Here is a 55490-nt window from a genome sequence, read left to right on the forward strand (position 1 = left end):
AAGGCGCCGACGACTATCTGGCCAAGCCGTTCCAGATCGAGGAACTGGAGGCGCGGATCCGCGCGCAACTGCGCCGCGCCAATGACCGCACCGCGCCTGTGGTTGCCTGCGGCGATCTCGTCTTCGACACCAACACGCGGCTGTTTTCGCTGGCCGGCGAAGCGCTGGCGTTGACACCGCGCGAACATGCGGTGCTGGAACAACTGATGGTCAAGGCCGGGCGCACCGTGAGCAAGGCGGCGCTGTCGGCGGCGATCTACGATTTCGAGACCGATGCCGACCCCAGCGCCATCGAGATCTATGTGCACCGTGTGCGCAAGAAGCTTGAAGGGTCGCGCGTCCAGATCGCCACCTTGCGTGGCCTCGGCTATCTCTTGCGCCATGAGGATTAGCAGCCTCCGTTTGCAGTTGCTGGCCTGGGTGGTGTTGCCGCTCGCCGGGCTCGCCACCATCAATCTGTGGACCAGCCATGGCAACGCGCTGGCCACCGCCGACCTGGTCACGGACCGGATGTTGTTGGGTTCGGCACGGACCATCGCGGAGCAGGTCGCCATGACAGACGGCGTGCTCGATACCTCGATACCGCCGGCGGCGATCGAGATGTTCGATACCGGCGATCGCGACAGTGTCTACTACCATGTCAAGACTGCCAGAGGGCGGCTGCTGACCGGCTATCCCGACCTGCCGGAAGCGCCGAAGCACCCAAGCATCGAGGCCACCTATCGCGACCACCGGCTGCGGCTGCTTACTTTCAGCCACACCGTGGTCGGCGCCGGAGACGACTCGCCGATATCGGTTACCGTTGGCGTCACGCTTGCCGGGCACGATGCGATGGTGCGGCATTTGTGGTTCAACGCTTTCGCCCAGCAACTGGCGCTGGTGGCTATTGCCGGCATCTTCGTGCTGTTGGGCCTGCGTCGCGGCCTCGCACCGCTAATCCGGCTGCGCGACGCCGTGCGGTCGCCAAGCCGCAGCGACCTCGACCCGGTCGAGGTTCCTGGCGCGCAAAGCGAGATCCGCCCGCTCATCGATGCGCTGAACGCCTATATGGAGCGGGTGCGGGCGCAGATGGCGGCGCAGCGGCGCTTCATCGCCAATGCGGCGCACCAGCTGCGCACGCCGTTGGCGTTGCTGTCAACGCAGGCGAGCTACGCGCTGCGCGAAAGTGCCGCCGAAGCGCGTCAGGAGGCCCTGGTGGCGCTCCAGGCTAGCTCCGGCAGACTGGCGCGGCTGGCCGAACAGCTCCTGACCCTGTCGCGCGCCGAGCCGGGCAGCCGGCGGCCGCGCGCCGACCGCGTCGACCTGACCGAAGCCGCCCGCCATGTGCTGGAAACGCAGGCGCCGACAGCAATCGGTCGCAACATCGATCTCGGCCTCGAGGAGGCAGGATCCGTGCCGGTCATCGGCGACGGCACTATGCTGCGCGAGATGATCGTTAACGTTGTCGACAACGCGCTGCGCTATTCGCCGGCCGGCGGCAGCATCACGGTCAAGCTGGCGGCCGTTGACGACGAAGCCGTGCTGACGGTCACCGACGACGGGCCCGGCATCCCAGTGGACGAGCGAGACCATGTTTTCGAGCGCTTCTACCGCGTTGCCGGATCGACCGAGGAAGGCAGCGGCCTTGGCCTCGCCATCGTGCGCGAGGTCGTCGAAAATACCGGCGGCCGCGTCACCCTCGGGGATGGCGCGACCGGCGGCCTGGTGGTTGAGGTCAGGCTGCCTTTGGCGAGCAGCTAGGCTTGCCGCTCACTGCGTCTCATGCAGTGGCTGGGGACGCCATTTCGCCAAGCGATCCTCGACCATGGTCATCAGATATTCGGCACCGAGCGCCACCACCATGACGATGACGATCGCGGCATACATGCCGGCGGCGTCGAAGGATCCCTTGGCGATGTTGATCAGCAGGCCGATGCCGTATCGCGAGCCGACGAACTCGCCAACGATCGCGCCGATGATGGCAAAGCCGAAGCTGACATGCAGGCTGGCGAAAATCCAGCTCATCGCCGAAGGGACGATCACCGAGCGGGTCAACTGCCAGTTGGATGCACCCAAGATGCGCGCATTGGCGATCATCGCCCTGTCGGCTTCCCGGACGCCCTGGAAGGCATTGTGGAACACGACGAAGAAAACCATCACGAAGGCAAGTGCCACTTTCGAAGCGAGGCCGAGGCCAAGAATCATGATGAAGATCGGCGCCAGAACCACGCGCGGAACGGAATTGATCACCTTGATGTAGATGGAGAAGATATCGGCGGCCATGCGGTTACGGCCAAGCGCGACGCCGATGATGATCCCAGCAACCGAGCCAGTCACAAAGCCGATGACCGATTCCTCCATTGTGACATAGAGGTGGTACCACAGAGGCCCCTCTGACGTTCCTTCTGTCGTCCATTCGTACAGCCGCTGCGCGATCGCGCTCGGCATTGCGTAGAAGAACGGATCGATCCAGGCTTGGCGCGCGGCGATTTCCCACAGGCCGAGAAAGGCGATCAGAATGGCGACCCGCCAGAATATCACGGTGCGGCGGCGGTGCCGTGCCGCCTTCGCGGCGGCTGCCTCGATTTCCGCATCCGAAGTGCCCGGACTGAAAGCTCCTGCGCTGATGTCAATGGCGGCATCGGTCATGGCGTTCCTCCTCAGGCTGCGGCGCGCGCATAGCTGGTTTCAACCTCTTCCTTGAGGTCGGCCCAGATCGTGCGCGAGTAATTGATGAAGCTCTGCTCGTAGCGGATATCGGCGACCACGCGCGGGCGCGGCAGATCGATGGTGTAGACCGATTTCACCGTGGCCGGTCCGGCGGTCAGGACATAGACCTTGTCGGCGAGCGCAATCGCCTCTTCGAGATCATGCGTGACGAAGACCACCGAAGCCTTTGCCTCAGACCACAGGCGCAGCAGTTCCTCGTGCATCAGCACGCGCGTCTGAACATCGAGCGCGGAAAACGGCTCATCCATGAGAAGAATCTCGGGTCCGTTTATGAAAGTCTGGGCCAACGCCACACGTTTGCGCATGCCGCCAGAAAGCTGATGCGGATAGTGCTGCTCGAAACGTGACAAGCCGACACGCGCCAGCCAGTCGCGCGCCGCGGCCGTAGCGTCCGACTTCGCTCTACCGCGAAAGAGTGGACCAGCCATCACGTTTTCGATCACCGTTCGCCAAGGAAACAAGGCGTCACTTTGGAAAACAAAACCAATGCGCGGGTCTATTCCCGTGACCGGGGCGCCCATGACGCGAACCTCGCCGGCACTTGGGCTTGCCAACCCCGTGACAAGGTTGAGGGTGGTGGATTTTCCGCAGCCGGTCGGGCCGACAACAGCGACAAATTCGCCGCGTTCAACGGTCATGGTGAAATCGCGTAATGCTGTCAGCGATTTGCCGGTGGGTGAAAGGAAACGCCGGCTGACGTTGATCAGCTCGATCGCCGGTGCATTTTTTTCAATGGCCATGGTGGAACTCCTGGGTACGAGCCGACGCCCGCCCGTCGGCCCTAGGCCGCCGGACGTGAGAAACTGACGGGCACCGGCGCGATGTCGTTCATCGCGCCGGCACTGTCTGCTACTTGGCGTTCTTGACGAATTCCGAGGTGTAGGTCTTGGAGAGGTCGATCTGCTTGCCCTGTAGTTCCTTCTTGAAGGCCGAAAGAACCGTCAGCACTGTCTCAGGACCCCCTTCGGGCATTATCCCGTCGGGAGTGAACATGGCCTTGCCTGCATCGAGGGCCTTCACGTAGCCCTCCTTGTCGCCGACATAATAGTCTTTCGGCATCTTGTCGGCGATTTCGGCGCCAGTGTGGGTGTTGATGAATTTCTGCGTCTTGACGAAGGCATTGGCCAGCTTCTGCACGACGTCCTTATGCGCTTCGACCCAATCGGTCTGCATATAGAGGGAGGCGGCCGGGTAGGTGCCGCCGAGAGCAGCCTTGGTGCCTTCCATTGTGCGCATGTCGATGAGAACGGACGCTTCGCCGGTCTTCAGCAGTCGCGTGATCGTCGGCTCTGTCGTCATGCCTGCCTGGATCTTGTCCTGCTGCATGGCAGCGATGAAGGTGGTGCCGGCGCCGACCGGAACAGAGGTGAAGTCACCGAGCTTCAAACCGTTCTTGACGGCGAGGTATTCCGTAAGAAAATTCGTCGATGAGCCCAGACCGGTCACGCCCAGGCTCATGCCCTTGAAGTCGGCTGGCGATTTGATCTCGGGGTGTTTCGCCGAAACAAGCTCGACCTCGCCCGGCGCCTGGCTGAACTGGACGATGGATTCGACGAATTTGCCCTTTGCCTGCAGGTCGATGCAGTGATCGTAGAAGCCGACAACCCCCTGCACGGCACCGGCGAGCATCTCGTTTTCGGCATCGACGCCGGCCGGTTCATTCAGCAACTCAACATCGAGACCCTCGTCCTTGAAGTAACCGAGCGCCTCGGTCAGCTTGGCGGGCAGATAGATCTGTTTCTCATAACCGCCGACCATGATGGAGACTTTTTCGTCGGCGCGCGCAGACGGCGCGGACAAGGCCATGACGGCGACAAGTGCGGTTGTGGCGGCTGAATCAAGCAGTATTCGCGCGAGCGACATGGCCTCTTCCCTTTGTTCGTTTCCCGCGCCCTCTCTCTCCCATCGCTTTCCGCGACAAATACGGGGCGCGCGCCCAACACTTATGGCACCAAGCTTTCATTCACCTTTCAAGGCCGTGCCGAAAATCACCGCAAACCTTACGGATCGGTAAGCCGATGCTAGCCCGATCATGATCTGGATAGAGCCAGTTGCCGAAAACGAGGATCAGCAGCAGTTCGTTTGGCTAATCACGAGATCCGGTCGCGGACCGTTCACCTCGCTCGATCGCTCAATCCCAGCACGTCGCGCATATCATATTCACCGGGCGAGCGCCTCGCGACCCAGAGTGCCGCGGCGATGGCGCCACGGGCGAACATGCTGCGGTCGCCGGCCGCATGCGACAAGGTCACCGTCTCGCCCTCGGCGCAGAAGCTGACGCTGTGCTCGCCAACGATGCTGCCGCCGCGCATCACCGCAAAGCCGATCTCACCGGGCGGCCGCACGCCTGTGACGCCATCGCGGACGCGCCTTGCGACCGTGTCCAGTTCGATGCCGCGCCCGCTGGCGGCGGCTTGTCCCAGCATCAGCGCCGTCCCGGACGGCGCATCGATCTTGTGGCGATGATGCGCCTCGACAATCTCGACATCCCAGTCCTCGGGATCGAGCGCTCGCGCCGCCTGCTCGACCAGTCCGACCAGCATATTCAGCCCGAGCGAAAAACTGCCGGAGCGGACGATGGCGATGGTCTTCGCGGCATCGGCGATGGCGGCCAGCTCAGCAGCATCGAAACCTGTCGATCCAACGACCAGCGCCGGCCCGCCTCGATCGGCGCAAAACCTTGCCAGATCGGCCGAGGCCGCCGGCGTGGTGAAATCGATCACCACATCGGCCTCGGCAAGTGCCTCGTCGCGGCTCCCCAGCCCTTCGCCGACAATGCCCGGTCGGTGGAAGCGACCGGCGAGCGCCAGCCGCGCATCGGCCTGGACGGCGTTCGCCATCTGGCGGCCCATGCGACCCAGTGCACCCGCGATGGCGATCCTGACCGGTGGTTGGGGCATGGCGCTTATCTCGCGGCTATTTCCACATGCCGCGCATGCGCGCGCCAATGTCGACGCGCACCTCCGGCCGGGGCGCCCTGCCCTGTGCCGCCTGCGCGCTCGGCCACGAGACCTGCTGGAAGGCTGCAAGGATCGAGGCCGGGATGAAACGGGTGCGCGAGGCATAGAGATGGCGGTCGCCGCGCGCCGCCTGGCCGTGCGGAAAGAAGCGCTGCGGCATGACCAGGCTGAGATTGTCCTTGGCCCTGGTCATCGCCACGTAGAGCAGCCGGCGCTCCTCCTCGATGTCCTCCTTGGTGCCGACGCCGAGATCGGCCGGGATGCAGCCGTCGACCGTGTTGAGCACGAAGACATTCTTCCATTCCTGGCCCTTGGCCGAATGGATTGTCGACAGGATCAGATAATCCTCGTCACGGTGCGGCGGTCCGGCCTGGTCGCTGGTCGCGTCCGGCGGATCGAGCGTCAGCTCGGTGAGGAAGCGTTCGCGTGAGGCATAGCCCGAGCCGATCTGTTCGAGCTGCAAAAGGTCGGCCCGGCGCGTGATCGCATCCTCGTGGATGCGCTCCAGATGCGGCTCGTACCAGAGCCTGACCTGTTCGAGATCGGCCGGCCATTTGGCGCCGGCCCGCAGGCCGGAATAGAGGGAGACGAAGCCCGGCCAGTCATCGGCCGCGCGCTGCGGCGGGCGCCAGCCGGCCAACCCCATCGCCTCGTCCAGCGCGGTGGTCATCGTCTCGACGATTTGCGCGGCGACCGAAGGGCCGATGCCCGGCATCAGCTGCAGCACGCGGAAGCCGGCGACGCGGTCGCGCGGGTTTTCGGCAAAGCGCAGCACCGCAAGCACATCCTTGACGTGAGCAGCATCGAGGAACTTCAGGCCGCCGAACTTGACGAAGGGAATGTTGCGCCGGGTCAGCTCGATCTCCAGCGGGCCGCTATGGTGGGAGGCGCGAAACAGCACCGCCTGCGATTTCAGCGCCGTGCCAGCTTCTCGCTCGGCCAGAATGGTATCGCAGACGAAATTGGCCTGCTCGACCTCATCGCGCACGCTCACCAGCCTTGGCTTGTCGGTGGATTTGCGCTCCGACCAAAGGTTCTTGGTGAAGCGCTCCGAGGCCTCGCCGATCACCGCATTGGCGGCGGCCAGGATGGTCTCGGTCGAGCGATAATTGCGCTCCAGCATCACCACGTCGGCGGCCTGCGCGAACTGCTGGGGAAAATCGAGGATGTTGCGCACCTCGGCGGCACGGAACGAATAGATCGACTGCGCGTCGTCGCCGACCACCGTCAGCCCGGCGCCGTCGGGTTTGAGCGCCATCAGGATCGAGGCCTGCAGCCGGTTGGTGTCCTGGTATTCGTCGACCAGCACATGGTCGAAACGCCCACCGAGATGCGCGGCTATTTCGGGCTCGGCCGCCATCTGCGCCCAGTAGAGCAGCAGGTCGTCGTAATCGAGCACGTTCTGCGCCTGCTTGGCCTCGACATATCCGGCGAACAATTGCTTCAGCTGCTCCGCCCAGCCGGCGCACCAGGGAAAGGCGGACCCCAGCACTTCGCCCAGCGGCGCCTGCGCGTTGACGGCACGCGAATAGATGGCAAGGCAGGTGCCCTTGGTCGGAAAGCGCGCTTCCGTCTTCGAGAACCCCAGCTCATGCCGGATCAGATTCATCAGGTCGGCGGAATCCTCGCGATCGTGGATGGTGAAGGCCGGATCGAGGCCAATCTCCAGCGCATAGTCGCGCAGCAGCCGGGCGCCGATGCCGTGAAAGGTGCCGGCCCAGGTCAGAGCGTCGGTGATCACCGCGGCGTCGCGGCCGAGCACCTCGCCGGCGATGCGCTCGACGCGCCTGGCCATTTCGGACGCGGCGCGGCGCGAAAAGGTCATCAGCAGGATGCGGCGCGGGTCGGCCCCCTTGACGATCAGATGGGCGACGCGATGCGCCAGCGTGTTGGTCTTGCCTGAACCGGCGCCGGCAATGACCAGCAGCGGTCCGGCAATCTGGCCGTCACCATGCTCGACCGCCAGACGCTGGGCGTCGTTCAGCCGTGTGAGATAGGCGGGCTGGACGGTCTGGTCCCGAAAGGTCGAATCAGAGGTGGCGAGGTTCATCGCCCATCAAGCATCGTTTCTGCTTTGTTCGCAACGCCGATGCGAGGATGAATTGGCGTATGAGAAAGGACTTTTGGGGAAGGAGGCCGGCGCCGCTTGGGAGGAAGAATGAAGCGCCGGCCAAGCGGATAAGAGGTCCGCCGCACATTGGAGCCTAGCTGAGTCTTTCCCTCGCGTCATCGGGCGATCGTTTTAGTTAAAAGCGTACCGATCCGCTGCACGTCGCCGGCCCGTCACAGTCGTGTCTTGACCATCATGCCGGCAATTTCCTTGAGCAGTTTTGCCGCCACGGTGGCGGTCAGGTTGGCGATGTCGCGAGGCGGGTTTAGTTCAACGATATCAGCCGCCACGATCGGCTGGTTGACCGATTGAATCAGGCTGATGACCTGACGGGTGGTCAGACCGCCGGGTTCGCGGTGCGAGACGCCTGGCGCAAAGGCCGGGTCGAGCCCGTCGAGGTCCATCGAGATGTAGACCGGCGTCTTGAGATCGAGCCGCAGATCGTCGCCGAACCGCGCCGCCTCGATCACCTCGACGCCGAACCGCTTGAACTGGTCGCGATGATGGTCGTTGACGGTTCGCAGGCCGACCTGGATGAGGCGGTCGGCAAGCCGCTGTTCCATGATGCGGGCAAAGGGCGAAGTGTGGGAGCGCGGATTGCCCTGATAGGCATCGTACATATCGGGATGCGCGTCGATGTGCAGAATGGTCAGGCTGGGATGTCGGCGGCGCACCGCGCGCAGTATCGGCCAGGAAATGGCATGGTCGCCGCCGAGGCAGATCAGCGGATCGCCCAACTCCAGCACGCGCCCAACCTCACCTTCGATCAAGTCCCATGGATCGGTGGCGGAGTCGAAGCCGATGTCGCCATGATCGACAAGCCTGTCGGTCAGATCAAAACCAGTTTCGCTCCACATGCTGTAGGCATCGGAGAACAATTCGGGACGGATATGGGCAGGCGCCTGCGCCGGGCCCTTGAAGAAAGACGAGTTGTCGTCGTGGGGAATTCCCAGCAGCGAAATCCTGGTCATCAGCGTCCGATCTCCGTCAGCAGGGAATTTCAATAAGCGCGGGAGTTGGCTGGCGATAGCGATGGTGTTTGGGCCAGCGGCGGGCGCGCCCCGGCAATCAAAACGCAATCAACTCCCGGCTTCGCCGCCCAGTCTTTGCCTGACCACGGCGACATGAAAATTCGTGCCGAACAGCAGCCCGTCATCGTTGAAGTCGTAGCTCGAATTGTGCAGCGGCGCGGACGTCTCGCCATTGCCGAGGAAGACGAAACAGCCCGGCACATGGTCAAGGAAGCGGGCGAAATCCTCCGAGGCTGTCATCGGCTCGCGGGCGACGGCGATTTTGCCGGGCGCGAAAACGCTTCTCGCGGCAGCAAACGCCGCTTCGACCAGTTCGGCATCGTTGCTTAGCGGCACGAACTCGCGGCTGTAACTGACCTTGGCGCTAACATTGTAGGCGACGGCGGTGCCCTCCGCGATGATGCACATCTGCCGCTCGATCTCCGCGCTGACCTCGGGGCGGAAGCTACGCGCATCGCCGAGAATGCGGGCAAGACCGGGCAGTGCGTTGCGGGTGCCGTCGGTGATCAGCTCGGTCACCGAAACCACCGAAATGTCGGCCGGACTCAGCCGGCGCGAGACGATGGTCTGCAGATTGGTGACCAGCGCGCAGGCGGCGACCAGCGTTTCGTTCCCCGAATGCGGCCGCGCCGCGTGACCGCCAAGCCCTTTCAACACGATCTCGAAGTTGTCCTCGGCCGACATGATCGGGCCGGCGCGGGTCTCGAAATGCCCGACCGGCAGCCCGGGCATGTTGTGCAGGCCAAAGATCTCGTCGAATGGGAAGCGCTGCATCAACCCATCGGCGAGCATCGCGAGGGCGCCCCTGCCCCATTCCTCGGCTGGCTGGAAGATGAAGCGTACGGTGCCATCGAAACCGCCCTCTTCGGCCAGCAGCTTTGCCGCGCCGAGCAGCATGGTGGTGTGGCCGTCATGGCCGCAGGCGTGCATGATGCCGGGATTGCCGGAACGGTAGGGCACGGCAGATTGCTCCGTGATGCGCAAGGCATCCATGTCGGCCCTGAGCGCAATCGCCCGGTTGCCGCTGCCGCGTTTCAGCGTGCCGACAACGCCGGTGCCGCCGACGCCCTCAGTGACATCATCGAGGCCGAATTCGCGCAGCTTGGCGGCGACGAAAGCCGCGGTGCGCCTTTCCTCGAAGCCGAACTCCGGATGCGCGTGCAAATCGCGCCGCCAGACAATCATCTCCTGCTTCAGCGCGTCACAATCGAATTCGGACATTTCGTCTGTCCCTCTGACCTACTTCGCAAGTTCTGTGACCACATCAAGCAGGATGTTGGCACCGGCAACAAGCTCGGCATCCTCCGTGTGCTCGCGCGGATTGTGGCTGATGCCGCCGGCGCTCGGCACGAAGATCATCGCTGCTGGCGCGATACGCGCCATCATCTGTGCATCGTGGCCGGCGCCGGACGTCATGCGTTTGACGCCGAGACCGCGGGTTTTCGCGGCAGCCTCGATCAGTTCGACAATGCGGATGTCGAAGATCACCGGCTCGAAGCGGGCCAGCACCTCGACCGAGATCGTCACGCCTTCGGCGGCGGCAAGCTGTTCGAGACAGGCAGCAAGTGCGGCCTCCTCAGCCTGCAGCCGCTGCTCATCGGGATCGCGCAGATCGACGGTGAAGACGGCCTGGGAGGGAATGACGTTGATGGCATTCGGCTCGAAGCGCATCGTGCCGACGGTGGCGACCGTCGGCGTGTTCGAGGCTTTGGCCCTATCGTGCAGGAAGGTGATGACCCGCGCGGCGGCGTGGCCGGCGTCGCTGCGCATCGACATCGGCGTGGTGCCGGCATGGTTGGCGACGCCGTCGATGGTGATGCGTTGCCAGGAGATGCCCTGCAGATTCTCCACCGCGCCAATCGGCACGCCTTCGCGCTCCAGCACCGGCCCCTGCTCGATATGCAGTTCCAGATAGGCGTGCGGCTTGAGGAAGCCGGGCTCCTTGTCACCGGCATAGCCGATGCGGGCAAGCTCCTGCCCGAGCACGCTGCCGTCTGTGCCGACAGCCGCCAGCACCGTCTCGAAGCCGATGCCGCCGGCATGGACCAGCGAGCCCATCATATCGGGGGTATAGCGCACGCCCTCCTCGTTGGTGAAAGCGGCGACCGCGACCGGGCGCGGCGGCGAAAAGCCCGATGCCTTGAGGGTCTCGATCACCTCCAGCCCGGCAAGCACACCGTAGCAGCCGTCATAGATGCCGGCATCGATAACCGTGTCGATATGCGAGCCGATGAGCAGTGGCGCCTGTCCGGCATTGTTAGGGCCTTGCCAGATGCCGAAGATGTTGCCGATCCGGTCGATGGCAACATCGAGACCGGCCTGCCGAAGCCAGCCGACGAGCAGGTCGCGGCCCAGCCTGTCGGTGTCGGAGGCCGCCAATCGGATCAGCCTGCCCTCGCTGTCACGGCCGATGGCGCCGAGTTCACGGATACGGCCAAGCAGGCGCTGCGCATCGACCGTGATCACAACGTCTTTCCTGCAAGCATCTTGCCGGCCAGCACATCGGCTGGGCTCATGCCAACCAGCTCGGCATAGCGATGCGGGTCGGTGGCGCCTTCGGTGTTGATCACCAGAACCCGCGATTTGCGGTCCAGGCCAAGGTCAGCCTTGTTTTCGGCCACCGCCCGCATCAATCCGGCCAGGCCTACGCCGCCGCTTTCGCCGGCGACGATCACCGGATCGCCGGCACTTGGGCGCGCCAACCGCCGCATCACCGCGACGGCCTCGTCCTCATCCACCGTCATGAAGGCATCGGCGGCGCGCGCCAGCACGCGCCAGGCGACTGGAGAGGCCTCGTAGCATTCCAGCATGGCCATCACCGTTGGCTGGCCATGCGCGACTTTCACCGCGCGCCCGGCCTGGGCGGCTGCAAAGACGCAAGCGGCGCGCGCGGGCTCGACTACGATGAAGGTCGGTCTGGCGTCACCGAGCACGATGGCGAGGTGGCCAGCCAGCGCGGCGGCAATGCCGCCGACACCGGCCTGGACGAAGACGTGGGTCGGCGGCTCGCCGAGCTGGCGCAACGCTTCGCGCACGATCGCCGTATAGCCCTGCATGACGAGGCCGGGAATACGCTCATAGCCCGGCCACGAGGTGTCGGAGACCACGGTCCAGCCCTTTTCGGCAGAAACCTGAGCGGCTTGCCTGACCGAGTCGTCATAATTGCCGTCGACGCGGATCATCTCGGCTCCATAGCGAGCGATGGCGGCGATACGCTCCTCGCTGACGCCGGCGTGGACGAAGATCGCCGCCCGCGCACCGACGAGTTGCGCCCCTTGCGCGACCGACCGGCCGTGATTGCCGTCGGTGGCGCAGGCAACCGTCATCGTCGCGGCAACCGCCCGTACATCTGGCTGGTCGAGATCGGCCACGTCGACGCTCCGGCCAAGCAACCGGCCGGCCTCTTCCAGCACCAGGCGGAAGACGGCATAGGCGCCGCCAAGCGCCTTGAAGCTGCCGAGGCCGAGGCGAAAGCCCTCGTCCTTGACATGCAACGCACGGAGGCCAAGTTCAGCCGCCAGCGCCGGCAGCGCATGCAGCGGCGTCATCCGGTGATTGTCGCGATGGGCAAGGAAACGCCCGACCGTATCGGCCCCGGCTACTCCAAGCATTTCGGCGTCGGCCGGGTCGAGCGGCTGGCGGTGCAAGGCATTGTGATTGAGCAGGAACACTGGCGGCCTCCTTGGCGTTCAGCGAGACCATATTGCAGGACCGGTGCAAAGAGCGCTGTAATATGGGCCTCGAAATGCAAGTTTGTTTCGTCAGGATTCTCTCCATTGCCTTTCTCGCCGCCCGCGCTCGACAGTTTCGATCTCGCCATCCTTGCCATCCTGCAGCGGGACAACACGACGCCGCAGCGGCTGATCGGCGAAGCCGTCAACCTGTCGGCGCCGGCGGTGCAGCGCCGCATCAAGCGCATGGAACAGACCGGCGTCATTGCCGGCAACGTCGCCGTGGTCGAGCCGGCGGCGGTCGGCCATCCCATCACCATCTTCGTCGAGGTGGAGCTCGAGAGCGAACGCGCGGAGATGATCGACGCGGCCAAGCGGCAATTCTCGGCCGCGCCGGAAGTCCAGCAATGCTACTACGTCACCGGCGAGGCCGATTTCATCCTGGTCATCACCGTGGCCGACATGGCCGCCTATGAGGCGCTGACGCGAAAACTGTTCTTCGACAGCAACAATGTGCGGAAGTTCCGCACCTTCGTCGCCATGGACCGCGTCAAGGTCGGGCTGACGGTGCCCTTGCCTGGCTGAGAATGGCTGGCAGGCTCCGGCTGCCATGCTTTTGACATTCCCGGACGCGAATTTGTTGACGGAGGCGCGCTTGGACGACATCACCTCAGTTGCAATCATCGGTGCCGGACCGGCAGGCCTGGCTGCTGCGGCTTGCCTGCGACAGGCCGGCGTCGACTTCATTCTTCTCGAAAAGGAGGCGCAGGCCGCACCCGCCTGGCGACGCCACTATGAGCGCGTCCACCTGCACACGACCAAACGCTATTCCTCGCTGCCCTTCGTACCCTTTCCCAAGGATTATCCGCGCTACGTGCCGCGCGATCTCTTCGCCGACTACCTCGACGCCTACGCGCAACGCTTCGACCTGCGGCCCCGATTTGGAGAAACGGTACGGGCGGTCACCCGGCAAGGTCGGAGCTGGCTTGTCGAGGCGACATCCGGCGCCCTGCATGCCTCCCACGTGGTGATCGCGTCGGGCTATAACGCCGAGCCGCTGATGCCTGGATTTGCCGGCGCCGATGCCTTCAGCGGTAAAAGGCTGCATAGCGCCGACTATCGCAACGCCTCGCCTTTCGCCGGCCAGTCGGTGCTGATCGTCGGCATGGGCAACACCGGCGCCGAGATTGCGCTCGATCTGGTGGAAGGCGGCGCGCGACCGACGATTTCGGTGCGCGGCGGCGTTCATATCGTGCCGCGCGAGCTGTTAGGCGTGCCCATCCAGATGATCGGCATGGCGGCGCGCCTGGGGCCGCAACGCATCAATGATGCGTTGTTCCCCATCATCCTCGATCTGGCACTGGGCAGGCTGGAGAAATACGGGCTCAAGCGGCCGAAGCAAGGACTGCTGCGGCAGATCGCTCTTGCATCGCGCATTCCGGTGATCGATGTCGGCACCATACGCAAGATCCGCGAAGGCGCGATCAAGGTCGCGCCCGACATCGCCGAGATATCAGAACGAGGCGCTCGTTTTGCCGACGGCAAGCGCGACGAGTTCGATGCGATCATCTTCGCCACCGGCTTCCGGCCGGGCTATGCTGGGTTGCTGCAGCCCGACGTCCAGCCGGGGCCTAGCGGCGTCAACGAGAGGGCGTCAGAGCTCGGCCTCTATCTCATCGGCTTTCACAATGCGGTCACTGGATTGCTGCGCGAAATCTCGATCGAGGCAGAGCAGATCGCCGACGACATCCGCCTCCGGCGAGATCGAAAAAAGGCGGCTGAAATCCTGCCGGTATGATTCGGCGCGCGACGAGCCGAGTTCGCTTCCGTTTCAGCTTGCCGCGCGCAGCCAGACCTTGTTGTCGTGGAAGGCAGCGCCGCCATAGGGTGCGGGTGCGTCGGCGCCGGTCAGCACGTTGATGCCCTCGCCGCGCTCATGCGCGCTGTTGGGCCAGATGCCCTCGGCGATGACGACGCCACGCTTGATGCCGTCGAACAGTCTCGCGTGCAGCACCACTTCGCCGCGCTGGTTGCCGACCTCGACGCGGTCGCCGTCGGCCAGCCCATGAGCCGCCGCATCGTCGGGATGCAGAAGCAGTTCCGGCCGAACCTCCTTGGCCTTCGACACCGGTGTTTCCGAGAAGGTCGAGTTGAGGAAATTGCGCGCCGGCGATGTCGTCAGCCGGAACGGATGCGCCTCATCGGCGACCTCGATCAGGTCGACATGGTCGGGGAATTCCGGCAGCCGCTCCACCGGCCCGAACAGGCCCATGCTCTTCGGCGGCCGGTTGGGCGCCGCCTGCCCGGTCCAGTCGGCGCGGAAGCGGAATTTTCCATCCGCATGGCCGAATCCCTTGATGAAATGCGCGGTGTCGAAATCCGGCTGCAGGTCGACCCACTTGTCTTCCTTCAAGCTATCGAAGCTGCCCAGCCCGCGCTTGCCCAGGATGATGTCGATATGCTGCTGTTCGGTCAGGCCGAAGCCTGGACGATCGGCGACGCCGAGGCGCTCAGCCAATTCCTCGATGACGAAATGGTTGGTGCGTGGCCCTTCCGGCGGGTCGATCAGCTTGGGGCCGAGCGTGATGTGCTGGTTGCCGCCGCCCTTGTAGACGTCGTCATGCTCGAGGAACATTGTCGCCGGCAACACGACATCGGCGAGCCTGGCCGTGTCGGTCATGAACTGCTCGTGCACGCAGGTGAACAGGTCGTCGCGCAGAAAACCCTGCTTCACCAGCCGCTGCTCGGGCGCGACATTAACAGGGTTGGTGTTCTGGATCAGCATCGCCGTCACCGGCGGGCCGCCATAGAGCGCGTCCTTTGCCCCGGTCAGCACCGGGCCGATGCGCGAATGGTCGAGATAGCGGACCGAGGGATCGCGCATCTTCGTACCTTCCAGCACCTCCTGGTTGAGCTTGAAGATGCCGGAATTGGAATGGAAGGCGCCACCGCCCTCATATTGCCAGCAGCCGGTGACGGCGGCGATGGAGGCGGCGGCGTGCATGTTGACCGAGCCGTTGCGCTGGCGCGAAAACCCGTAACCGAGACGGAAATAGGTCTTCTTGGTCGTGCCGACGAGGCGGGCGAAAGCCTCGATCTCGGCGACCGTCAGAGCGGTGATGCTGGCCGCCCATTCCGGCGTGCGCGTCCGCAGATGCTCTTCCAGCCCCTTTGGATCATCGGTGTATTTTTCGAGATAGGCGCGGTCGGCCATGCCTTCCCTGAACAGCACGTGCATGACCGCGCAGGCCAGCGCTCCGTCGGTGCCGGGCTTCAGCACCAGGCCGAGATCGGCCTGCCTCATCGTCGCGTTCTCATAGACGTCGATGACGACGATCCTGGCGCCGCGCTCCTTGCGCGCCTTGATGGCGTGGGTCATGACGTTGACCTGCGTGACCACGGCATTGGTGCCCCAGATCACCACGCAATCGGATTTCGCCATCTCGCGCGGATCGGGTCCGCGCAAGGCTCCGGCCCCCATCATCCAGCCGGTCCAGGCCAGATTGGTGCAGATCGAACCGAAAAAGCCGGAATACTTCTTGGCGTGGCGCAGCCGGTCGATGCCGTCGCGCTGCACCAGCCCCATCGTGCCGGCATAGTAATAGGGCCAGACCGTCTCCGAGCCGTATGTCTTCTCGGCCGCGATGAACTTTTCGGCGACGAGGTCGAGCGCGGCCTCCCAGCTGGCGTTTTTCCAGGCACCGTCGCCCTTGGCGCCGACACGCACCAGCGGCTTCATCAGACGGTCGGGATGATGGACGCGGTCGGCATAGCGCCCGACCTTGGCGCAGATGACGCCTGATGTATAGCTGTTGGCCTTGGCGCCATGGACGCGGCCGATGCGGTTGCCGTCAAGCAACTCTACCTCGAGCGCGCAGGTCGATGGGCAATCATGCGGACAGGCCGAATGGCCGATGCGAAGCTTGGCGTGCTGGTTCATGGGAGTTGTCTAGCGGCTATCGAATGCGGCGTGTAGGGCCAGATGAGGCCCTTACCTTCTCCCCCTACTCCGCCGTGCCTTCCTCGTATTCGGCCGACATGGTCAGCCATTTTTCCTCGTGGCCGGCCAGCGTTTGGGCCAGCTGCGAGCGCTCCTTGGCCAGCCGGGTCGCCGTCGAGGGATCCTTCTCGTAGACGGCTGGATTGGACAGTTCGTCCTCGATGCCGTCGATGCGCTTGCGGATGCGGTCCATCAGCGCTTCGGTGGCGCGGATTTCCTTGGCCAGCGGCTCGAAGGCGGCGCGACGCGCCGCCGCGTCGCGGCGGCGGTCGGCCTTTGACGCCTTGTCCGCCTCGCGCTTGCCGCGGCGGTCGCCGGAGACACCGGTGACCAGCGTCTTGTAGTCTTCGAGGTCGCCGTCATACGGGTTGACCGCGCCGTCCTTGACCAGCCACAGCCGGTCGGCGGTCGCCTCGAGCAGATGGCGGTCGTGCGAGATCAGGATCACGGCGCCCGGAAATTCGTTCAGCGCATGGATCAGCGATTCGCGGCTGTCGATGTCGAGATGGTTGGTCGGCTCGTCGAGGATGAACAGGTTCGGTCCCTCGAAGGCCGACAGACCCATCAGAAGCCGCGCCTTCTCACCACCCGACAGGTCCTTGGCGGCGGTGTTCATCTTCTCGGTGGTGAGGCCGAACTGGGCGACACGGCCGCGCACCTTGGATTCCGGCGCCTCCGGCATCAGCCGGCGGACATGCTCATAAGCGTTCTCCTCCGGGCGGAGATCGTCGAGCTGATGCTGGGCGAAGATCGCCACCTTCAGGCCGGGCGCCACCGTCATGGTGCCGGTCTCCTGCTTCAGCCGGCCGGACAGCAATTTGGCGAAGGTCGACTTGCCGTTGCCGTTGGCGCCGAGCAGCGCGATGCGGTCGTCGGCGTCGATGCGCAGCGTCATCTTCTTGAGGATCGGCTGCCCCTCGGTGTAGCCGACATTGACGTTGTTCAGCGCTACGATCGGCGAGGCTACCGTCTTCACCGGCTCGGGGAAGGAGAACGGCCGCACCGTATCGTTAACGATCGCGGCGATCGGCTTCATCCTTTCCAGCGCCTTGATGCGCGACTGCGCCTGTCTCGCCTTGGAAGCCTTGGCGCGGAAGCGTTCGACGAAGGATTCCATATGTTTGCGGGCGGCTTCCTGCTTGACCCGGCCCTTCTCCTGCAGTTCCTTCTGCTCGGTATACTGACGCTCGAACTGATCGTAGCCGCCACGCCAAAAGGTCAGCTTCTTCTGGTCGAGATGAACAATAGAATTGACGGCGCGGTTGAGCAGGTCGCGATCATGCGAGATCAGAAGAACGGTGTGCGGATACTTCGACACATAGTTTTCCAGCCACAGCGTGCCTTCGAGATCGAGATAGTTGGTCGGCTCGTCGAGCAGCAAAAGGTCGGGCTCGGCAAACAGTACGGCCGCGAGCGCCACGCGCATGCGCCAGCCGCCGGAGAAGGACGAGGCCGGGCGGCGCTGCGCAGCATCGTCGAAGCCGAGACCGGCAAGAATGGTGGCCGCGCGCGACTCGGCCGAGTGCGCGTCGATGTCGGCCAGGCGCATGTGGATGTCGGCGATGCGGTGCGGATCGGTGGCGGTCTTTTCCTCTTCAAGGAGTGCCGTCCGCTCGAGATCGGCCTTGAGCACGATCTCGATCAGCGGGTCCTCGGTGCCGGGCGCTTCCTGCGCCACCTGGCCGATGCGGGTGTTCTTGGGCAGGCTGATGGAGCCGGTCTCGGAGGCGAGGTCGCCGGTGATGGCCTTGAACAGCGTCGTCTTGCCGGTGCCGTTGCGACCGACAAGACCGGCCTTGGTGCCGGCCGGCAAGGTCAGCGAGGCGTGGTCGAGAAGCAGGCGTCCGGCCATGCGGAGCGAAAGGTCGTTGATGATCAGCATGGCCGCGCTTTTGCACCGGACATCAACGCTTCGCAAGACCTTGCGGGCCAGTTGGCCGCACAAGGCCTGAAAACGACGCCCGCAAAGGCGTCGTCAAGGCAGCCGATCAGCCTACCCACCCGGCCAGGAAGCGCTCAGGACGTCGCCTTGCGCTTCGTCGCCTTGGCTGCGACAGCCGGCGCTGCTGCCGGCTTGCGGCCAAGTCCTGTCGACTTTGCCAGCGCCGACCGTGTCGCCGAATAGTTTGGCGCAACCATCGGATAGTCCGGCGGCAAGCTCCATTTGGCCCGGTAGTCGTCCGGGCTCAGGCCATAATCGGTCCTGAGGTGTCGCTTGAGCGACTTGAACTTCTTTCCGTCCTCAAGACAGATGATGTAGTCGGGAAACACCGACTTCTTCGGGTTCACGGCCGGAACCAGGCTTGGGCTTTCCGCGACAGGTGCACCAGCCAGCTTGCGCACCGAAGCGCTGACGCTGGCAATCAACTCAGGCAGACCGGAAGCCGGAAGCGGATTGTTGCCTATGTACGCTGAGACAATATCGGCCGTCAGTTCGATAACGGTCTTATCATCGATATTTGACAATTCTATCACCCTATTTCCGACAAAGTCATCCACCCCAGTGAAGACTTGTGTCTTTGTATCTTTTTAACCGCGCCCCCCAACGGACCGCCAAGTCTCAACAAGGAATCAAGACTCGCAAAAATACTTTTCATGGGAAATCGACGTCGCGCAAATTAGAAAATCTAATACTTGGGACTAGCAGACTTAGCAGCATGACCGTCGGCCAATATCTCTAGAATACGCTTCCAACGGGCGCAACGGCTGAAGTCCTTTTGCTCTATAGCCTTTTCGGCCTTCATGGCGGCATAAAGCGGTGCCTCGGCGCCAAATTCCTTGATCAGCCAATGCGCTTCCTGCCTGGCCAGACGTTCGTTTTCGTCAAACATGGTTCTCGGCCTCCGAACGTTCCACGCCGACCGCGACGCAACTGCCGATGACGAGGACGGCTCCGACAATGGCCGTCATCGTCAGCCTTTCGCCCGACAGCGTCAGCAGCAGCGTCGAGGCGATCGGCGTGAGATAGGCGACGACCGCGACCTTGCCGCTGCCTTCGAGCTTCAAGGCGCGTGACCAGAAGTAGTAGCCCAACCCCATCGGACCGGCGCCGAGATAGAGGCCGAGTGCCAGGTCCATGCCGACGGGCCAGGCGAAACCGTCGCGAGCGCACCACAAGAACGTCAAGGCGACACCGATCAGCGACGATGGCAGCAACAGGCGATCCGGCGAGGTGGCGACCCGTCCCACCATGACCGAATAGAAGGCCATGCACAGTGCGGACCCGAATGCGGCGACATAGCCGACGAGATCGCCCTGGAGCCAGGATTGGTTACGCCCTCCCGAAATCACCAGTGCAACGCCGACGAAGCCCACCACCGCGGCGAGGCCCAGCAGCACCGGGCGCCGCGGATTCTGCAGAGCGATGACCGCCGCAGCGACCATCAACGGCCAGGTGTAGGCCATCAGATTGGCCTCGATCACCGGCATCGAAGCGAAAGCGATGTATTGCAGCACCATGGTGCCGACCAGACCGATGAAGCCGACCGCGAGCGAGACGAGCCCTGGCCCAGCCGAGACCGGCGCGGGCCTTTCCCGGCTCATCAACCGGATGGCGGCGAAGACAAGCGCAGCTCCTGTAAATTGCAGGAACTGCACCTGCGACACCGGATGGCTGGCCAGCAGGGATTTGCCGACCAGCGCATTGGTCGACCACAACGCCACCGCGCCGGCAGCAAAGACCAGCGCGGATGCCGAGCCGGATCCATGCCGAAGGAACCGGTGTGGCGCTCTATCTCTGCGTTCGACCATGATCCTGTCCGAAAGCCGGTTCCCACTTTTCGGGATCAAGGCTCATTACCATGATTCCCTGGCTCCGCCCGGAATCGGCGCCTCGGACGACTCCGGAACGGGATGCTCTTGCTCGAACCGGCGATAGGCCGGCAACTGGTTGGTCCAGACGTCTTCGGCCAGCTCGTTGACCCATTCGCGGTCATGGTCGTTGTCGGCGGCGAGATAGAACATGCGGTTGTCGTCGACATAGGGCTTGGCCACCGAGCGTTGGTTGAGCACCAGCGTGACGCGCTCGCCGAAGCGGATCGGCGCGGTGCGATGCAGGACACCGAGAAACTGCCCAAGCGTGGCGTAGTTCATCTTGTGATCGATGCGCATGACGCGGTTGCGCGGAATCTCGCGGCCGGATTCGAGGATGGCGCGGCCGGTTTCGGAGTCGTCGCAGTAGATTTCGAGGTGGCCGCCGACGAGCGGATTGCTGATCGACAGCGGAATGAGCTCGGTGACCGGAACGCCATCGCAATGCCATTCAACGGCGCCGTCCTTGGGATTCATGAAGGTCACCGTCGAGCCGACGATCGACAGCGGATAGGGTTCCAGCTTGGTGCCCATCATGTCGGACAGCCGCTCCAGGCGCAGCTTGTCATGCAGCAACTCCTTGATCTCGGGGATGAAACGGTCGGCGCCGGTGATGAAGGTCAAGTCAAGGTGCTTGTGCACGGCATGGCTGGCCTTGAGCTTCAGAGCAGCTTCCTCAATTGCTGCAAGCAGGGCCGGGTCATAGCCGTGCAGATATTGCGCGACGCCGAAACTCGACACCTTCCAGGCGGTTTCGTGACCGATGATGGCTTCGCGGCTCATCGCATAACGCAGTTCGGGGATGGTATGGGCGTTCATTGTACTTCTCCGAGGCGGGGGCAACACTTGGGAAACAGTCGATTAGATCACCCACCCCTGTAAAATTAGGAATGCTGGTGCTAGTGTAAGCCCAGCTTAAGGTCGAAACCGTGCGTCTGCTCAGTCAGGTCAACCTCAATTCGCTGAAAATCGTGGAGAGTGCTGCGAGGCACGGGAATTTCACGCGCGCCGGCGAAGAACAGTTTATCACCGCTTCGGCGGTCAGCCAGCGCGTCAAAAGCCTTGAGGATCAACTGCGTTTCAAGATTTTCCAGCGCGGCGGCAATGCTGTGTCATTGACGCCGGAGGGCGAGACTTATGTCTCGCGCGTTCGCGAGGCGCTGGAGCGGATCGTCGCCGCCAGCATGGAGGCGACCGGGCAGTCGCAGGAGCATGTGTTGAAGATATCGGTGCTGCCGACCTTTGCGGCACGCTGGCTGTTTCCACGCCTGCCACTGTTCCAGCGGCAGTACCCCGATATTGTGATGCGGGTCTCGACATCCTACGCGACGCATGAATTCACGACTTCCGAGTTCGATCTCGAAATCCGCTATGGCGACGGCCACTTTCACGGGCTGCAGTCAGATTTGCTGTTTCGGGAAGACCTGACGCCGGTGTGCAGCAGGAAGCTCTTCCGCGAAATCCTGGGCGACAAGCCTCCGTCGAAGGTGCGGCCTGAAGATCTACGTCACTTCACGCTGCTGCATTCCGACACCTGCACCCAGAACTGGCAATCGTGGCTCGACTTCGCCGGCGCCGGCTTCGTGCTCCGGGAGACCAAAAGCATCTACTTCGATTCCTGCATGATGTCCTACGAGGCGGCTAGCGCCGGACTGGGATTCGCCGTGGCCAATCGTGCCTATATGGCCAGCGATATCCGGGCCGAAAGGCTGGTGGCTCCATTCAAGGTGCACCAGCCGAATACGGCGGGGTGGTATTTCGTCTGCCCCGACAAGGCGCTACACGCTCGCAAGGTATCGCTGTTCAAGCAGTGGATCGCAGCCGAAGCCGCACTGACGCAGAACCAGTTGGACAGCGAGACCGCCGGCTGAACTTCGATCAGCCCCCAACCGGGATCATGCGAAAGCCCTGCCCTCCTCGGTGCGCTGGAAGAGCATCAGGTCCAGACCCAGGCTTGGCCGTCCCAGGATGGTCAGGATCGTGTGCGCCTGGCCGCGGTGATGTGTCTGGTGGTTGAAGACATGATCCAGTGCCGGGGCCAGCCTTTGCGAGACCGTGCGCATGTCCGAGACAGTCATATAGGTGAAGCGGCCCGTCAACGCCTTGTCGCTGAGGCCGCCGACCCAATCGATGATCCTCCTGTCCTCGGCTTCACGCGCCATCCGCAGGCCGGGCAAGCCCCGGTGCAGGACGGCATCCAGCGTCGTCGGCGCGTCGCCCTCGCCGGTGAAGCGCTTCATCCAGATGCGGTCGGCTGTCAGCAGGTGGTTGAGCGTCCCCATCATCGAGCCGAAAAAAGCGCCGACATTGCGGTTGAATTCCTCTTCGTCGAGTTCGGCCGCGGCATCATAGATGCGGTTGTTGGCCCATTGATTATAGGCCGCAAACATCATGAAATGCTGTCTCATGGCTTCCCCTCGGCTCGCATCGATGCGGGGCCTACCTAACCCGCGACGGGCCCAACGCCAATGACCATTCTGCTCTATGACCTCGTCGGACGCGACGCTGGCCGTCCGTTCAGCCCGCATTGCTGGAAGGTGGCGATGGCGCTTGCGCACAAGGGGCTCGACATTTCGACCGCACCGACGCGCTTTCTCGAGGTGCCCGCTGTCGAGGACGGCGTTTCGAAAACCGTTCCGGTGATCCGCGACGGCGAGACGGTCGTCGCCGATTCCTTCGCCATCGCGCACTATCTCGACGAAGCCTGTCCGGATCGGCCGACGCTGTTTGGCGGCGAAGGCGGCAAGGCGATGGCGCGCTTCATCGAACGCTGGTCGCAGCTGACCATCCATCCCTATGTCACCACCGCGGCGATCATCGACCTCCACGCCATGCAGGACGAGGAGAACGCCGCTTATTTCCGCCAGAGCCGCGAGCAACGCCTTGGCAGGAAGCTGGAGGATATCGTCACCGCGCGCGACGCCGGGCTGGCAACATTCCGCACCGGATTGGAGCCGCTGCGCTCAATGCTCGGCTACCAGCCCTATATTGGCGGCGCGTCGCCGCTGTTCGCCGACTACATCATTTTCGGCGCCCTGCAATGGGCGCGCATAGCCTCGCCCTACCAGCTGCTCGACGACAGCGACGTGGTGGCGCAATGGTTCGCCCGCTGCCTCGACCTGCACGGCGGGCTGGCACGAAAGGTGGCGGCGGCGTGACGCCGTCGCGCCTGACCTGGCGCTGGGCAGCCACGCAGGCAGTCAATCCCTTGCGGGGAAGGCCAGCTGCGAGATAGCCAAGCCTACTTGGCTGCCGCTTTTTTTGGCGTGCTGGTCTTTGTGGCAGGCTTCGCCACCTTGGGGGCGGCTTTTGCCTTGGGAGCGGCTTTTGCCTTGCCGGCGCCAGCTGCCTTTTTGGCTGCCGACTTCCCCCCGGCATCCTCCTGGTCGATGTCGGCTACCGCCTGGTGCCAATGGCGATCATGCTGCCCGGCCGGTTGTCCCTCTTCCAGCCAGATCTGATGCGCGCGGTTGCGAATGCGTTCCTGACGATCGTCTGCCATGATCATGTTGTCTCCCTTCGGGCCGACTTCAGCGCGGCGCCGACACGCAACTATAGCAAGCAAAGCATCGCATTGCAGCCATCCGATCTCGCCGGCCGGTCCGCCTCATCGGCGCCGGCCTGACACAGAAGCGCACAGCTGCTCCGGCCCTTCGCATCGCTGCGGGCGATCATTGCTCGGAATTGGCTTTCTGTCCGCTTCGCGGACCATCCCTCGCCCCTTTGGCCTCACCCCTTGGCAATGGGCCGGGCGGCTTGTATAGAGCCCGCCACTCTCAATTCCATTCTCATCACAAGGACGACCCATGGCGCTCGAACGCACCTTTTCCATGATCAAGCCGGACGCTACCCGGCGCAACCTCACCGGCGCCATCACCAGGATGCTGGAAGAGGCCGGCTTGCGCGTCATCGCCTCGCGCCGGGTCTGGATGAGCCGTCGTGAGGCGGAAGGCTTTTATGCCGTCCACAAGGACCGTCCGTTCTTCGGCGAGCTGGTGGAGTTCATGTCGTCGGCACCGACCATCGTGCAGGTGCTGGAAGGCGAGAACGCCATTGCCAGGAACCGCGAAGTGATGGGCGCCACCAACCCGGCCAATGCCGCCGAAGGCACCATCCGCAAGGTGCATGCGCTGTCGATCGGCGAGAACTCGGTGCACGGCTCCGATGCGCCGGAGACGGCAGCAGAAGAGATCAAGTACTGGTTCTCGGACACCGAGATCGTCGGCTGACACGACAGTCCAGACCTTGGACCCTGTAAAAAGGCCGGCGTCTCGCCGGCCTTTTTCATTGGTGCAACGATCGGCTCTCGCCGCGCCGGGGTGACGCCGGACCGGGCATCAGCTTGCGGCGCTGAAGCGCAGGATCTCACGGCCATCCTTGTCCGATATGACGAGCTTGCCGTCGCCGACGCTGTATGACGCCGCCTTGGTCAATGCATCGAACAGCGCCTTTTCCTCAGCCATCACCTCGGGCGCGCAGGCCTTGTAGGTCGAGCCGATGTCGCTGATCGCGATCGCCTGGCCTTCGACCTTGGCGGTGGCGAAATAGGTGTTGCAGGGACCGCTGCCGCCCGCCTTACCAGCCTCGCTGATCCTGAACGTGGCTTGCGGCGCGGCGATGGCGCCAATGCCGTCGACATAGTCGACCAGCCAGATCTGACCAATGACAGAAGCCGTCTGCTCGGCGCTCGGCGTGACCATCTTCAGCATGATGGTCTGCGGCACGTCGGTCAGCGGATCGACCTGATGGCGCATATCGGAGATGAACAGGAGCTTGCCGTCGACGGTAATGCGGGCTTGCAAGGCGTAGGTCATCTGCGACCGGATGACGGAGGGATCGAATTTGATCTCGAAGCTGATCGGCACCTGGCCGGCCGGCTTCATGTTCTGCTCGCCGATGATCGTGGCCGGCGCGTCGGCCAGCGAGACATCGGCAAGCTGCACGGAGAGCACGGCACTGGGCGGCAAGGCTATGCGCTCGCGATAGATCACCTCGCCCCGCACGGCATTTTCGGCGGCAGCAGACAGTTCCGGCACGGCCAATATGCCGACGACCAGAGGCACGAAACCGAAGACGAAGAACTCCGCGATCCTGTCCAGCATGACCATCTCCCTCGCCTGGGCTGCCAATGCCCAAGCTGACCAACCGCGGTCAATTGGCCAAAGGATTGCGGTCAATGCATGGCTGCGACAGGATTTTATTCGGACGGTTTCCAGCGCTGTGCGGCCTTGGTGTCGGCTTCCTTGGCGTCGACCCAGCCGCCCTCGGAGCCGTCAGCGCGATGCTCCTTCTTCCAGAACGGCGCGCGCGATTTCAGGTAGTCCATGAGAAAGTTCGCCGCCTCGAACGCCGCCTGGCGATGCGCCGATGCCGCCACCACCAGCACGATGTTGTCGCCGGGCGCGATCTTGCCGTGGCGGTGGATGGCCGTGAGGCCTTGCAGCGGCCAGCGCTGGACCGCTTCAACGGCGATGCGGCTGATCTCGGCTTCCGCCATGCCGGGATAATGCTCGAGTTCGAGTGCTGCGAGCGCGCCCTGCTCGTCGCGGCAAAGGCCGGAGAAGGTCACCACGGCGCCGATATCGGCGCGGCCTTGCGTCAACCTGGCGATCTCTGCAGCGACGTCGAAATCTTCGCGCTGGATCCGCACCGTCGGCACCACGGCGGCCGACATGGTCAGCCCCCGGTCATCGGCGGGAACAGCGCAATCTCGCGAGCCCCTGATATCTTCTCGCGGTGCTCGACATGTTCCTGATTGATGGCGACGCGGATCACGTCGGGATATTGCAGCGCGTGCTCGTAGCCCTCGCCACGCGATTTCAGCCAGCGCAGGAGGTCGGCGACCGTCTCGATGCCGGCAGGCAAGTCGACGTCTTCCTCGGGCAGGCCGATCCGCTCGCGCACCCAGGCAAAATAGATGAGCCGGGTCGTCATCTCACTCGTCCATGATGTGCTTGAGGCCGGCGCGGAAATAGTCGTAGCCGGTGTAGAGCGTGACCAGCGCCGCGATCCACAACAGCACCAGGCCGGTCTGGGTGGTCAGCGGGAAGATCTTGTCGCCGGCCGGCCCAGCCAGCAGGAAGGCGATGGCGACCATCTGGATCGCGGTCTTCCATTTTGCCAGTTGCGTCACCGGCACCGAGACCTTGAGCGCCGCCAGATATTCGCGCAGGCCCGAGACGAGGATTTCGCGGCACAGAATGATGATCGCCGCCCACAGCGACCAGCCGGCGATGCCGGCATGGCGATCGGTATCAGCCGCCAGCAGCAGCAGGCAGGTGGCGACCAGCAGTTTGTCGGCGATCGGGTCGAGCATCTTGCCGATGTTGGAGGTCTGCTGCCAGGCGCGCGCCAGATAGCCGTCCAGGTAATCCGTGACGCTTGCGAGCAGGAAGATAATCAGCGCCGACCAGCGGGCGAACTCGCTCGACTTCAGATGTCCCTCGAGAAAAAAGCACAGCACCACCAGCGGCACCGCGACGATGCGGGCGTAGGTGAGCATGTTGGGCAGGTTGAACGCGCGCTTGGCCATATCTTTGGGGAACTCTTTCTGGGTGCCTACTCAAATCAGAAGCCAATGTAGGGGGTCAACAGGCCAAAATCGATTGGCCAACCGAAAACGACCGAATCCCTTAGCTCTCATGAAAATGGTTGTAGACCAGTTTCGCCACCTGTTCGGAAATGCCGTCGACTTTCCTTAGATCCTCGATGGCGGCACGGCTGACCGCCTTCGCGGTGCCGAAATGCATGAGCAGGGCGCGCTTGCGGCCGGGGCCGATGCCGCTGATCTCGTCGAGCGGGCTCTTGACCATCTCCTTCTTGCGGCGCGCACGGTGCGAACCGATGGCGAAACGGTGGACCTCGTCGCGCAGCCGCTGGACAAAGTAGAGGACGGGATCGCGAACCGGGAGCGAAAACGAGTCCTTGCCCCTGACGAAGAAGCGCTCGCGGCCGGCATCGCGGTCCTGACCCTTGGCGATGCCGATGGCCACGACGCGGTCCTCGATGCCGAGATCCGAGAGGATCTTGCGCACCGCCGTCATCTGACCCTGGCCGCCGTCGATCAGGATGACGTCGGGCCAGGCCGGGAAGCTGCCGGAGATGTCGTCCTCGATATCATCGGCCGCCTCGCCTGCTGGGGCATCGTCGGCCACGACGACATCGCCATGCTCCTTGAGCAGCCGCGAGAAACGCCGCTCCATCACCTCGCGCATCATGCCGAAATCGTCGCCCGGCGTGATCTCGGTCGAGCGGATGTTGAACTTTCGATACTGGTTCTTGACGAAGCCTTCCGGCCCGGCGACGACCATGGCGCCGACGGCATTGGTGCCCATGATGTGCGAGTTGTCGTAGACCTCGATGCGCACCGGAGGCTTGGGCAAGCCGAAGGTCTCGGCAAAACCGGCGAGCAGCCGGCCTTGCGTCGAGGTTTCGGCCAGCCTGCGGCCGAGCGCCTCGCGGGCGTTCTGCAGGGCGTTGTCGGTCAGGTCCTTCTTCTCGCCGCGCTGCGGCACCGAGATCACGACCTTGCGGCCGGCGCGAGTGGAGAGCGCCTCGGCCAGCAGGTCCTGGTCCTCGACGGGACGCGACAGAAGAATGGTGCGCGGCGTCGGCTTGTCATCATAGAATTGCGCCAGGAACGAGCCCAGCACTTCCGATCCCTCCAGCGCCGGGTCGGCCTTGGGGAAATAGGCGCGGTTGCCCCAGTTTTGGCCGGTGCGGAAGAAGAACACCTGGATGCAGACCTGGCCGCCTTCCTGATGGATGGCGAAGACATCGGCTTCGTCGACGGTCGCCGGGTTGATGCCTTGGTGGCTCTGCACATGCGACAGCGCCGCCAGCCGGTCGCGATAGATGGCGGCGCGCTCGAAATCGAGGTCTTCCGAGGCCTGCTGCATGGCGGCCGAGATTTCCATCTTCACCTTCTGGCTGCGGCCAGACAAGAAGTCCTTCGCCTCACCGACCAACTCGGCATAGCCTTCGTGCGAAACCTCTCCGGTGCAGGGGCCGGCGCAACGCTTGATCTGGTAGAGCAGGCACGGCCGCGTCCGGTTCTCGTAGAAGGAGTTGGTGCAACTGCGCAGCAGGAAGGCGCGCTGCAGCGAATTGATGGTGCGGCCGACCGCGCCGGCGGAGGCGAAAGGGCCGAAATAGTCACCTTTGCGCGATCGCGCGCCGCGATGCTTGTAGATGCCGGGCGAAACGTGATCGCCGGTCAGGAGGATATAGGGAAACGACTTGTCGTCGCGCATCAGCACATTGAATCGCGGCCGCAAGCGCTTGATAAGATTGGCTTCGAGCAGCAGCGCTTCGATCTCGGTGCGGGTGACGACGAACTCCATCGTCGACGTCTCGCGAACCATGCGGCCGATGCGGCTGGTGTGGAACCTGCCCTGTGCGTAGTTGGTGACGCGCTTCTTCAGGCTGCGGGCCTTGCCGACATAAAGCACATCGCCGGCGGCGTTCATCATGCGGTAGACGCCAGGCGCGTTGGGTAGCCGCTTGACCAGCGTCTGGATCACCCCGGCGCCGACCATGCCTTCGGCGTCGCCGGCATGCGGCGTCCAGTCGATGGCGGTGAAGGCTATGTCGGGCCCGGCGGGTTCGACGATCTCCTCCACCGCCTCGTCCTCAAGGTCGAGTTCGACTTCGGGAGGCATGTCATCGGCGCCACTGCGTGGCTTGCTTTTCTGATCTACGGGACTCATTCCGCCATGCCTGTCACATCGGGCGTCTGCCATGCAAGATGCTGGCCGCCATCGAGCGCGATCATCTGGCCGGTGACAGAGCGCGCTTCCCAGAGATAGCGGATGGTGGCCCCGAATTCCGGCAATTCCGGGCCGCGCTTGAGAATCAGACCCTCGACCTGCGCGGCAAAATCGCTGTCGTCCTGGCTGGCGTTCTTCAGGGTCGGCCCCGGGCCGATGGCATTGACGCGGATACGGGGACCGAGCGCTTGCGCCATCATCTGCGTGGCCGTCCACAGCGTCGACTTGGATAGCGCATAAGAGAAATAGCGCGGCGTCGGCCGCCAGACGCGCTGATCGATGATGTTGACGATCAGGCCCTCTTGTCCCTGCGGCAACGCCCGGGCGAAGGTCTGCGCCAGCAGCGCCGGCGTCTTCACATGCACGGCAAAGTGCCGGTCCCAGGCCCGCCAGTCGAAGTCCAGAACCGAATCGTCCTCGAACAGCGACGCATTGTTGACCAGCAGGGACAGCGGCCCGAGCGCTGCTTCCGCCTGGCCTACGAGGTCACCGGCGGCGTTCATGTCGGTCAAGTCGGCGGCGACCACGGCGGCGCGGCCACCGCTCCGGTTGATCAGCCCGGCCATTGCATCCGCTTCGTCGCGCGACCGATTGCAGTGGATGGCGACGGCAAAACCATGGGCGGCGAGATCCTCGACGATCGCCCTGCCGATCCGTTTCGCCCCGCCCGTCACCAGCGCCGTGGCAGTGGCTATGCTCATAGGGTGTCAATCCTCAATTTCGGCCCAAAAACACGATGCCGGCGAAATATGGCCTGGCAGGCGTTAAATGACGTTCGCACCTTGGGCAGCATTGTGGCGAACCCACCGATTGGGTACTCCGACTCGTCCTGGACCAGGAGCCGTCCGACCGCAATATAGGACGCTGGACTCCTTGCACCAAGCGGTGTGCAGTGCAGTATGACGCTGCTCCTGCCATTTCGCTGTTGCGAAGATGCAACGTCAAGTTTCAGCCTCATTCGCGCCGGGGAATGACCCAAGTTCAGGTTCGCTTCAGCCGCATTTTGACACGACATTTGGAACCGACGAACGCCAGATCCGTTTCACCCCCCGGACGGGTCGATGGCGATCGTGAGAAACAAGCCTGTGTCCTGTGGCTTAAGGAGTAAAGAACAATGCAAGCCAATCTCAAATTCGCACGGCCGCTGGCCGTGGCGCTCGGGCTCTTCGCCCTCAGCGGAACTGCCTATGCCGCCGACGTCGTCCAGGAAGAGCCGCCGGCACCCGCCCCGGTTGCTGAATTGCCTGTGGCGTCCTGGGCCGGCCCCTATGCCGGTATCAATCTCGGTTATGGCTTCAGCGGTCGTACCAAGGAAAGGGATTTCGGCGTTGAAACCGACACCAAGGGTTTCGTCGGCAGTGCCTTCGGCGGCTACCAGTGGCAGCAGGAGAACTTCGTCTACGGTGCTGAAGCCGAACTCGGCTACAATGGCGTCAAGGGCGACGATAACGGCATCGACTCCAAGGCCGGCTTCGAAGGCTCGCTGCGTGCCCGTCTTGGCTATGCCGTGACCCCGGAAATCCTGCTCTACGGCACCGGCGGTCTCGCCGGCAGAAACCTGAAGGTGGAAGATACTGTCCTCGGCACCAGCGACAGCGCCACCATGCTCGGCTGGACCGCCGGTCTTGGCACCGACATCAAGCTGACCGACAATGTCTTCGGCCGCGTCGAGTATCGCTACACCGACTTCGGCAGCAAGGACTTCGGTGGTGGCATCGGCAATGTCAAGGCCACCGACAACCGCGTCACTTTCGGCGTCGGTATGAAGTTCTAAGTCGTTCAAGCCACGACACGAAAAAGCCGGGCCTCGCGCCCGGCTTTTTTTGTGTCCAATGGGTCACTTTGGCGATCCCCAGTGATCAATCGATCACCTTGGGCAATCAATCGATCACCCGGGAATGCAGCCTTTCAGCTCCGGAAATTTCTCATCGAAGCGCGCTGCCCAGCGCGTCAGCCGGGCGCGGCCCTTTTCCCACTTTCCGGCAAAGCGCAGGTCGAGATAGCCAAGGCAGGCGCGCAACGCGATCTGCCCGGCGGTGATCTTCTTCGGCAGCTTTGGCGGGTTGGCGTTGAGCAGATCGAGTGCTGCCGTGATCTTCGCCCACTGCCGGTCGAGCCAGGGCTGATAGACCATTTCTTCAGGCCGCGTGCGTCGTTCATAGACCATCGACAGCGCGCAGTCGCAAATGCCGTCTGCCAACGCCTCCAGTACCTCCGCCTCGAGACGCTTGTCGGGGTTGCGCGGAAACAGTGCGTTCTTCGAAACACGGTTGAGGTGCTGGGTAATGGCGCGGCTGTCATGGATCGAGCGACCGTCGTCGAGCACCAACACCGGAATCTTGCCGAGCGGGTTGGCCTCGATCAGCACCGCCGGTTTGTCCTCGGTCTTGACCGGCACCGCATCGATGGCGATGCCGGCATAGGCCGCGGCCATACGCACCTTGGAGCTGTAGGGAGAGGTGGAAGCGTAGAGCAGTCTGGGCATGATCGGGTTCCTGTTTGCCGGCCGGCACTTTTGACCGGGAGCGGCTGCCCGGCAATGGCCAGGCAACAAAAAACCAACTGCCAGAAAACCGGTGATGGTTTCCTGCCATGACCATCGTGACCTGGCTACAGACGGATACGCGATCCACATCGAGCAAGAAGACTACAGCAGAGCGGAACATCCGATCTGCTTTTGATCCTCCGCAACCCCGGCTTCGCGGCGGGGCATTCGTTTCATGGCCAGGTATGAAAGAAGACCAAACCGCGCGAGCAAGCGAGGCAGCCTGTCCGGCGCCTCGCTTTGCTGCCCTGGCCCCCTTCGCCGACCGTCTTGCGCACCTCCCGAAAACCAGTTGCGGTTTCCGGAATGATCATGCGTCGATCGCAAGTGTCAAAGCGTTCTCTGCGCATCCAGCAGGACACACAGCGCTCCAACTAGACCTGGTCTACTTCTTGGCCGGCGCCTTCGCCTTTGCCGGCGCTGCCTTGGCCTTGGGGGCCGCGGCTTTCTTCACGGCGGGCTTTGTCGCTGCCGCTGCCGCTTTCTTGGCCGGTGCTGCCTTGGCGGCGGGCTTGGCCGCGGCCTTCGCGGGCGCTGCCTTCTTGGCTACGGGTTTCGCCGCCGGCTTGGCCGCCGGCTTCTTGGCCGGTGCTGCCTTGGCGGCCGGCTTTGCCGCGGCCTTCGCCGGCGCTGCCTTTTTCACTGCCGGTTTGGCTACGGCCTTGGCCGCTGCCGGCTTCTTGGCCGGTGCTGCTTTTGCCTTTGCCGGTGCTGCCTTCGGCTTGGCCGCGGGTGCTGCTTTCTTCACTGCTGCCGCGACCTTCGCCGTTGCTGCTTTCACAGGTGCTTTCTTTGCCGGTGTCTTGGATGCCGGCGCCTTAGACGACTGCTTCGCCATGTCATGCCCCTTGCGTTACGCCGACGGCCGTGAATGACCTCGACGGGCAATGCATATCTGACTCGCGGCTCCCTAGCCAGCGAAGCAATAGACTGAATTTCGCAGCTTAAATTTTGGTTACCGATGGCTCACGATCATGCTGATCATCACAAAAATCCGCTGCTGATCTTCAATCATTGCCAGCAGTTCACCGCCGACATTCTGCGCACCCCGCTAGACCGATCGCGCCGCGAAGCTCTGAAGGTCAGCGAGCGGCTTTGTGCATAGATCCTCGGCCGCGAACATCAACACCTGCTGCTTGTTTGGAGTGATCATCTCGTGCCGGCGGACGATCTACACAGATCACGAGAGCAATGCGATGACCGATCGCAGCATCACCTTGTCAAGCATGATCCCGCCACCCTTGCAAATGATTTGACAGATGACTCTGGCGCGCAGAGTATTCTGCATGAGACGAAAGATTGCTTCGATGTCGATCACACAAGAGCAGGTGGCGCGATCCGGAATCGTCGAGACGGCGCGCCATGGAAGTGGCCGCGTCGACGACAGTGTCTGGCTTGGCCGCACCGGAGCCGCTCGATGAGCGCCGACGAAATCATCCACCAGAGCACGCGACTCAGGATCATGGCCACCCTGAACACGCTGGAAAGGCGCGAGATGCTGGAGTTCACCCGGCTGAAGGCCATCGTTGGCGCCACCGACGGCAATCTTGGCGCGCATCTCGATACGCTGGCCAGGGCCGGTTATGTCGATATCGAAAAGCTGTTCGTCGGCCGCCGGCCGCAGACGCGCGTCAAGGCAACGACGAGCGGGCGGCGCGCGTTCCGCGGTCACGTCACTTTCCTGCGCAAGATCATCGACCAGGCCGAGGCGACGCAGCGCAGAAAATAGCGGCGCTATTTCGCGACCTCTCTGTATCTCTTGTTTTGACGCAATTCCCTGAGGGAAAGCGCTACGCGCTTTTCCCGGGAAAACCGTTTCACACTTTTCCTGGAATTGCCCTAACGCGTGGCGACCACGGCGAAGCCGGCGCCGATCATCACACCGCCCGCCGCACAGTTGACCCGGCGCACGATCTTGGGCGTGCGCAGCAGGCTGCGGGCGCGGCCCGCCAGGAGGACATGACCGCCGATCACCACGACCTCGACAGCCAGGATCACCATCGTCAACACACCGAGATGACCAGCGTCGAGCGACGTGCCAACCACGTTCGGCAGCAGTGCCACGTAGAACAGCGGCATTTTCGGATTGCCGAGGTTCAGCGCGATACCCGTCGCGAAGATCGCCAGCAGCCCGCGCCGTCCAGAGATGGGTTGCAGGTCCGGCACCACGGACACGGCGGTCCACAAGCTGATGCCCATCCAGATCAGATAGATCGCTCCGCCATAACGAAGCACCGTCATGGCGATCGCCATCTTGGCGGCGATGAAAGACAGGCCGAAGACGGCGAGGATCAGGAAGATGAGGATGCCGACCACAGTGCCTGCGCCATAGGCAATACCCGACGCGGCACCGTTGGAGATCGTTCGGGCGACGATCGTCATGTTGTCCGGACCGGGACTGGCCGCGAACACGAAGAAGGCAGCCGTGAAGGCAAGGATGGTGGCAAGGTCCATGAGGACTCCCGAAAGTGATCTGTTGCTCTCGGGCGTTCAGGCTAGCCGATTTTGCCTGTCGGCAACATCAGGAATTATCGGGTTCCGCACGACGCGCATTTTGGTCATTGATAGCCGAGGCAGATGGCGCCGAGGGCGACAATGGCGCAGGCGCCGACCCGCCGCGGCGTCAGCATCTCGCCGAGGAACAGGCGTCCGATGAAGGCGGCGAAGACGACGCTGGTTTCGCGGATCGCGGTGATGGGAGCGGCCGGCCCGAGCGCGAAGGCCGCGACCACGACACCATAGGCCAAAAGCGCGAACAGGCCGCCCGCCAGCGCCTTCCAGGTTTCCGGCGCCCGCAGGTCGACAATGAGCCGGCCACGGCAGGCAAGGAACGTCACCGGCAGCAATGCGCCATAGATCACGAGAACCCAGGCGGTGTAGGCGCCGGCATTTCCCGCCGCGCGGACGCCGATCGCATCGACCGTCGCATAGGCGGCGATGATCCCTCCCGTTGCCAGTGCGTAGAGTATCGATGTCGTGGCGGCCCTGCCTCTGCCGAGCGAAAGGCCCATGATGCCGCCGGCGACCAGCGCGACGCCGACGGTCTGCGGCTGGGTGAGCTGCTGGTTGGCCAGGAAGAACCCGCCGAGCGCGACAAGCAGCGGCACGCTGCCGCGAATGATTGGATAGACCTGTCCCAGTTCGCCATATCGGTAGGCGGCCACCAGGAACACGCTGTAGCCGACCTGAAGGCAGGCCGAGAGCACGACAAAGGGCCATGCCGGCGCGGCCGGAAGGGTGAGGAAGATGGCGAAGGGGATGGCGAGCGCCGTACCGGAGAAACTCATGACGGTGACGGTCCACAACCTGTCGCCCCCGGTTCGCAGGAAGGCGTTCCAGGTCGCGTGCAAGATCGCGGCAAACAGCGCGAGCCCGATGACCAGCGGGCTCATCGCGGCCTGCGCGAAGCGGCGATGATGTCCAGGGCCGTCTTGCGGGCGGCGCGAATGGCAGTGTCCGCCTGCCCCATCTGCGCCAGCAGCGTCGCACCTTCGATCAGCATCAGCAGGACCGCAGCCACGCTTTCGGCGCGACCGCGCGGCATCTCTTCTTCGAGGATTGACTGCATGCGCTTCTTGAGGCCGTTCTTCTGCCTGGCGACAGCCTTGAACACCGGATGTTCCGGATCGCCGAACTCGGCCAGCGCATGCGCGAACAGGCAGCCATGGAAATCCGGGCTGCGGAACCATCGATCGTGCCAGTCGAAGATCTTTGCAATTTTCTTCCCGGGCGTCGGGACCTCCTCGGCGAGGCGGTCGAGTTGGCGATCAAAACGCCTGGCGCGATAGTCGAGCACCTCGACGATCAGTTCGTCCTTGCTGGGAAAGTGACGGTACATCGTCATCTTGGCCACATCGGCCTCGGCGATGGATCCGGTCGATGCCGGTGGCATGGAAACCGGCGCGCTTGAACAGCCCGTAGGCCGTTTCGACGACGTGCTGGCGTTTGTCGAAAGCAGGCGACGATGTCATGGCGCTTTCCAAGTGGTGAGACAGGTCTGTCTCACTGCTATCCGACGGTTCGCCTCATGTCAACACAGCACAAAAAGAGCGCCTGCAGCGGGTAGAGCCGCAGGCGCGAAAAGGAATCGGAACGGAGATCCGCGCTCTAGCGCAGGATGCGGCAGCGGCCGTTGTAGACCATCCAGCGGTCGAAGCCCGAGACGCAGAATTCGACATTGTCGCCGATCGAGGCGAAGCCCTGGCCTTCCTCGATCAGGTACCAGATGGTGCGATCGCGACCGTCGGACAGGCTGACGGTGGCGCCGCAATAGCGGCGGCCGATCGGCCAGGTCTCGTTGGCCGCCAGATACAGATGCTGGTGGATGCGCCGGAAATCGGTGATCTGCACGTTGGGCAGATGCGGCACGTGATGCACCTGATGGGAAAAGCGGCTGGTGATCTTGTTCAACACCCAGGCCTCGCCACAGACGCCGCCATCGTCGTCGGAATAGGCGCCAAGGTCAGCCGCCTGCACGGCCTGGGTAAGGCCGAGAGGCACGGCAAGCGGAGTGCAGAGCGAAATCAGGGCAGCAAGTGCGGATTTGGCGAAGCGAGTCATGGCAGCCTCTCAAGGTCGATTGCGCGCACTCTGCGGATTCGCTTGGCGGCGGTCAAGCGGTTGCGGAAACAATGGTTTCCCAGTTCGGAACGGCGTTGGCCAAAGCCGAACCCCGCATGGAAACCGGAACGGCTCCGGCACGTGGAGACCCGGACGGAAAAGAGAGCTCGAGCCCCCCGCGCCTCTCTACTCCCCGGCCAGCCATTCCAGCGACCAGTGCGCCGGCCTTTCCACGGCGAGCACCCTGTGCAAAGCCGGCAGCAGTGTCCGCAATTCGCCCTCCAGCGTGAAAGGCGGGTTGACCACCAGCAGGCCGCTGCCGTCGAGACTGGGTTGCGAAGAGGCGGGCCTGATCTCGAATTCTATGTCGAGCAGCTTCGGGATGCCGGATTGCTTCAGCGCCTTGCGGAAAGCGATGATCGCCTTGCGGTCCTTGATCGGATACCACAGCGCATAGATGCCGCCAGGCCAGCGCTTGTGCGCCCTTATGAGCCCGTCGACGAGGCGCTCGAACTCACCAGCTTCCTCGAATGGCGGATCGATGAGCACCAGGCCGCGCTTTTCCTTCGGCGGCAGATGCGCGCCGAGCGCCAGCCAGCCATCGAGCTCGATGACACGGGTCTGGAAATCGCCGGCAAAGAGGGTTCTCAGCTTCGCGACATCCTTGGGATGCAGCTCGATCGCCGACAGCCGGTCCTGCTTGCGCAGGAGATGGCGCGCAATCATCGGTGAGCCCGGATATTTCTGGATGCCGCCCTCGGGATTGAGCGACCGCACGGTCTCCAGATAGGGCGCGAGCAGTGCCGTCACCGGCGCGGCGAACGAGGCATCGATCAGCCGGCCGATGCCGCCCTGCCACTCGCCGGTCTTTTGCGCTTCGACCGAGGACAGATCGTAGCGGCCGATGCCGGCGTGGGTGTCGATGACGCGAAACGCCTTGTCCTTCTGCTTCAGATAGTCGAGCAATCGCGTCAGCACGACATGCTTGACGACATCGGCGAAATTTCCGGCGTGATAGGCGTGGCGGTAGTTCACTTGGAGCCCCTGCCCCAGCGCGGCGGTGGCGGCTGCGAATTCGGATTTTCCGGCCGGCCGCCACGACGGCGCAGGGAGAACAAAAACCCGATTAGGCCGACCGCCATTAGCGCGTAGCCGACCGGCCGCGCGCGGCCGTCGATCTCGCCGGCACCGGAGCGCAGGATCAGGTCGACCGCGCGCATCGGAATGTCATCGGCATCACCCGGGCCGACGGTGAAGAGGTACGGACCCGGGCTGACGCTCGCGATCACGCCGGCCTCATCGCGAAAAATCTTGTCGGGCAGCTGCGGGCTGGCTTGGCGTGGGTTGTCCGAATGGTTGAACTGCAGCGTCGAGGCAAGCACCGTTCGGCCATTGGTGGCCGATGTCAGCGTCAACACCGTGCGCTGCTGCGAGACGATGCGCTCGGCCCTCGCGGTCAGATCCACCAGCACCCGCACCGGTGCGTCGCGGCTGCTGAGGGGCACCGTCAGCGGCTTGAAGCGGCCCTGCTCGTAGACACGCCATGTGCCGATCACGTGGCCGGAGAAATTGCTCATCGCCCAGGGATAGATGAAACCGGTGCCGATGCCGGCGAGCAAGATCAGGACAAACAGAAAGCGCATTCAGACAGCCACCTTGTAATTGTACCTTGCCGGACAACTAGCTCGCATTGGTGCTGTCGCGCAGGCGTTCCATTTCATCCAGCAGCATCTCAAGGCCGAGCTCGAATGTCTTGTCGAAACCGGCCCTACCAAAATAGGCCCCGGCTGTCATTACGCTGGGAAAATCCCGCGCCAGCTGCTCGTCGCTGACCGTGGTCACCGCCGAAGGACCCTTGGCGTAACCCGCGGTCTCGTCGAGGATCGCGCCCATAAGGTAGTAGCTCGCGGCGCGGAACAGTCTTGCGCTCAGTTCCGGACCGAAGCCGCCCGCTTCGAACAGGCCGATGACACTATCCAGCTTCGCAAGACATGGCGGCGAATTCATGCGGTAGACGACAACGAATGGGGCGAAGGCCGGATGCTCGGTCGCGACGCGACGGTATTCCTGCATGCCGATGCGGATCCGTTCGCGCCAGGGCACGCCGGCGTCGGGGATAACTATCGCGCTGATCTGCCGATCGACCAGCGCCTCGTAGAGATGCGCCTGCGAGGGGAAGTGATGGTAGATGCTCATCGCCTCGCAGCCGAGCGCGGCTGCCAGCTTGCGCATCGAAAAGCCGGCAAGCCCCTCACGCTCGATCACCTGGAAGGCCGCGTCCTCGATCATCTCGCGAGACAGCCGACCGCGCACTCTCTTTTTCTTGATCGATGAGTCCATGGCGTCGCTTGACAACTTACACTGTAAGGTTCATTTTCGACATTACCTTACACAGTAAGGCTAACAAAGACCAGAGGAGAAAACCATGTCGAACCCTCGCATTTCCAAATCCGTGCAGTCGTCCATCCGCCGTGCGTTCCTGCTCACCGCCGCAGCCTGCATCCTGTCGCTCGGCGCGGCTCCGGCCCATTCCGATGAATACGATGCAACCATCAAGGACATCCAGTCGACCATGGGCGGTGTGCCCAGCTTTGTGAAGCAGTTCCCCAAAGCCGGCCTGCCTGGGGCCTGGGCCGAGGTCAAGGCCATCCAACTCAGCGACAAGACAGCGCTGCCACCAAAGGTCAAGTCGCTGATCTCTCTGGCGGTGGCGGCGCAGATACCTTGCAACTACTGCATCTGGTCGGACACCCAGGACGCCAAGCGCGCCGGCGCCACCGACGAAGAGATCCAGGAAGCCGTGACAATGGCTGCGCTGACCCGCCACTGGAGCACCATCTTCAACGGAATGCAGGTCGATTTCGACACGTTCAAGAAAGAAATGGGCGGGGAGTAGCATATCCCGACCCTCAAAACGGCCAGCGATTCCGGACCGATCCGAGATAGCGTGGTCGCCTTTGTTCGTCGCTTATTCCTGATTGTGATGGCCTGCGGATGCGGCCATCACCGTCCCTTCGCACAGTCGCACCCGGCTGCCGTTCCGCCCACTGCCCGATCGAGGGAACCGTGGAAGACGACACTCTACCTATGCGCTCAAAAGCCGTGAGAGCCAACTTCACCGACGGTCAGCGATTTTTTTATCGCTTTTCGGCTTTTTGTATAATTTCTGCAATATCAGGCTGTGACGCGTCAGCTTTTTATCAAGCTGCATTGATGAAATATGGACATCAGAATCTTTATATTTGTAGCCCGAGCGGTTTTGGGCAACAATCCCATTGCACGCAGAAGGTCTGACGATCGCTCCAGATCGCTTAAGTCTATTTTCAGTTGTATGTTTCCTGGACTATACGCTGAATTGGACCATGGGTGCCGATCCCGGCATTTCCTCGCGGTCAGGGCTTCGACATCGCCTGGAAACAGCTTGCCAGGCCTGTCGACAAATTTTTCGGTAGCCAACCAATACATTGATTCACAACGAGGATCCGCTTCCGGAACAGCGCAGGTCCGACCGGCTCATGATTAACCATTCGCGAACAGACACGGTTAAGATTTCGCTAATTTAGTTGACTAGGATTTCCACAGGTATATTTTCAATGCGTTGGGATGTGCAATTTGGGCGAGCAATCGACGATGATGACACTGGGCGTGTGATCGCGATTTCGGGGCGCAGAGAAATGCTGAACAGCAGCATACAGATCGTGTAGCAGCACAAGCTCCGCGAGCCCAAGAACATTAGCGCACATCAATGATGGCGGTTCCGCAGATGCGGAGGTTTGCCACGTTCTGAAGGACGTGGCCGGGCAATGCTTTTGTCCCGGCCCGGGCGGTAGCGTGCGCGGTGCGTGAGAGGAAAGCATGAGTAAGCTCATCAAGGTTCTGAAACTGGAGTCCGGGAGCGGTCAAAGGGGCGCCAACCAAAACCGAAGCCGCGCCCTGGTCGCCGGAGGTGCGGGATTTTTGGGATCGCATCTGTGTGAACGTCTTTTGCGGGACGGATATGACGTTGTCGCGCTGGACAATTTCCACACCGGCAAGAGATATAATCTCAATGCCCTTCTGCGTAATCCGAGGTTCACATCCATCGAGCACGACATCGTCAATGCGCTGCCTTTGGGTCTACAGTTCGATGAGATCTACAATCTCGCCTGCCCAGCCTCTCCGCCGCATTACCAGGAAGACCCGATCCATACCTTCAAGACGAGCGTGCTTGGTTCGCTGAACCTTCTGGAACTGGCGCGACAGAACAACGCCAAGATATTCCAGGCCTCGACGTCCGAAGTCTATGGCGACCCTTTCGTTCACCCACAGCCCGAGAGCTATTTCGGCAACGTCAATACGCATGGACCGCGGTCCTGCTATGACGAGGGCAAGCGCTCGGCCGAAACCCTGTTCTTCGACTATTCGAGAACATATGGCCTCGATATCCGCGTCGCCCGCATTTTCAACACCTATGGCCGCCGCATGCAGCCCGATGACGGGCGCGTGGTTTCGAACTTCATCGTCCAGGCGCTGCGCGGCCAAGACCTGACCGTCTATGGCAGCGGCATGCAGACGCGTTCCTTCTGCTATGCCGACGACCTGATCGAGGGCTTCGTCCGGCTGATGAATGCGCCGAGTGCGCCCGCGCATCCGGTCAACCTCGGCAATCCCGGCGAATTCACCATCATGGAACTGGCGACGCTGGTCATCAGCTATACCAACTCCCGATCGAGGATCGTGCATCGGCCGCTGCCGGTCGACGATCCCAGACAGCGCAAGCCGGACATTTCCTTTGCCAGGGCCAATCTCGGTTGGGAGCCGAAAATCAGCCTGAGCCAGGGGCTCGCGCAGACCGTCGACTATTTTGACACCCTGCTCTACGGAAGCAAACTGGTCAAAGGAGCCGCGGCGTCATGACTCGCCGGGCAATCCTGGTGACGGGTGGGGCCGGGTTCATCGGCAGCCACACCTGCAAACAGTTGGCCGGCGCCGGCTATTTGCCGGTGGTTTTCGACAATCTGAGCCGCGGCAACGAGAAATCCGTCGCCTGGGGCCCGCTTGTCGTCGGCGATATCCGGGACCGGGATGCGTTGCAGCGGGCGATGAAGACGTACCGGCCGACAGCGGTCATCCACTTTGCGGCGCTGGCCTATGTCGGCGAGTCCGTTCACGAGCCGGCTGATTACTATTCGACCAATGTGACGGGCACCATCACCGTGCTCGATGCGGCGCGCGCGAACGCCATCGACAACATCATCTTCTCCAGCAGCTGCGCAACCTACGGCGTGCCGGAAGCATTGCCCGTTCGCGAGACGTCCTCGCAAAATCCGATCAGCCCTTACGGGCGCACCAAGCTGATGGGCGAACAGATCATCGGCGACTATGCGTCCGCATACGGAATGAAATTTGCCATCCTGCGCTATTTCAACGCTTGCGGCGCCGACCCGGACGGCGAGCTTGGTGAGTGGCATTCGCCCGAGACGCACCTGATCCCCAGAGTGCTCATGGCCGCATCAGGCATCATCGACGAGATCGAGGTTTTCGGCACGGACTACGACACGTCGGACGGTACGTGCGTACGGGACTATATCCACGTCAGCGATCTGGCTCGCGCCCATTTGAAAGCTCTCATGCATCTCGAGGGCGGCGGACAAAGCCTGGCGGTCAACCTCGGCACAGGGCGGGGCGTGTCCATCAAGGAGATTGTCCAGGCGGTCAGCCGAGTGACGGCAAGACCGGTTCCGGCCGTCTTAAGGGCCCGGCGCACGGGAGACCCGGCGGAGCTCTACGCCGATCCGGGAAGCGCACGCGAACGTCTCGGCTTTGTGCCGGAGCTTTCCGACATCGACACGATCGTCAGGACGGCTGCCCCATTCTTTGGCCTGAAGGCGAAACCGACGAGACTGCCGCCAGTCAAGACGGCAGCGCCTGTCGCCGCTCGATGGCTCAGGAATAGCGGGGGCGGCAGCTCGCGCGCTGGCCAAATCCGCTAGGGCTGCAGATATAAGGCGAATTCCCCAGGAACGTGCCGCCATTGCCCGGATTGTAAGAGGCCTTCACCGGCGCCGGCGTGCGCACCTTGATCCGCGGCGGCGATGCAAAAGCGTAGGCTCTTTCAATGGTCCGCACCGCGCTCGTCATATAGACAAGTGGCTCGCTTCTGGACGAATGAGCGATGAACATGGCGCTGACCGGCTGGACCGCGGGTTTGCTGCCAAGCGAGTGGACCACAGGCTTGACCGAGTTGGTCTTGGTTGCATCGACGCTCTGGCAACCCGAAACCATCGCGATCGCCACCGCAGCCACAATCATAAATGCACTGTTCTTGCCCGAGCGAAACGCGCCCATTGCGGAATTTTTCATTAGGTGTCCCCTGCCAAGGGCGCGTTGCGACATACTTTGCTTTCGTCGCTTTCACGCCGCGTAAGCGACTGCTCGCTACCACAAACGCAGGAACATTAGACTTCACTTATTAAAATTCATGAAAACCGAATGGTGAGCTTACCGTCTGGTCGTTCCGTCGGATTTTATTAAAATGCGATCAATCGGCAGTCGGCCCGCCAACGGCACTGGCCGAACGGCTTGAAGCTCCACGATAAGCGATTCGGCAACGCCTTGACAGGCACCGACAGGAGCATCCCTGCTCTCGACACAGAGACGGATCTGGATTGCTTTCTCGAGCTGTCAGGATGGGTGCCGGCGCGGGGTTGCGAAAATCACCGGGTGTGTCATGGCTCGTGCCAGGTGGCAGTTCCGCTCAACCGCCGCTTTTGACCGGCGCTGGCTTCTGATCAGGGCTGATCATCTGACGCATCTTGTCGAAAGTCGCAGCGGTCGTGTCGCCGGATTTGAACTTGTCGTACTCCTGTCCGGGCTGCGCCGGCGACGCCTGGAAAACATACCAGGAACCGCTGGGATCCTTCATCTGGTATATCGTGCCGCCCAATCGGTGATGGCTGAAGCAGGTTCGCCCCTGCGAGCTACCAGCAAGCGTCTTCCATTTTGCATCCATGCATAATTTGCCATTCTTGGTGATCAACCACCTGCCCTGGCCGATCGTCGCATTCGCGCCGCCGGTCCAGGCGCGAAGTTGGCGCCCATCCTTGGCAAAATAGGCAGCACCGTTTTCCCAGATCCATGTGCGGTCGGCATAGAGGGGAAAAAGATCCGCCGGGGTGAGCGGCTCAGCCGCAGCGACCGCCGACAAATCAACCTCTTCGGCTGTCGCGGCGTTTGGGCCGCTGACCAACAGTGGCTGCGCAACAATCATCGTCAACAGAAAGCGGCGGATCGACAGGATACCAACCACAGAAGTGATCCTCCAAATGACAACGGCTGAGGGTGAGACAGGGCGTGCCAGCGTACCATCTGTCGCTTCTGCCTGTCACCGCTTCTCGTTCCAGCCAGGGTCGAAGTAGAAGTTGCGGTCGCCGGTCTCGCCGCGGCCAGCGCCGGAAACGACGTAGGCGATCCTGACGATGCGAACGCCACCGGCGCCCTGCTGCAGCCCATAGATGCCTTCCAGTCCGCGGTCGTAAAATCCCGCCGCTGGAACCGAGAGCGCAACACAGGCGAGCGATGCCTGCCAGGCGAGTTTCACACCATTGGCTCGCAACGAAATCCTGTTCTCGACGAGGTGCCTGGTGACGATCACAACCACAAGCAACCCGTAGATCAGCGCATTGAATGCGGCGAACCAGTAGAAGCCGGTGGAATTCGAAGGATGATCCACCAGAAGAACCGGCAAGGACGCACCAATCGCAAGCACCACATAAGGAACGATGACGCGCGCCGGCAGAATGTCCTTGGGGCCGCTGCCCTTGGGAGTAACGCGGAAATCGACGAAGGATTTGGTCAGATAGTCGCGGATCGACGACAGCGTTCCGGCGAGCACCCATGGCCAACGCGCGAAGAACAGGAACAGCGTCCCTTCCCAGCTGAGCGTCTTGGCGGTGATCGGGCGCGAAAGCCCGAACGCCTTCAACATCATCACGAGGACGATGAGGGCAATCGAGTTCGGCGCATAGTAGAACAGGAAGTCGACATACATCACGTTGGCGAAGTTCTGGCCCGAACAGAGCGCGTAGATAGGCATGACGTACATCAGAAGCGCAAATGTGGCGAACAGCGGATACCACAGCTGGCAAAAAAGGAACTGGAATTTCAGACGCGGCGGCAGCTTGGAAAGGTAGCTGGGCGAGTATTCGAGCAAGATCGTCATCAGGCTCCGCGACCACTGGAATTCCTGCGTGACAAGATCGGCAAAGGTCTGCGGGCCATCGCCATGCGCGATGGCGTCGATGGCATGCACACCGCGCCATCCGGCCGCATTGATCAGCATCGACGTTGAATGGTCCTCGGCCAGTTCCGGGCCAAGACCACCCGCTTGCCTCAGCGCGGCGGTTCGCACGGCATAGTGCGAGCCGATGCAGAGCGGAGCCCCGCCGCCCGTATGGCCGGACTGCAAGGGACCGTGAAACATCCCTTCCGGAAACAGCCTGCCGCGCGCCGACCAGCTCTCGGCGGCATTGTTGTCGCAAATGCTCGGCGCCGAGACATAGCCAACCGCAGGATCTGCGAAGGGAAACAGGATTTCCCTCAGATAGGTTGGCGTCGGCACGTGGTCGGCATCCAACTGAGCGACGAAATCATAGCGCTCATAGCCATAATGATCGTAGAAAAATGCCAGGTTCCCCTCTTTGCAGCGCGTCCGGCGCGGCCACACCTTGCGATGATAATCTTCCCGGCCGCGTCGGGTCGAAATCATTACATTGTGGGCTTCGCACCAGGCGATCGTCTCCTCGGATGGGTCCTCGTCTGCCAGCCAGGTATCGTGTGGATAATCCTGCACCAGCATCGCTTCGAGCGTGCGCGCGACCACTGCAAAAGGCTCGGACGGCGCCTTGGTGACCACCATCGCGACCCGCGAATGCTCAGGGATTGCGTGAAGTTTGGACGGCTTTTTCGACGCATGCACGTTCAGGAGGAAGTACAACGGCATGAGTGTGAGCCATACCAGAATGAGCGTCGCGAATGCGTATGGCCCGACATGCTCGACGTGCTCGGGCTTCAGCCACCAGAACCAGAAGAACCCGAGCGTGACGAACCAGAAGGCCAGGGCCAGTCTCAAGATCCATTGCTGGGTGGCCGACAGCACGGGCACCAGAAAAGGGCCCTTCCGCGCAGTGGCGACAGCCGTCTCAGGTCGCCGTGCCCGCCTGCTTGCATGGTCGACAATGCCTGCCTGAACGGAAGCACTCATACACTTACCCGCCGCCACTTTGGGCTCTCCGCCGACAGATGGCTGAAAGCTCTCAAATCCCGGCGACAGAATCAGTCCGCGCTTTGTTAGAGTCAACTAAATTAAGCGTTCGTTAACCATGGTTCTTGAGATCTGGTTAACCTAACACCTTGAATCGGGAAGGGAATAACCGCGACCGACGCAGCCCAGCAATGACGAGCCGGCAAAGTTTTCTTGTGTCGGAAGTTTGCTGTGGGGCCGAGGCTTTCCGGTCGCGAGCAGGCTCGAGAGCAGCGTTAACCATGTTGTGAAAGACAGGGTTAAGCAACCGTTAATTGCGCTTGACTCCTGGCCGCGACCGCCTCTTAATTTAGCCTGGGATGATATATCGGGATATTGGGCGCGAATTTGTGAGTATCGCGGCGAACCTTCTCTCTATAGCGCGTCTATGTCGGCGCCCTGAGAGATAGATAATCGTTTGGTGGGCTCTGTGCGAAGGTTCGTACACCCGCCTATGGTCGCTTAGAAATCCCGCGGATTCCACCAGTATTGCCGATCGGTTGGGTAGTCGCGTCGATCAAGCATCGGCGCGCACGGGCGAGGCTTCAACTTCCGCAGGATGTTGAAGCTATGGGAGTATCAAACATGAAACACACCACAACAAATGCACTTGCGATCGCGCTTGTATTGGGCGCAAGCGTCGCGTTCCCCACTGCGGGAGGCGCTGGCTCAGTGGCCACGACCGACCCCGTTCAGACGAGCAGCGCCGCGTCGGCGTTCGGATCCTATGATCCCTACGGAGACTTCAGCGCCGACAAGAGCGCCAGCATCGAAGAGTTATTCCTGCCCTGGGAAGACGTCGACCTGGCGAGCCTTCCCCTGGCCGACGCCTATGCCCTTCAGCGAAACCGGTCGCTGTTGATCACCATCGAGCCGTGGACCTGGTCGAAGGACTGGCGCATCACTCCGACCGAACTGCGCAACGGCATATTGAGCGGCAAGTATGACGCCAACATGCAGGCAATCTGCAATCTGGTGGGCGCCATGAAGAGCCCGGTAACCATTCGCTGGGCGCAGGAAATGGAGGACAAGAACGGCCGCTTCACCTGGGCCAACTGGGCTCCCAAGGACTGGATCGCCGCTTACAAGCGCGAGGTCGATATCTGCCGCAAGGCTGCCCCCGCCGCCAAATATATGTGGTCACCCAAAGGCGAAGAGGGTCTGGAAAAATACTATCCCGGCGACGACTACGTCGACGTCATCGGCCTGTCGGTGTTCGGCCTGCAGAAAAAGGACAACAACGAGACCGGTCACGACCGGACGTTCGCCGAGGCGCTCAAGCCCGGCTATGACCGCGTCGCGGGCTTCAACAAGCCGGTCGTGGTGGCGGAGCTCGGCTATGTCGGGAAGCAGGAATATGTCTCGAAATGGGAAATCGATTCCCGCAAGTCCTATTCTGAATTTCCGGCCCTGACCTCGGTCGTCTACTTCAACCAGAAGGAAGTGTGGCCGTGGCTGGGTGGCTATGGACTGCCCGATTGGAGGGTTACCCAGCATATCTTGCCCTAGGGGGTGCTGTACCGGGTGTGGTGCAAAACTGGGCGTGGCGTAAAATAGTGGGGTAGGGTCGTGAAACGAGTATTGGGGAATTGTATCGGAACGGCGCTTGCCTGTTCCATCGGTGTCTTTGCCTTCCAGCTTCCCGCGGCAGCGATGACAGCGGCGCAGGTCGCCGAAATGGCGAGCCAAGCGGAGGCGGTGCCCGATGCGGGTATCTACCAGATGTACCAGAACCGTTCGTGGCTCTGGGGTCAAAACGGTGCCGGATTTTTTGCCGTGCAGCGCCGTCAATTCAGCGCCTGGACCTCGGACAAGGGCAAACTGGGCTACGGCGACGGCATCTGGTTCCTCCCCGGAGGAGGCAAGCTGTGCTTCCGCGCAAAATGGCATGGAGCAGGAGGTGACTCCGACGCCCTCACCTGTTTCGAGCATCGCCAGGCCGGCAGGGTGGTTTACCAGCGCAAGATTCCGGATGGCGACTGGTACGTTTTCAGGAGCTCGGATCGCAACATGGCGGACGAGTTCATGAAAGTAAAATACGGCGACTACGCCACCTGGAAACAAAACCGGATCAAGGCAAGGCCGTAGATAGGGTCAAGCGCGACAAGCCGATGATAGCTTCGCCATAGCGGTCGCCGACGTGTCGTCATGTCGGCGTTCTAGCAATCGATCAGCCTGCCATATGGGCGCCGAGCGGCATGCGCCACAAACGCTGCTGTCTTCGCCTGCCCCACTGCAGACATAGCACTCGATGGCGCCGGTGGCGGTTTCCCACTGGCCACGGCCGCGCCCCTACCTTCGTCGAACACACGCGACGTCACGAATGCAGCCGGTACGGCGCGCGCCGGTCCCAGCGATCTTCATCCGCATTCTCAGCCCGCTGCGCGGGTTGGTGCATATTGACCTAAAAGCGGTCGGCGCCAGATGATAACAGGTACCGCTTATCCACAACCGGAACGGGAAAATGTACGCCGTCTCTACAAGAAATCGTTGCCGTCCTTACAGGTTGTAAGTATACTCGCACCGCTTGGGACAAGAGGGGCGACTTTCTTTGGGTATCTACGGGATGGCCTGCGCCAACTGAGGATCTGGCTTGCGGTAGATTGCTCTTTGTGTCCGCGATTCTAGTCATTTAATTCTCCCGTTCCTCTTTGTGGTGGTTTATGGGCAATCCTTTCTCGCGCCTTATTTCTTCGATTTTTGGAGGTTTTCGCACGGTAGGGGATGAACCTGACGGTCGCTCGATCAGCGCCGTTTGGCCTCCCGACCTCAAATTCCTTTTCATCGAGCCCTCTGGCAAGGATGTGGCCGAGGCGCTGGATGGCTGGAAATGGATCGGGCTGGATGGCCTTGAGCCAACCGCTGTTTCGGCCTTCGGCGATATCTTTTTCCGTGCCTCAGACGGATCGATCCATCTCCTCGACACGATCACGGGCCGACTGAGGCCGGTGTCCGCAAACTGGGATGAATTTTCGGCGTTGGTGCAGAACGCCGATAGCCAGGACGACTTGCTGCTCGCCGGTCTTGTTAAAGCGGCGCGCAAGAACGGATTGATCCTGAAGGCCGGCCAATGCTACGACTTTAAAACGCCGCCAGTGCTTGGTGGCGAAATGAGCGTCGAGCAGACGCAGGCAACCTTTTTCGTGGTGAAGGTGCATATTGCGGGGCAGATCCACGGGAAGATAAAAGATCTTCCTCCCGGCACGAAAATCAACAAGGTAACGATCAGCAACGGCTAACGCCGCCTACGCCTTGCGCTCCCAGCGCTACGCCTTGCGCTCCCAGCGCCGGTCCGGCGTCTGCTGCCAGTAGGTGACGGCGTGGCCGGCGTCCTTCATCGTCTTCCAGTGCCCTCGAGCCGCCTCGACCTGGGCGGCATCGTGGCCGTCAAACAGGAACACCGCACGTTCGTAGCCGCCAAGCTCGGGCGGCATGGCGCCATCGACCAGGAAGCGGATTTTTGCCTCGTTGAGATTGCCGTCGCCGGTGGTCAACAGGATCGGCTGTTCACCGGGATAGGCCTCACGATCGGTTGCATGCGCGAGGAACGAATCGTCGCGAAATGTCCAAAGATGCTGGTCGAGCGCATCGCGGCGTTCCTCGGTGCCGGTCTGCACCACGGCGCGCCAGCCACGGTCGATGCTGCGCTCCAGGAGGCCGGGCAGTGCATCCTCCAGCGTCGATTCGGTCAGGTGGTAGAACAGGACGTCGGCCATCGCCTCAGCCTATACCGGATGAACCCGGTTACTGCTCATAATTGTCTCGCACCAGCCGGTCGAGCAGCCTGACGCCGAAACCGGAACCCCAGGACTGGTTGATCTCGTTCGATGGCGAGCCCATCGCCGTGCCGGCAATGTCGAGATGCGCCCAGGGGGTCTCCTTGACGAAACGCTGCAGGAATTGCGCGGCGATGATGGCACCGCCATAGCGGCCGCCAATGTTCTTCATGTCGGCATTCTTGGAATCGATCAGCTTGTCGTATTCGGCGCCGAGCGGCATGCGCCACAGCCGCTCCTGCGTCGCCTGCCCCGCCGCCGTCAGCCTTTGCGCCAATTCGTCATTGTTGGAAAACAGGCCGGCATGGTGCTGGCCAAGCGCCACCATGATGGCGCCGGTCAGCGTCGCCAGATTGACCATGAATTTCGGCTGGAAACGGTCGTTGCAGTACCACAGCGCGTCGGCTAGCACGAGGCGGCCTTCGGCGTCGGTGTTGAGCACCTCGATGGTCTGCCCCGACATAGAAGTGACGATATCGCCGGGGCGCTGGGCATGGCCGTCGACGGCGTTCTCGACCAGGCCGATGACGCCGACGACATTGGCCTTTGCCTTGCGGGCGGCCAGCGCATGCATCAGGCCGGTGACGGCGGCGGCACCACCCATGTCGCCCTTCATGTCCTCCATGCCGGAGGCCGGCTTCATCGAATTGCCGCCGGTGTCGAACGTGACGCCCTTGCCGACGAACGCAACCGGACTGTCCTTTGGCTTACCGCCGTTCCACTGCATGATCGCCATGCGGGCGCCGCGCGGCGAGCCCTGCGCGACACCGAGCAGCGAGCCCATGCCGAGCTTCTTCATCTCCTTCTCGGCCAGGATCTCGACCTTGACGCCGAGCGCCTCGAGTTCCTTGGCGCGGGCGGCGAACTCAACCGGCCCAAGCACGTTTGCCGGTTCGTTGACCAGGTCGCGCGCCAGAAGCACGCCGTCCATCACCGCCTCGGCGTCAGCGAAGGCCTTCTTCGCAGCGGTCGGAGCGGCGGTGTGGATGGTGACCTTGACCGGCTTTTTCGGCTCGGCCTCGTCCTTGTCCTTCCTGGTCTTGTACTTGTCGAAGGCATAGCTGCGCAGAAGAATGCCTGCCGCGAGGCTTGCCGCCTCCTTGCCGCTCGGCGAGGCGCCGACGATTTCGAGCACCACGGCCACGTCGGTCGCCTTGCGCAGCGACCCGGCAATGGTGCCGCCAAGCTTCAGCCACGCATATTCGTCGAGCCCCGACACCTTGCCGGCGCCGATCGCCACCAGCCTGTCGAGCGACGCTCCTTCGGGCGCCAGAACTTCGACGGTGCTGGCGAACTTGCCGGTGAATTCGGCGACCGGAAAGGCCCGCTCCAATGTCTTGCCCGGATCGCAAGCCTTGGCGGCGTCGCTCAGGCCGCCCTCATCCGCCGACAGCACGAAGACCGTGCCATTCTTGGGTACGGAAAATTTGGCGAAGGCGATCGAAGGTCTTTGGCTCATCATGTCCTGCTTTCGGAAAATGCGTAGCTTTTGGGGAAGTGGTTCGAAGCGATGCGCGACATTTGGTCGTTTTCCCGCATTTGGCAAGACTTTGCCAAATTCGCACCCCATATGACCAACGGAATCGATGGTGATTCTTCGCGGCACGGCCCCGCTTTTTGCCGCAACTTGTTGTTAACCATCGATGTTTTCCCTTTCTTATCCATTGCCGCCGACACTCCGACCGCCGGGGCGCGCGCAATGTGGGACGGAACCGGATCGACCATCCATGGAGCCAGTTGTGCAGGCGCCGCCGGACAGCTACCTTGTGCGGTGGCATGATGCCGTTCGAGAAAATCGAGAAAAGCCTTCATGAAGGTCATTGAACGCTACATCATGCGCCGCGCTTTCGTGGTCTTCCTGGCTGCGCTGGTATGGACGCTGGCCATCGTATGGACGACGCAGGTGCTGGCCAAGATCGACCTGGTCACCGACAGCGGCCAGTCGTCGCTGACCTTCTTCGAGGTGGCCGCTCTCATCCTTCCCTCCATCATCCCGATCGTCGTGCCCTTTGCCGTGGTGGTGGCGGTGGCACAGACACTCAGCGTCATGAATTCGGATTCCGAGCTCGCCGTCGTCAACGCCGCGGGCGCCTCGCGCTGGACGATCGTGCGGCCGATCATGCTTCTGGCACTCGCGGCCAGCGTCTTTTCCTTTGCCGTCGACAATGGCATCGACCCTTATGCTCGGCAGAAGAACCGGGCGCTGGTGGCGGCGTCGCACGCGGACCTGCTGTCGCTGATCATCCAGGAAGGCACCTTCCGCAAGATCGAGGATGGGTTGTTCCTGCAGATCGGCGAGCGGCTTCCCGACAATCGGTTGGGCGGTATCTTCGTCGCGGATTCGCGCGAAGAAGGGGTCAACCTCGTGTACTACGCCAAGACCGGCAGCATCATCGAACGCGGCGGCGAAAAGGTGCTGATGATGAATGACGGCGTCATTCATCGCAAAACACTGACCGGCGACCTGTCGGTCATCCGGTTTACATCCTATGCCTTCGACATGTCGGCCTTCATGGCGGCGGCCTCGGAGGTGACGCTGCTGCCGAAGGACCAGACGACGCAGTACCTGCTCAATCCAAACCCCAACGACAAGAACTACCAGCAAATCCCGCTTGAATACCGGGCCGAGCTCAACCAGCGGTTTTCGGAATGGGCCTATTCCATCGTCTTCGCACTGATCGCGCTCGCGGTCGCCGGGGACGCGCGCTCGCACCGCGAGGCACGCGTCAATCCGCTGATCACGGCGATTTCAGTATCGCTGTTCGTGCGCTGGCTGGGCTTCTTTGCCGCCAGCAAGGCCGATGAGGTCCCGCAATATGCCTATATGGTCTACGGCGTGCCCATCGTGGCATCGGCGGTGGCGATCTGGTTCATCGTATCCAACCGGACCTTGGAACTGCCGGTAGCCTGGGCGGACTGGATGACCAATTTCGCCACCCGCATCGGTGACAGCTGGAACGCGCTGAAGCTGCGTTTGTCCGGCACTTCAGGGCAAGGGGTCAGCTGATGGGCTGGACGCTGGGCCGCTATTTCTTCTTCCGCTACGTGACGATCACCTTCTGGTTCTTCATCGGCCTCCTGGCGCTGGTGTTCCTTATCGATTTCACCGAGCTTTCCGGCCGCACCACCGGCCTGCCCGGCTTCACCTACGGGACGGCGGTGGCCATATCCGGGCTGCGGATGCCGATGATCATGCTGCAGACGGTGCCGTTTGTCGGCCTCTTCTCGGCGATGGCGACGCTGGTGTCGCTCAACCGTCGCTACGAACTGGTCATCGCGCGTTCCGCCGGCGTGTCGGCCTGGCAATTCCTGTTGCCCTGCTGCATCGGAGCATTGCTGTTCGGCGTCCTGTCGGTTGGCGCCATCAATCCACTCGCCGCGCACGCCTTTTCCTGGTCCGAGCAGATCGAAACCGAGCTGCGCTCCGGCAAATCGAACACGGTTTCGGCCGATGCCGCACCCTGGATCCGGCAGAAAACCAGCTCCGGGGACACCATCATCGGTGCGCGTGCCATCCTCAACCAAGGCCTCGAGATGGCCGATGTCGTCTTTTTCGTTCTCGACCCGCAAGGCAACATCGTCGAGCGCAAGGATGCCGCGCGCGCCTTCCTGCGCGACGGCTATTGGGAATTGCAGGACGTCAGGACGTTCCAGAACGGCACGATCCAGGCAGCGACAAACGATCGCGTGCCGACCAATCTGAAGCCCGAATTCGTGCAGGAGCGGCTGGCGCGCCCCGAAACCATTCCGTTTTATGATCTGCCCGGAAAGATCGAGGTTGCCCGTTCCTTCGGCCTCAAGGCAAATGCCTTTGCCATGCAGTTTGATTCGCTGGTGGCGTTGCCGTTCCTTCTCGTCGCCATGACGCTGATTGCGGCAACGGTATCAATGCGATTTGCTCGGATGGGACAGTCAGCGACGATGATTCTGGGTGGCATCGTCGCCGGCTTTCTGCTTTATGTCGTTTCGGTTCTGGTGAAGGCATTCGGCGTGGCGGGATTTGTGCCGACTGTCGTAGCCGCCTGGGTCCCGGTCGTGGTGGCTATGTTCTTCGGGGTGACTTTCCTGCTATACAAGGAAGACGGCTAGTGAGGGAGGCGTTTTTGCCCAGCAACAGGCAGGCCGGTTTGGCGCGCCTCTATGCGGCTAGCGCCTTGGCGTGCCTGCTTGCCTGCGCCGTGCCGATGCCCGCGCTTGCGCAGGACGTCAGCGACATGGCGGCCACGGTTCCGTCCGGCTCGCAGATGCTGCTGGCGGCCGACACGCTGGTCTACAACAACGACAACCAGACGGTGACCGCCGTCGGTGGCGTGCAGATCGACTACGGCGGCAATCGCCTTGTCGCCCAGCGGGTCGAATACAACCGCAACACCAAGCGGATGGTCGCTAGCGGCAATGTCGAGGTCGTCAACAGCGACGGCACCAAGATCAATTCGGAACATATCGACATCACCGATGATTTCGCCGACGGCTTCGTCAACGCTTTGCGCGTCGAAACCATCGACAAGGCCTATTTTGCCGCCGAAAGCGCCGAGCGCATGGGCGGCGTGCTGACCACGTTCCACAATGGCGTCTACACCGCCTGCGAACCGTGCGAGGACAAGCCCAACAAGGCGCCGACATGGCGCGTCAAGGCCAGGAAAATCATCTGGAACGGCGAGAAGAAGACGGTTCGCTTCGAGAATGCGAATTTCGAGTTCTTCGGCTTCCCCCTTGCCTACCTGCCCGCGTTTGAGATTGCCGACCCGACAGTGAAGCGCAAGAGCGGCTTCCTGATCCCCAGCATCGTCTACAAGAGCGATCTCGGCGTCGGCGTAAAGGTTCCCTATTATTTCGCCTTGTCACCGACCTACGACCTGACCGTCACCGGCACCGGCTACACCAAGCAAGGCTTCCTCGGCGAGGCCGAGTGGCGCCAGCGCTTTAACAATGGTCAGTACAGTTTGAAGATTGCCGGGATCCAGCAGCGGGATCCTGATGCCTTCCTGGACACGGATGCATTCCCAGCCACTGCTGGCCACAACATCAATTCGGGTGAAGCTGGCGATCCGAACAAATTCCGCGGCATGATGGGCACCCAGGGGCAGTTCGCCATCAATCCGCGCTGGAATTTCGGCTGGGATGTGCTGCTGCAGACCGACAAGAACTTCTCGAACACCTACGGCATCGACAGGTACGGCAGCAGCGTCCACCAGTCGTCGGTCTACCTGACGGGTCTCAACGGCCGCAACTATTTCGACCTGCGCGCCATGCACTTCGAGGTGCAGGAAGATACGCCCAACAGCAATATCTCCGCACGCAGCAACCAGCAGCCCTGGGTGCTGCCGACGCTCGACTACGCCTATATTCCCGACATATCAGTGGCCGGCGGTCAGTTGTCACTCAATGCCAACGCGCGCGTCATCCGCCGCGACGATCTCGATCAGACCTACTTCACCCCCTACACACCGGCGTCGGGCGTCCAACGTGTCCGCGGCATCGAAGGCGAATCCGGACGTCTCACCACCGAGGCCGAGTGGAAGCGGTCCTTCGTCACCGATAATGGGCTGGTGCTGACGCCGTTGCTCGCGCTGCAGGGCGATGTCGACTACGTCAACGCGTCATCGGCTTCGCTTGCCGCAGTCAACCAGATGGCAACGAATTTGGGCCAGCAGGACGATATGCGTTCCTCGTTTGCTCGTTTCATGGCGACCGCCGGGCTCGAAATGCGTTGGCCGGTGCTGTTTTCGAGCGCCAATTCGAGCCATGTGGTCGAGCCGATGGCACAGGTCTTCATGCGCCCGAACGAGCAATATGTCGGCGGGCTTGCTGTTCCCAATGAAGACGCCCAAAGCATGGTCTTCGACGCGACCACGTTGTTCGAACGCGACAAGTTTTCCGGCTACGACCGTGTCGAAGGCGGTTCGCGCGCCAATGTCGGCCTGCGCTATTCCGGCTCCTACAACAATGGCTGGGGCACCAATGCCATTTTCGGCCAGTCCTATCAGATTGGCGGCGAGAATTCCTTCGCCGCGCCGGATCTGGTCAATGTCGGCGCCTTTTCGGGCCTCGACAACACCAAGTCGGACTATGTCGGCCTGTTTGGCGTCAACAGCCCCAATGGCTTTGCTGCCTCGGTTAGCGGCCGGTTCGACGAACAGAGCTTTGAAATGCGCCGCGGCGAGCTAAAGGCCGCCTATACCGGCCTGCCGGTATCGCTGACCGCCAAATACGCCTTCATCCAGGCACAGCCGCTTTACGGTTTCACGACCGACCGCCACGAAGTCACGC

56 protein-coding genes and 1 pseudogene (2 of these 57 cut by a window edge) are annotated in these 55490 nt (G+C 62.4%); 19 read left to right on the forward strand and 38 right to left on the reverse strand.

Translation table 11 applies throughout. The annotated features are described in order from the left end of the window. Window positions 1-392, forward strand: the 3' portion of a protein-coding gene (locus CGZ66_RS18375) for a response regulator (protein ID WP_095086239.1). It extends 277 nt beyond the left edge of the window; only the last 392 of its 669 coding nucleotides appear in the window; the start codon falls outside the window, past its left edge; the stop codon is at window positions 390-392. Then, window positions 382-1740, forward strand: a complete 1359-nt coding sequence (locus CGZ66_RS18380; RefSeq protein ID WP_095086241.1) for a sensor histidine kinase — start codon at window positions 382-384, stop codon at window positions 1738-1740. Before CGZ66_RS18375 ends, CGZ66_RS18380 begins: the two co-directional genes overlap by 11 nt. A 9-nt stretch (window positions 1741-1749) precedes the next feature. Here the strand turns inward: CGZ66_RS18380 and CGZ66_RS18385 are convergent, their stop codons facing one another. The 9 genes from CGZ66_RS18385 to CGZ66_RS18425 all read right to left on the reverse strand — a co-directional run bounded on the left by CGZ66_RS18385 (window position 1750) and on the right by CGZ66_RS18425 (window position 12481). Further along, on the reverse strand, window positions 1750-2628 hold the full coding sequence (locus CGZ66_RS18385; RefSeq protein WP_095086245.1) for an ABC transporter permease: 879 nt from the start codon (window positions 2626-2628) through the stop codon (window positions 1750-1752). Between the two features lie 11 nt (window positions 2629-2639). Then, window positions 2640-3449, reverse strand: coding sequence for an ABC transporter ATP-binding protein (locus CGZ66_RS18390; RefSeq protein WP_095086248.1), 810 nt, complete (start codon window positions 3447-3449; stop codon window positions 2640-2642). A gap of 109 nt (window positions 3450-3558) precedes the next feature. Further along, window positions 3559-4515, reverse strand: a complete 957-nt coding sequence (locus CGZ66_RS18395) for an ABC transporter substrate-binding protein (protein ID WP_425352298.1) — start codon at window positions 4513-4515, stop codon at window positions 3559-3561. A 308-nt stretch (window positions 4516-4823) separates the two neighbouring features. Further along, entirely contained in the window at window positions 4824-5609 is a 786-nt protein-coding gene (dapB, locus tag CGZ66_RS18400) for a 4-hydroxy-tetrahydrodipicolinate reductase (protein ID WP_095086254.1), read from the reverse strand. 16 nt (window positions 5610-5625) lie between these two features. Next, on the reverse strand, window positions 5626-7719 hold the full coding sequence (locus CGZ66_RS18405; protein WP_095086256.1) for an ATP-dependent helicase: 2094 nt from the start codon (window positions 7717-7719) through the stop codon (window positions 5626-5628). A gap of 233 nt (window positions 7720-7952) precedes the next feature. Then, entirely contained in the window at window positions 7953-8750 is a 798-nt protein-coding gene (locus CGZ66_RS18410; protein WP_095086259.1) for an agmatinase family protein, read from the reverse strand. A 108-nt stretch (window positions 8751-8858) separates the two neighbouring features. Then, entirely contained in the window at window positions 8859-10031 is a 1173-nt protein-coding gene (locus tag CGZ66_RS18415) for a M20 aminoacylase family protein (protein WP_095086261.1), read from the reverse strand. Window positions 10032-10049: 18 nt separating this feature from the next. Then, window positions 10050-11276: a Zn-dependent hydrolase gene (locus tag CGZ66_RS18420; RefSeq protein ID WP_095086264.1), complete on the reverse strand. Its 1227-nt coding sequence runs from the start codon at window positions 11274-11276 to the stop codon at window positions 10050-10052. Continuing rightward, window positions 11273-12481 (reverse strand): diaminopropionate ammonia-lyase, encoded by a 1209-nt coding sequence (locus tag CGZ66_RS18425; RefSeq protein WP_095086267.1) that lies wholly within the window; start codon window positions 12479-12481, stop codon window positions 11273-11275. Before CGZ66_RS18425 ends, CGZ66_RS18420 begins: the two co-directional genes overlap by 4 nt. A 105-nt stretch (window positions 12482-12586) precedes the next feature. On the opposite strand from CGZ66_RS18425, the gene CGZ66_RS18430 reads away from it, so the two are divergent. Together CGZ66_RS18430 and CGZ66_RS18435 are read left to right on the forward strand one after the other, a co-directional pair. After that, entirely contained in the window at window positions 12587-13066 is a 480-nt protein-coding gene (locus CGZ66_RS18430; protein ID WP_095086270.1) for an Lrp/AsnC family transcriptional regulator, read from the forward strand. Between the two features lie 70 nt (window positions 13067-13136). After that, the gene (locus CGZ66_RS18435; RefSeq protein WP_095086747.1) at window positions 13137-14279 is read left to right on the forward strand and encodes a flavin-containing monooxygenase; all 1143 of its coding nucleotides are present in this window, start codon (window positions 13137-13139) and stop codon (window positions 14277-14279) included. Window positions 14280-14312: 33 nt separating this feature from the next. Here CGZ66_RS18435 and CGZ66_RS18440 read toward each other — a convergent pair whose 3' ends face one another. The 6 genes from CGZ66_RS18440 to CGZ66_RS39925 form a co-directional block, all read right to left on the reverse strand. Beyond that, complete coding sequence (locus CGZ66_RS18440; protein WP_095086273.1) at window positions 14313-16421, reverse strand: molybdopterin-containing oxidoreductase family protein; 2109 nt, start codon at window positions 16419-16421, stop codon at window positions 14313-14315. Window positions 16422-16485: 64 nt separating this feature from the next. Further along, window positions 16486-18363 (reverse strand): ABC-F family ATP-binding cassette domain-containing protein, encoded by a 1878-nt coding sequence (locus tag CGZ66_RS18445; RefSeq protein WP_095086750.1) that lies wholly within the window; start codon window positions 18361-18363, stop codon window positions 16486-16488. A gap of 134 nt (window positions 18364-18497) precedes the next feature. Further along, entirely contained in the window at window positions 18498-18947 is a 450-nt protein-coding gene (locus CGZ66_RS18450; RefSeq protein WP_095086277.1) for a Ros/MucR family transcriptional regulator, read from the reverse strand. Window positions 18948-19108: 161 nt separating this feature from the next. Next, on the reverse strand, window positions 19109-19312 hold the full coding sequence (locus CGZ66_RS18455) for a hypothetical protein (RefSeq protein ID WP_095086282.1): 204 nt from the start codon (window positions 19310-19312) through the stop codon (window positions 19109-19111). Next, the gene (locus tag CGZ66_RS18460; RefSeq protein ID WP_095086285.1) at window positions 19305-20231 is read right to left on the reverse strand and encodes a DMT family transporter; all 927 of its coding nucleotides are present in this window, start codon (window positions 20229-20231) and stop codon (window positions 19305-19307) included. Before CGZ66_RS18460 ends, CGZ66_RS18455 begins: the two co-directional genes overlap by 8 nt. Window positions 20232-20276: 45 nt before the next feature. Then, window positions 20277-21110, reverse strand: a complete 834-nt coding sequence (locus CGZ66_RS39925) for a hypothetical protein (protein WP_167392160.1) — start codon at window positions 21108-21110, stop codon at window positions 20277-20279. 110 nt (window positions 21111-21220) lie between these two features. Between CGZ66_RS39925 and CGZ66_RS18475 the strand changes: the two genes are divergently transcribed. Next, window positions 21221-22162, forward strand: a complete 942-nt coding sequence (locus CGZ66_RS18475; protein WP_095086288.1) for a LysR substrate-binding domain-containing protein — start codon at window positions 21221-21223, stop codon at window positions 22160-22162. Window positions 22163-22186: 24 nt separating this feature from the next. Here CGZ66_RS18475 and CGZ66_RS18480 read toward each other — a convergent pair whose 3' ends face one another. Then, on the reverse strand, window positions 22187-22699 hold the full coding sequence (locus tag CGZ66_RS18480) for a DinB family protein (protein WP_095086291.1): 513 nt from the start codon (window positions 22697-22699) through the stop codon (window positions 22187-22189). A gap of 60 nt (window positions 22700-22759) precedes the next feature. Here CGZ66_RS18480 and CGZ66_RS18485 point away from each other — a divergent pair, with 60 nt between their 5' ends. After that, window positions 22760-23449 (forward strand): glutathione S-transferase family protein, encoded by a 690-nt coding sequence (locus tag CGZ66_RS18485; protein WP_095086294.1) that lies wholly within the window; start codon window positions 22760-22762, stop codon window positions 23447-23449. Between the two features lie 83 nt (window positions 23450-23532). Here CGZ66_RS18485 and CGZ66_RS18490 read toward each other — a convergent pair whose 3' ends face one another. Next, window positions 23533-23799, reverse strand: coding sequence for a DUF2934 domain-containing protein (locus tag CGZ66_RS18490; protein WP_095086297.1), 267 nt, complete (start codon window positions 23797-23799; stop codon window positions 23533-23535). Window positions 23800-24097: 298 nt separating this feature from the next. Between CGZ66_RS18490 and ndk the strand changes: the two genes are divergently transcribed. Continuing rightward, on the forward strand, window positions 24098-24520 hold the full coding sequence (gene ndk / locus CGZ66_RS18495) for a nucleoside-diphosphate kinase (protein WP_027048827.1): 423 nt from the start codon (window positions 24098-24100) through the stop codon (window positions 24518-24520). A 108-nt stretch (window positions 24521-24628) separates the two neighbouring features. Here ndk and CGZ66_RS18500 read toward each other — a convergent pair whose 3' ends face one another. From CGZ66_RS18500 to CGZ66_RS18525, 6 genes are all read right to left on the reverse strand, one after another. After that, window positions 24629-25393 carry a YbaY family lipoprotein gene (locus CGZ66_RS18500; protein WP_095086756.1) on the reverse strand — a complete coding sequence of 255 codons (765 nt, stop codon included), beginning with the start codon at window positions 25391-25393 and terminating at the stop codon, window positions 24629-24631. A 95-nt stretch (window positions 25394-25488) separates the two neighbouring features. Continuing rightward, entirely contained in the window at window positions 25489-25965 is a 477-nt protein-coding gene (locus CGZ66_RS18505; RefSeq protein ID WP_095086300.1) for a molybdenum cofactor biosynthesis protein MoaE, read from the reverse strand. Between the two features lie 2 nt (window positions 25966-25967). Next, the gene (gene moaD / locus CGZ66_RS18510; protein WP_095086303.1) at window positions 25968-26225 is read right to left on the reverse strand and encodes a molybdopterin converting factor subunit 1; all 258 of its coding nucleotides are present in this window, start codon (window positions 26223-26225) and stop codon (window positions 25968-25970) included. 1 nt (window position 26226) lies between these two features. After that, a complete protein-coding gene (pgsA, locus tag CGZ66_RS18515; protein WP_095086306.1) occupies window positions 26227-26823 on the reverse strand; it encodes a CDP-diacylglycerol--glycerol-3-phosphate 3-phosphatidyltransferase in 597 nt (198 codons plus the stop codon). A 100-nt stretch (window positions 26824-26923) separates the two neighbouring features. Continuing rightward, window positions 26924-28999, reverse strand: coding sequence for an excinuclease ABC subunit UvrC (uvrC, locus tag CGZ66_RS18520; RefSeq protein ID WP_095086309.1), 2076 nt, complete (start codon window positions 28997-28999; stop codon window positions 26924-26926). Next, window positions 28996-29760, reverse strand: a complete 765-nt coding sequence (locus CGZ66_RS18525) for an SDR family oxidoreductase (protein ID WP_095086312.1) — start codon at window positions 29758-29760, stop codon at window positions 28996-28998. Before CGZ66_RS18525 ends, uvrC begins: the two co-directional genes overlap by 4 nt. A gap of 413 nt (window positions 29761-30173) precedes the next feature. Between CGZ66_RS18525 and CGZ66_RS18530 the strand changes: the two genes are divergently transcribed. Further along, the gene (locus tag CGZ66_RS18530; protein ID WP_095086315.1) at window positions 30174-30833 is read left to right on the forward strand and encodes an outer membrane protein; all 660 of its coding nucleotides are present in this window, start codon (window positions 30174-30176) and stop codon (window positions 30831-30833) included. Window positions 30834-30947: 114 nt separating this feature from the next. Here CGZ66_RS18530 and CGZ66_RS18535 read toward each other — a convergent pair whose 3' ends face one another. Together CGZ66_RS18535 and CGZ66_RS18540 are read right to left on the reverse strand one after the other, a co-directional pair. Beyond that, window positions 30948-31544, reverse strand: coding sequence for a glutathione S-transferase family protein (locus CGZ66_RS18535; protein WP_095086318.1), 597 nt, complete (start codon window positions 31542-31544; stop codon window positions 30948-30950). 445 nt (window positions 31545-31989) lie between these two features. Then, a complete protein-coding gene (locus tag CGZ66_RS18540) occupies window positions 31990-32442 on the reverse strand; it encodes a histone (protein ID WP_095086321.1) in 453 nt (150 codons plus the stop codon). A gap of 448 nt (window positions 32443-32890) precedes the next feature. Between CGZ66_RS18540 and CGZ66_RS41355 the strand changes: the two genes are divergently transcribed. Both CGZ66_RS41355 and CGZ66_RS18550 read left to right on the forward strand, forming a co-directional pair. Continuing rightward, the gene (locus CGZ66_RS41355; RefSeq protein WP_280952811.1) at window positions 32891-33025 is read left to right on the forward strand and encodes a hypothetical protein; all 135 of its coding nucleotides are present in this window, start codon (window positions 32891-32893) and stop codon (window positions 33023-33025) included. Then, on the forward strand, window positions 33022-33333 hold the full coding sequence (locus CGZ66_RS18550) for a transcriptional regulator (protein ID WP_095086327.1): 312 nt from the start codon (window positions 33022-33024) through the stop codon (window positions 33331-33333). The genes CGZ66_RS41355 and CGZ66_RS18550 overlap by 4 nt, the downstream gene beginning before the upstream one ends. Before the next feature lie 110 nt (window positions 33334-33443). On the opposite strand, the gene CGZ66_RS18555 is transcribed toward CGZ66_RS18550, so the two are convergent. The 7 genes and pseudogenes from CGZ66_RS18555 to CGZ66_RS18585 all read right to left on the reverse strand — a co-directional run bounded on the left by CGZ66_RS18555 (window position 33444) and on the right by CGZ66_RS18585 (window position 38504). Then, window positions 33444-34058: a LysE family translocator gene (locus tag CGZ66_RS18555; protein ID WP_095086330.1), complete on the reverse strand. Its 615-nt coding sequence runs from the start codon at window positions 34056-34058 to the stop codon at window positions 33444-33446. A gap of 104 nt (window positions 34059-34162) precedes the next feature. Beyond that, window positions 34163-34996, reverse strand: coding sequence for an EamA family transporter (locus CGZ66_RS18560; protein WP_095086333.1), 834 nt, complete (start codon window positions 34994-34996; stop codon window positions 34163-34165). Then, window positions 34993-35575: pseudogene (locus tag CGZ66_RS18565) on the reverse strand (TetR/AcrR family transcriptional regulator). Before CGZ66_RS18565 ends, CGZ66_RS18560 begins: the two are co-directional and overlap by 4 nt. 136 nt (window positions 35576-35711) lie before the next feature. Continuing rightward, on the reverse strand, window positions 35712-36164 hold the full coding sequence (locus CGZ66_RS18570) for a hypothetical protein (protein WP_095086336.1): 453 nt from the start codon (window positions 36162-36164) through the stop codon (window positions 35712-35714). 186 nt (window positions 36165-36350) lie between these two features. Further along, entirely contained in the window at window positions 36351-37199 is an 849-nt protein-coding gene (locus tag CGZ66_RS18575; protein ID WP_095086340.1) for a 23S rRNA (adenine(2030)-N(6))-methyltransferase RlmJ, read from the reverse strand. Continuing rightward, window positions 37196-37807, reverse strand: a complete 612-nt coding sequence (locus CGZ66_RS18580) for a hypothetical protein (RefSeq protein WP_095086343.1) — start codon at window positions 37805-37807, stop codon at window positions 37196-37198. The genes CGZ66_RS18575 and CGZ66_RS18580 overlap by 4 nt, the downstream gene beginning before the upstream one ends. 37 nt (window positions 37808-37844) lie before the next feature. Next, the gene (locus CGZ66_RS18585; RefSeq protein ID WP_095086346.1) at window positions 37845-38504 is read right to left on the reverse strand and encodes a TetR/AcrR family transcriptional regulator; all 660 of its coding nucleotides are present in this window, start codon (window positions 38502-38504) and stop codon (window positions 37845-37847) included. A gap of 85 nt (window positions 38505-38589) precedes the next feature. On the opposite strand from CGZ66_RS18585, the gene CGZ66_RS18590 reads away from it, so the two are divergent. From CGZ66_RS18590 to galE, 3 genes are all read left to right on the forward strand, one after another. Continuing rightward, the gene (locus CGZ66_RS18590) at window positions 38590-39060 is read left to right on the forward strand and encodes a carboxymuconolactone decarboxylase family protein (protein WP_095086349.1); all 471 of its coding nucleotides are present in this window, start codon (window positions 38590-38592) and stop codon (window positions 39058-39060) included. Between the two features lie 959 nt (window positions 39061-40019). Next, a complete protein-coding gene (locus CGZ66_RS18595) occupies window positions 40020-41060 on the forward strand; it encodes a UDP-glucuronic acid decarboxylase family protein (protein WP_095086352.1) in 1041 nt (346 codons plus the stop codon). Continuing rightward, a complete protein-coding gene (galE, locus tag CGZ66_RS18600) occupies window positions 41057-42136 on the forward strand; it encodes a UDP-glucose 4-epimerase GalE (protein ID WP_095086355.1) in 1080 nt (359 codons plus the stop codon). Before CGZ66_RS18595 ends, galE begins: the two co-directional genes overlap by 4 nt. On the opposite strand, the gene CGZ66_RS18605 is transcribed toward galE, so the two are convergent. The 3 genes from CGZ66_RS18605 to CGZ66_RS18615 all read right to left on the reverse strand — a co-directional run bounded on the left by CGZ66_RS18605 (window position 42090) and on the right by CGZ66_RS18615 (window position 45405). Next, window positions 42090-42506: a hypothetical protein gene (locus tag CGZ66_RS18605; RefSeq protein ID WP_167392161.1), complete on the reverse strand. Its 417-nt coding sequence runs from the start codon at window positions 42504-42506 to the stop codon at window positions 42090-42092. The two genes, galE and CGZ66_RS18605, sit on opposite strands and share 47 nt — an antisense overlap. A 394-nt stretch (window positions 42507-42900) precedes the next feature. Continuing rightward, the gene (locus tag CGZ66_RS18610; protein WP_095086358.1) at window positions 42901-43452 is read right to left on the reverse strand and encodes a DUF995 domain-containing protein; all 552 of its coding nucleotides are present in this window, start codon (window positions 43450-43452) and stop codon (window positions 42901-42903) included. A gap of 75 nt (window positions 43453-43527) precedes the next feature. Then, window positions 43528-45405 carry a glycosyltransferase family 2 protein gene (locus CGZ66_RS18615; protein ID WP_095086361.1) on the reverse strand — a complete coding sequence of 626 codons (1878 nt, stop codon included), beginning with the start codon at window positions 45403-45405 and terminating at the stop codon, window positions 43528-43530. A 624-nt stretch (window positions 45406-46029) separates the two neighbouring features. Here CGZ66_RS18615 and CGZ66_RS18620 point away from each other — a divergent pair. The 3 genes from CGZ66_RS18620 (at window position 46030) to CGZ66_RS18630 (ending at window position 48683) form a co-directional block, all read left to right on the forward strand. Further along, complete coding sequence (locus tag CGZ66_RS18620) at window positions 46030-46953, forward strand: glycoside hydrolase family 26 protein (RefSeq protein ID WP_095086364.1); 924 nt, start codon at window positions 46030-46032, stop codon at window positions 46951-46953. 60 nt (window positions 46954-47013) lie between these two features. After that, entirely contained in the window at window positions 47014-47532 is a 519-nt protein-coding gene (locus CGZ66_RS18625; RefSeq protein ID WP_095086367.1) for a DUF995 domain-containing protein, read from the forward strand. Window positions 47533-48107: 575 nt separating this feature from the next. Continuing rightward, window positions 48108-48683: a T6SS immunity protein Tdi1 domain-containing protein gene (locus CGZ66_RS18630; protein WP_095086370.1), complete on the forward strand. Its 576-nt coding sequence runs from the start codon at window positions 48108-48110 to the stop codon at window positions 48681-48683. A gap of 27 nt (window positions 48684-48710) precedes the next feature. On the opposite strand, the gene CGZ66_RS18635 is transcribed toward CGZ66_RS18630, so the two are convergent. Genes CGZ66_RS18635 through CGZ66_RS39210 form a run of 3 tightly spaced genes read right to left on the reverse strand, consistent with a single transcriptional unit; the run spans window position 48711 to window position 51041 of the window. Continuing rightward, window positions 48711-49160: a DNA polymerase III subunit chi gene (locus CGZ66_RS18635; RefSeq protein ID WP_095086373.1), complete on the reverse strand. Its 450-nt coding sequence runs from the start codon at window positions 49158-49160 to the stop codon at window positions 48711-48713. Window positions 49161-49188: 28 nt separating this feature from the next. Continuing rightward, window positions 49189-50679 (reverse strand): leucyl aminopeptidase, encoded by a 1491-nt coding sequence (locus tag CGZ66_RS18640; protein WP_095086762.1) that lies wholly within the window; start codon window positions 50677-50679, stop codon window positions 49189-49191. After that, the gene (locus CGZ66_RS39210) at window positions 50679-51041 is read right to left on the reverse strand and encodes a hypothetical protein (RefSeq protein WP_143748785.1); all 363 of its coding nucleotides are present in this window, start codon (window positions 51039-51041) and stop codon (window positions 50679-50681) included. Before CGZ66_RS39210 ends, CGZ66_RS18640 begins: the two co-directional genes overlap by 1 nt. Here CGZ66_RS39210 and lptF point away from each other — a divergent pair. The 3 genes in view from lptF to CGZ66_RS18655 are tightly spaced (each overlapping or abutting the next) and all read left to right on the forward strand, a layout consistent with a single transcriptional unit that may run on beyond the window. Next, the gene (lptF, locus tag CGZ66_RS18645) at window positions 51031-52227 is read left to right on the forward strand and encodes an LPS export ABC transporter permease LptF (protein WP_095086376.1); all 1197 of its coding nucleotides are present in this window, start codon (window positions 51031-51033) and stop codon (window positions 52225-52227) included. The two genes, CGZ66_RS39210 and lptF, sit on opposite strands and share 11 nt — an antisense overlap. Further along, window positions 52224-53309 carry an LPS export ABC transporter permease LptG gene (lptG, locus tag CGZ66_RS18650; RefSeq protein ID WP_206073729.1) on the forward strand — a complete coding sequence of 362 codons (1086 nt, stop codon included), beginning with the start codon at window positions 52224-52226 and terminating at the stop codon, window positions 53307-53309. The genes lptF and lptG overlap by 4 nt, the downstream gene beginning before the upstream one ends. Beyond that, window positions 53309-55490, forward strand: the 5' portion of a protein-coding gene (locus tag CGZ66_RS18655) for an LPS-assembly protein LptD (protein ID WP_167392162.1). Its footprint extends 254 nt past the window's final position; only the first 2182 of its 2436 coding nucleotides appear in the window; the start codon lies at window positions 53309-53311; its stop codon lies beyond the right edge, outside the window. Before lptG ends, CGZ66_RS18655 begins: the two co-directional genes overlap by 1 nt.

The sequence above is a fragment of the Mesorhizobium sophorae genome, from assembly GCF_002270415.1.
GTDB lineage: Bacteria > Pseudomonadota > Alphaproteobacteria > Rhizobiales > Rhizobiaceae > Mesorhizobium > Mesorhizobium sophorae.

Excerpts from the sequence above, each read along its gene's own strand:
- CGZ66_RS41355 (WP_280952811.1), top strand. The coding sequence starts at position 32,891 with ATGAGACGAAAGATTGCTTCGATGTCGATCACACAAGAGCAGGTGGCG.
- CGZ66_RS18630 (WP_095086370.1), top strand. The coding sequence starts at position 48,108 with ATGGGCAATCCTTTCTCGCGCCTTATTTCTTCGATTTTTGGAGGTTTT.
- CGZ66_RS18500 (WP_095086756.1), bottom strand. The coding sequence starts at position 25,393 with ATGCTGGACAGGATCGCGGAGTTCTTCGTCTTCGGTTTCGTGCCTCTG.
- CGZ66_RS18615 (WP_095086361.1), bottom strand. The coding sequence starts at position 45,405 with ATGAGTGCTTCCGTTCAGGCAGGCATTGTCGACCATGCAAGCAGGCGG.
- CGZ66_RS18580 (WP_095086343.1), bottom strand. The coding sequence starts at position 37,807 with ATGCGCTTTCTGTTTGTCCTGATCTTGCTCGCCGGCATCGGCACCGGT.
- CGZ66_RS18530 (WP_095086315.1), top strand. The coding sequence starts at position 30,174 with ATGCAAGCCAATCTCAAATTCGCACGGCCGCTGGCCGTGGCGCTCGGG.
- CGZ66_RS18550 (WP_095086327.1), top strand. The coding sequence starts at position 33,022 with ATGAGCGCCGACGAAATCATCCACCAGAGCACGCGACTCAGGATCATG.
- CGZ66_RS18635 (WP_095086373.1), bottom strand. The coding sequence starts at position 49,160 with ATGGCCGACGTCCTGTTCTACCACCTGACCGAATCGACGCTGGAGGAT.
- CGZ66_RS18570 (WP_095086336.1), bottom strand. The coding sequence starts at position 36,164 with ATGACTCGCTTCGCCAAATCCGCACTTGCTGCCCTGATTTCGCTCTGC.
- CGZ66_RS18480 (WP_095086291.1), bottom strand. The coding sequence starts at position 22,699 with ATGAGACAGCATTTCATGATGTTTGCGGCCTATAATCAATGGGCCAAC.
- dapB (WP_095086254.1), bottom strand. The coding sequence starts at position 5,609 with ATGCCCCAACCACCGGTCAGGATCGCCATCGCGGGTGCACTGGGTCGC.
- CGZ66_RS18590 (WP_095086349.1), top strand. The coding sequence starts at position 38,590 with ATGTCGAACCCTCGCATTTCCAAATCCGTGCAGTCGTCCATCCGCCGT.
- moaD (WP_095086303.1), bottom strand. The coding sequence starts at position 26,225 with ATGACGACCCGGCTCATCTATTTTGCCTGGGTGCGCGAGCGGATCGGC.
- CGZ66_RS18640 (WP_095086762.1), bottom strand. The coding sequence starts at position 50,679 with ATGAGCCAAAGACCTTCGATCGCCTTCGCCAAATTTTCCGTACCCAAG.
- CGZ66_RS18490 (WP_095086297.1), bottom strand. The coding sequence starts at position 23,799 with ATGATCATGGCAGACGATCGTCAGGAACGCATTCGCAACCGCGCGCAT.
- CGZ66_RS39210 (WP_143748785.1), bottom strand. The coding sequence starts at position 51,041 with ATGACCTTCATGAAGGCTTTTCTCGATTTTCTCGAACGGCATCATGCC.
- ndk (WP_027048827.1), top strand. The coding sequence starts at position 24,098 with ATGGCGCTCGAACGCACCTTTTCCATGATCAAGCCGGACGCTACCCGG.
- CGZ66_RS18415 (WP_095086261.1), bottom strand. The coding sequence starts at position 10,031 with ATGTCCGAATTCGATTGTGACGCGCTGAAGCAGGAGATGATTGTCTGG.
- CGZ66_RS39925 (WP_167392160.1), bottom strand. The coding sequence starts at position 21,110 with ATGAACGCCCATACCATCCCCGAACTGCGTTATGCGATGAGCCGCGAA.
- CGZ66_RS18405 (WP_095086256.1), bottom strand. The coding sequence starts at position 7,719 with ATGAACCTCGCCACCTCTGATTCGACCTTTCGGGACCAGACCGTCCAG.
- pgsA (WP_095086306.1), bottom strand. The coding sequence starts at position 26,823 with ATGGCCAAGCGCGCGTTCAACCTGCCCAACATGCTCACCTACGCCCGC.
- CGZ66_RS18560 (WP_095086333.1), bottom strand. The coding sequence starts at position 34,996 with ATGAGCCCGCTGGTCATCGGGCTCGCGCTGTTTGCCGCGATCTTGCAC.
- CGZ66_RS18380 (WP_095086241.1), top strand. The coding sequence starts at position 382 with ATGAGGATTAGCAGCCTCCGTTTGCAGTTGCTGGCCTGGGTGGTGTTG.
- CGZ66_RS18485 (WP_095086294.1), top strand. The coding sequence starts at position 22,760 with ATGACCATTCTGCTCTATGACCTCGTCGGACGCGACGCTGGCCGTCCG.
- galE (WP_095086355.1), top strand. The coding sequence starts at position 41,057 with ATGACTCGCCGGGCAATCCTGGTGACGGGTGGGGCCGGGTTCATCGGC.
- CGZ66_RS18395 (WP_425352298.1), bottom strand. The coding sequence starts at position 4,515 with ATGGCCTTGTCCGCGCCGTCTGCGCGCGCCGACGAAAAAGTCTCCATC.
- CGZ66_RS18505 (WP_095086300.1), bottom strand. The coding sequence starts at position 25,965 with ATGTCGGCCGCCGTGGTGCCGACGGTGCGGATCCAGCGCGAAGATTTC.
- CGZ66_RS18605 (WP_167392161.1), bottom strand. The coding sequence starts at position 42,506 with ATGAAAAATTCCGCAATGGGCGCGTTTCGCTCGGGCAAGAACAGTGCA.
- CGZ66_RS18595 (WP_095086352.1), top strand. The coding sequence starts at position 40,020 with ATGAGTAAGCTCATCAAGGTTCTGAAACTGGAGTCCGGGAGCGGTCAA.
- CGZ66_RS18455 (WP_095086282.1), bottom strand. The coding sequence starts at position 19,312 with ATGTTTGACGAAAACGAACGTCTGGCCAGGCAGGAAGCGCATTGGCTG.
- CGZ66_RS18445 (WP_095086750.1), bottom strand. The coding sequence starts at position 18,363 with ATGCTGATCATCAACGACCTTTCGCTCCGCATGGCCGGACGCCTGCTT.
- CGZ66_RS18390 (WP_095086248.1), bottom strand. The coding sequence starts at position 3,449 with ATGGCCATTGAAAAAAATGCACCGGCGATCGAGCTGATCAACGTCAGC.
- CGZ66_RS18525 (WP_095086312.1), bottom strand. The coding sequence starts at position 29,760 with ATGAGCATAGCCACTGCCACGGCGCTGGTGACGGGCGGGGCGAAACGG.
- CGZ66_RS18585 (WP_095086346.1), bottom strand. The coding sequence starts at position 38,504 with ATGGACTCATCGATCAAGAAAAAGAGAGTGCGCGGTCGGCTGTCTCGC.
- CGZ66_RS18460 (WP_095086285.1), bottom strand. The coding sequence starts at position 20,231 with ATGGTCGAACGCAGAGATAGAGCGCCACACCGGTTCCTTCGGCATGGA.
- CGZ66_RS18385 (WP_095086245.1), bottom strand. The coding sequence starts at position 2,628 with ATGACCGATGCCGCCATTGACATCAGCGCAGGAGCTTTCAGTCCGGGC.
- lptF (WP_095086376.1), top strand. The coding sequence starts at position 51,031 with ATGAAGGTCATTGAACGCTACATCATGCGCCGCGCTTTCGTGGTCTTC.
- CGZ66_RS18410 (WP_095086259.1), bottom strand. The coding sequence starts at position 8,750 with ATGACCAGGATTTCGCTGCTGGGAATTCCCCACGACGACAACTCGTCT.
- CGZ66_RS18440 (WP_095086273.1), bottom strand. The coding sequence starts at position 16,421 with ATGAACCAGCACGCCAAGCTTCGCATCGGCCATTCGGCCTGTCCGCAT.
- uvrC (WP_095086309.1), bottom strand. The coding sequence starts at position 28,999 with ATGAGTCCCGTAGATCAGAAAAGCAAGCCACGCAGTGGCGCCGATGAC.
- CGZ66_RS18535 (WP_095086318.1), bottom strand. The coding sequence starts at position 31,544 with ATGCCCAGACTGCTCTACGCTTCCACCTCTCCCTACAGCTCCAAGGTG.
- CGZ66_RS18555 (WP_095086330.1), bottom strand. The coding sequence starts at position 34,058 with ATGGACCTTGCCACCATCCTTGCCTTCACGGCTGCCTTCTTCGTGTTC.
- CGZ66_RS18540 (WP_095086321.1), bottom strand. The coding sequence starts at position 32,442 with ATGGCGAAGCAGTCGTCTAAGGCGCCGGCATCCAAGACACCGGCAAAG.
- CGZ66_RS18620 (WP_095086364.1), top strand. The coding sequence starts at position 46,030 with ATGAAACACACCACAACAAATGCACTTGCGATCGCGCTTGTATTGGGC.